This window comes from Curtobacterium sp. AC273 (genome assembly GCF_979253735.1).
On sequence record NZ_CEEDDU010000002.1, the window covers coordinates 172583 to 230253 of the forward strand.

At 70.2% G+C, this 57671-nt stretch carries 35 protein-coding genes, 3 tRNA genes, 3 rRNA genes and 21 pseudogenes (2 of these 62 running past the window's edge); 11 read left to right on the forward strand and 51 right to left on the reverse strand.

Features of this window, described 5'->3' with window-relative positions; translation table 11 throughout:
• On the forward strand, nt 1-131 hold the 3' end of the coding sequence (locus tag ACZ8AI_RS03715; RefSeq protein ID WP_464856635.1) for a DUF3515 family protein. 346 nt of this gene lie to the left of the window's left edge; 131 of the gene's 477 nt are visible here — the last part of the coding sequence; the start codon falls outside the window, past its left edge; it ends in the stop codon at nt 129-131.
• 112 nt (nt 132-243) lie between these two features.
• Here ACZ8AI_RS03715 and ACZ8AI_RS03720 read toward each other — a convergent pair whose 3' ends face one another.
• The 6 genes and pseudogenes from ACZ8AI_RS03720 to leuC form a co-directional block, all read right to left on the reverse strand.
• Nucleotides 244-1326 (reverse strand): D-alanine--D-alanine ligase family protein, encoded by a 1083-nt coding sequence (locus tag ACZ8AI_RS03720; protein WP_464856637.1) that lies wholly within the window; start codon nt 1324-1326, stop codon nt 244-246.
• A 38-nt stretch (nt 1327-1364) separates the two neighbouring features.
• Nucleotides 1365-2378, reverse strand: a complete 1014-nt coding sequence (locus ACZ8AI_RS03725; protein ID WP_071292486.1) for an NAD(P)H-dependent glycerol-3-phosphate dehydrogenase — start codon at nt 2376-2378, stop codon at nt 1365-1367.
• A 91-nt stretch (nt 2379-2469) separates the two neighbouring features.
• Nucleotides 2470-3159: a lysophospholipid acyltransferase family protein gene (locus tag ACZ8AI_RS03730; RefSeq protein WP_464856639.1), complete on the reverse strand. Its 690-nt coding sequence runs from the start codon at nt 3157-3159 to the stop codon at nt 2470-2472.
• Nucleotides 3160-3377: 218 nt separating this feature from the next.
• Nucleotides 3378-4745 carry a UDP-N-acetylglucosamine 1-carboxyvinyltransferase gene (murA, locus tag ACZ8AI_RS03735; RefSeq protein ID WP_464856641.1) on the reverse strand — a complete coding sequence of 456 codons (1368 nt, stop codon included), beginning with the start codon at nt 4743-4745 and terminating at the stop codon, nt 3378-3380.
• Entirely contained in the window at nt 4745-5341 is a 597-nt protein-coding gene (leuD, locus tag ACZ8AI_RS03740) for a 3-isopropylmalate dehydratase small subunit (RefSeq protein WP_464856643.1), read from the reverse strand. Before leuD ends, murA begins: the two co-directional genes overlap by 1 nt.
• Nucleotides 5341-6812, reverse strand: a pseudogene (gene leuC / locus ACZ8AI_RS03745) (3-isopropylmalate dehydratase large subunit). Before leuC ends, leuD begins: the two are co-directional and overlap by 1 nt.
• Nucleotides 6813-6983: 171 nt before the next feature.
• On the opposite strand from leuC, the gene ACZ8AI_RS03750 reads away from it, so the two are divergent.
• On the forward strand, nt 6984-8051 hold the full coding sequence (locus ACZ8AI_RS03750) for an FUSC family protein (protein ID WP_464856645.1): 1068 nt from the start codon (nt 6984-6986) through the stop codon (nt 8049-8051).
• 213 nt (nt 8052-8264) lie between these two features.
• Here the strand turns inward: ACZ8AI_RS03750 and crcB are convergent, their stop codons facing one another.
• From crcB to ACZ8AI_RS03770, 4 genes are all read right to left on the reverse strand, one after another.
• Nucleotides 8265-9611, reverse strand: coding sequence for a fluoride efflux transporter CrcB (gene crcB, locus ACZ8AI_RS03755; protein ID WP_464856647.1), 1347 nt, complete (start codon nt 9609-9611; stop codon nt 8265-8267).
• A gap of 3 nt (nt 9612-9614) precedes the next feature.
• Entirely contained in the window at nt 9615-10022 is a 408-nt protein-coding gene (locus ACZ8AI_RS03760; RefSeq protein WP_464856649.1) for a RidA family protein, read from the reverse strand.
• A 94-nt stretch (nt 10023-10116) separates the two neighbouring features.
• Nucleotides 10117-10189: transfer RNA gene (locus tag ACZ8AI_RS03765), tRNA-Glu, on the reverse strand.
• A gap of 71 nt (nt 10190-10260) precedes the next feature.
• Nucleotides 10261-10336 (reverse strand) — tRNA-Glu (locus tag ACZ8AI_RS03770).
• Nucleotides 10337-10442: 106 nt separating this feature from the next.
• Here ACZ8AI_RS03770 and ACZ8AI_RS03775 point away from each other — a divergent pair.
• A complete protein-coding gene (locus ACZ8AI_RS03775; RefSeq protein WP_464856651.1) occupies nt 10443-11318 on the forward strand; it encodes a DUF72 domain-containing protein in 876 nt (291 codons plus the stop codon).
• Nucleotides 11319-11349: 31 nt separating this feature from the next.
• Here the strand turns inward: ACZ8AI_RS03775 and ACZ8AI_RS03780 are convergent, their stop codons facing one another.
• The 7 genes and pseudogenes from ACZ8AI_RS03780 to ACZ8AI_RS03810 all read right to left on the reverse strand — a co-directional run bounded on the left by ACZ8AI_RS03780 (nt 11350) and on the right by ACZ8AI_RS03810 (nt 16990).
• Entirely contained in the window at nt 11350-11991 is a 642-nt protein-coding gene (locus ACZ8AI_RS03780) for an MBL fold metallo-hydrolase (RefSeq protein ID WP_071292462.1), read from the reverse strand.
• Between the two features lie 181 nt (nt 11992-12172).
• Nucleotides 12173-12535 (reverse strand): substrate-binding domain-containing protein, encoded by a 363-nt coding sequence (locus tag ACZ8AI_RS03785; protein ID WP_464856861.1) that lies wholly within the window; start codon nt 12533-12535, stop codon nt 12173-12175.
• Between the two features lie 67 nt (nt 12536-12602).
• Nucleotides 12603-13244 (reverse strand): annotated as a pseudogene (locus ACZ8AI_RS03790) (LacI family DNA-binding transcriptional regulator); the annotation flags it as partial.
• A gap of 13 nt (nt 13245-13257) precedes the next feature.
• Complete coding sequence (locus ACZ8AI_RS03795) at nt 13258-13689, reverse strand: hypothetical protein (RefSeq protein WP_464856653.1); 432 nt, start codon at nt 13687-13689, stop codon at nt 13258-13260.
• 5 nt (nt 13690-13694) lie between these two features.
• Nucleotides 13695-14604 (reverse strand): annotated as a pseudogene (locus tag ACZ8AI_RS03800) (carbohydrate ABC transporter permease).
• A complete protein-coding gene (locus ACZ8AI_RS03805) occupies nt 14601-15578 on the reverse strand; it encodes a carbohydrate ABC transporter permease (RefSeq protein WP_071292458.1) in 978 nt (325 codons plus the stop codon). The pseudogene ACZ8AI_RS03800 and the gene ACZ8AI_RS03805 overlap by 4 nt, the downstream one beginning before the upstream one ends.
• A 149-nt stretch (nt 15579-15727) precedes the next feature.
• On the reverse strand, nt 15728-16990 hold the full coding sequence (locus tag ACZ8AI_RS03810) for an ABC transporter substrate-binding protein (RefSeq protein WP_464856655.1): 1263 nt from the start codon (nt 16988-16990) through the stop codon (nt 15728-15730).
• Nucleotides 16991-17303: 313 nt separating this feature from the next.
• Between ACZ8AI_RS03810 and ACZ8AI_RS03815 the strand changes: the two are divergent.
• The 6 genes and pseudogenes from ACZ8AI_RS03815 to ACZ8AI_RS03840 all read left to right on the forward strand — a co-directional run.
• Nucleotides 17304-17843 (forward strand): annotated as a pseudogene (locus ACZ8AI_RS03815) (glycosyltransferase family 2 protein); the annotation flags it as partial.
• Nucleotides 17844-18030: 187 nt separating this feature from the next.
• Nucleotides 18031-18636, forward strand: coding sequence for a glycosyltransferase family 2 protein (locus ACZ8AI_RS03820; RefSeq protein ID WP_464856887.1), 606 nt, complete (start codon nt 18031-18033; stop codon nt 18634-18636).
• Between the two features lie 133 nt (nt 18637-18769).
• Nucleotides 18770-18937, forward strand: a complete 168-nt coding sequence (locus tag ACZ8AI_RS03825; RefSeq protein ID WP_464856657.1) for a hypothetical protein — start codon at nt 18770-18772, stop codon at nt 18935-18937.
• Nucleotides 18938-19124: 187 nt separating this feature from the next.
• A complete protein-coding gene (locus ACZ8AI_RS03830; protein WP_464856659.1) occupies nt 19125-20048 on the forward strand; it encodes a beta-1,6-N-acetylglucosaminyltransferase in 924 nt (307 codons plus the stop codon).
• A complete protein-coding gene (locus ACZ8AI_RS03835; RefSeq protein ID WP_464856661.1) occupies nt 20005-20283 on the forward strand; it encodes a hypothetical protein in 279 nt (92 codons plus the stop codon). The genes ACZ8AI_RS03830 and ACZ8AI_RS03835 overlap by 44 nt, the downstream gene beginning before the upstream one ends.
• Before the next feature lie 120 nt (nt 20284-20403).
• The gene (locus tag ACZ8AI_RS03840; RefSeq protein WP_464856864.1) at nt 20404-22863 is read left to right on the forward strand and encodes a glycosyltransferase; all 2460 of its coding nucleotides are present in this window, start codon (nt 20404-20406) and stop codon (nt 22861-22863) included.
• Here ACZ8AI_RS03840 and ACZ8AI_RS03845 read toward each other — a convergent pair.
• From ACZ8AI_RS03845 to ACZ8AI_RS03905, 13 genes and pseudogenes are all read right to left on the reverse strand, one after another.
• Nucleotides 22820-23278: pseudogene (locus tag ACZ8AI_RS03845) on the reverse strand (DUF7402 domain-containing protein); the annotation flags it as partial. The gene ACZ8AI_RS03840 and the pseudogene ACZ8AI_RS03845 sit on opposite strands and share 44 nt — an antisense overlap.
• 73 nt (nt 23279-23351) lie before the next feature.
• A pseudogene (locus ACZ8AI_RS03850) lies at nt 23352-23516 on the reverse strand (DUF7402 domain-containing protein); the annotation flags it as partial.
• Nucleotides 23517-23775: 259 nt separating this feature from the next.
• Nucleotides 23776-24060: pseudogene (locus ACZ8AI_RS03855) on the reverse strand (DUF7402 domain-containing protein); the annotation flags it as partial.
• A 334-nt stretch (nt 24061-24394) separates the two neighbouring features.
• A pseudogene (locus tag ACZ8AI_RS03860) lies at nt 24395-25105 on the reverse strand (PIG-L family deacetylase); the annotation flags it as partial.
• A gap of 54 nt (nt 25106-25159) precedes the next feature.
• Complete coding sequence (locus ACZ8AI_RS03865; RefSeq protein WP_464856663.1) at nt 25160-25669, reverse strand: glycosyltransferase family 2 protein; 510 nt, start codon at nt 25667-25669, stop codon at nt 25160-25162.
• Nucleotides 25638-25985 carry a glycosyltransferase family 2 protein gene (locus ACZ8AI_RS03870; RefSeq protein WP_464856665.1) on the reverse strand — a complete coding sequence of 116 codons (348 nt, stop codon included), beginning with the start codon at nt 25983-25985 and terminating at the stop codon, nt 25638-25640. Before ACZ8AI_RS03870 ends, ACZ8AI_RS03865 begins: the two co-directional genes overlap by 32 nt.
• 144 nt (nt 25986-26129) lie before the next feature.
• Complete coding sequence (locus ACZ8AI_RS03875) at nt 26130-26330, reverse strand: hypothetical protein (RefSeq protein WP_464856667.1); 201 nt, start codon at nt 26328-26330, stop codon at nt 26130-26132.
• A 289-nt stretch (nt 26331-26619) separates the two neighbouring features.
• Nucleotides 26620-27066: pseudogene (locus ACZ8AI_RS03880) on the reverse strand (glycosyltransferase family 2 protein); the annotation flags it as partial.
• A gap of 20 nt (nt 27067-27086) precedes the next feature.
• Nucleotides 27087-28031: an alpha/beta fold hydrolase gene (locus ACZ8AI_RS03885; RefSeq protein ID WP_464856669.1), complete on the reverse strand. Its 945-nt coding sequence runs from the start codon at nt 28029-28031 to the stop codon at nt 27087-27089.
• Between the two features lie 142 nt (nt 28032-28173).
• Nucleotides 28174-28392 (reverse strand): annotated as a pseudogene (locus tag ACZ8AI_RS03890) (hypothetical protein); the annotation flags it as partial.
• Between the two features lie 349 nt (nt 28393-28741).
• Nucleotides 28742-30130 (reverse strand): annotated as a pseudogene (locus ACZ8AI_RS03895) (AMP-binding protein); the annotation flags it as partial.
• 34 nt (nt 30131-30164) lie between these two features.
• The gene (locus ACZ8AI_RS03900; protein ID WP_464856671.1) at nt 30165-30404 is read right to left on the reverse strand and encodes a hypothetical protein; all 240 of its coding nucleotides are present in this window, start codon (nt 30402-30404) and stop codon (nt 30165-30167) included.
• 32 nt (nt 30405-30436) lie between these two features.
• The gene (locus tag ACZ8AI_RS03905) at nt 30437-31495 is read right to left on the reverse strand and encodes a glycosyltransferase family A protein (RefSeq protein WP_464856673.1); all 1059 of its coding nucleotides are present in this window, start codon (nt 31493-31495) and stop codon (nt 30437-30439) included.
• Between the two features lie 295 nt (nt 31496-31790).
• On the opposite strand from ACZ8AI_RS03905, the gene ACZ8AI_RS03910 reads away from it, so the two are divergent.
• Both ACZ8AI_RS03910 and ACZ8AI_RS03915 read left to right on the forward strand, forming a co-directional pair.
• Nucleotides 31791-33971, forward strand: a complete 2181-nt coding sequence (locus tag ACZ8AI_RS03910; RefSeq protein WP_464856675.1) for a hypothetical protein — start codon at nt 31791-31793, stop codon at nt 33969-33971.
• The gene (locus tag ACZ8AI_RS03915; RefSeq protein WP_464856677.1) at nt 33961-34845 is read left to right on the forward strand and encodes a glycoside hydrolase family 16 protein; all 885 of its coding nucleotides are present in this window, start codon (nt 33961-33963) and stop codon (nt 34843-34845) included. Before ACZ8AI_RS03910 ends, ACZ8AI_RS03915 begins: the two co-directional genes overlap by 11 nt.
• 104 nt (nt 34846-34949) lie before the next feature.
• Here ACZ8AI_RS03915 and ACZ8AI_RS03920 read toward each other — a convergent pair.
• The 21 genes and pseudogenes from ACZ8AI_RS03920 to otsA all read right to left on the reverse strand — a co-directional run.
• Nucleotides 34950-35021, reverse strand: a tRNA-Gln gene (locus tag ACZ8AI_RS03920).
• A gap of 44 nt (nt 35022-35065) precedes the next feature.
• Nucleotides 35066-35365: an FAD-dependent oxidoreductase gene (locus ACZ8AI_RS03925; RefSeq protein WP_464856679.1), complete on the reverse strand. Its 300-nt coding sequence runs from the start codon at nt 35363-35365 to the stop codon at nt 35066-35068.
• Nucleotides 35362-36060, reverse strand: a complete 699-nt coding sequence (locus ACZ8AI_RS03930) for an NAD(P)/FAD-dependent oxidoreductase (protein WP_464856681.1) — start codon at nt 36058-36060, stop codon at nt 35362-35364. The genes ACZ8AI_RS03925 and ACZ8AI_RS03930 overlap by 4 nt, the downstream gene beginning before the upstream one ends.
• An 86-nt stretch (nt 36061-36146) precedes the next feature.
• Nucleotides 36147-37558 (reverse strand): annotated as a pseudogene (gene gltX / locus ACZ8AI_RS03935) (glutamate--tRNA ligase); the annotation flags it as partial.
• 146 nt (nt 37559-37704) lie between these two features.
• Nucleotides 37705-37821: ribosomal RNA gene (gene rrf / locus ACZ8AI_RS03940) — 5S ribosomal RNA — on the reverse strand.
• Between the two features lie 139 nt (nt 37822-37960).
• Nucleotides 37961-41096, reverse strand: a 23S ribosomal RNA gene (locus ACZ8AI_RS03945).
• Between the two features lie 68 nt (nt 41097-41164).
• Nucleotides 41165-41320, reverse strand: coding sequence for a hypothetical protein (locus ACZ8AI_RS03950; RefSeq protein ID WP_464856683.1), 156 nt, complete (start codon nt 41318-41320; stop codon nt 41165-41167).
• A 247-nt stretch (nt 41321-41567) separates the two neighbouring features.
• Nucleotides 41568-43095: ribosomal RNA gene (locus tag ACZ8AI_RS03955) — 16S ribosomal RNA — on the reverse strand.
• The 16S, 23S and 5S rRNA genes sit together here, the layout of an rRNA operon.
• 505 nt (nt 43096-43600) lie before the next feature.
• Nucleotides 43601-44369: pseudogene (locus ACZ8AI_RS03960) on the reverse strand (fumarylacetoacetate hydrolase family protein).
• A gap of 29 nt (nt 44370-44398) precedes the next feature.
• Nucleotides 44399-45527 (reverse strand): annotated as a pseudogene (locus tag ACZ8AI_RS03965) (branched-chain amino acid aminotransferase).
• A gap of 15 nt (nt 45528-45542) precedes the next feature.
• Nucleotides 45543-46611: pseudogene (locus tag ACZ8AI_RS03970) on the reverse strand (3-isopropylmalate dehydrogenase).
• A gap of 9 nt (nt 46612-46620) precedes the next feature.
• Nucleotides 46621-48213, reverse strand: a pseudogene (gene serA, locus ACZ8AI_RS03975) (phosphoglycerate dehydrogenase).
• A 149-nt stretch (nt 48214-48362) separates the two neighbouring features.
• Nucleotides 48363-48755, reverse strand: a complete 393-nt coding sequence (locus ACZ8AI_RS03980) for a hypothetical protein (protein ID WP_464856685.1) — start codon at nt 48753-48755, stop codon at nt 48363-48365.
• Entirely contained in the window at nt 48755-49192 is a 438-nt protein-coding gene (locus ACZ8AI_RS03985; RefSeq protein ID WP_071291980.1) for a hypothetical protein, read from the reverse strand. The genes ACZ8AI_RS03980 and ACZ8AI_RS03985 overlap by 1 nt, the downstream gene beginning before the upstream one ends.
• Nucleotides 49193-49280: 88 nt before the next feature.
• A pseudogene (locus ACZ8AI_RS03990) lies at nt 49281-50470 on the reverse strand (mannitol-1-phosphate 5-dehydrogenase).
• A 243-nt stretch (nt 50471-50713) separates the two neighbouring features.
• Nucleotides 50714-51740 (reverse strand): annotated as a pseudogene (ilvC, locus tag ACZ8AI_RS03995) (ketol-acid reductoisomerase).
• A 115-nt stretch (nt 51741-51855) separates the two neighbouring features.
• Nucleotides 51856-52355: pseudogene (gene ilvN, locus ACZ8AI_RS04000) on the reverse strand (acetolactate synthase small subunit).
• A 22-nt stretch (nt 52356-52377) separates the two neighbouring features.
• Nucleotides 52378-54173, reverse strand: a pseudogene (locus ACZ8AI_RS04005) (acetolactate synthase large subunit); the annotation flags it as partial.
• Between the two features lie 46 nt (nt 54174-54219).
• Nucleotides 54220-55914: a dihydroxy-acid dehydratase gene (gene ilvD, locus ACZ8AI_RS04010; RefSeq protein ID WP_464856687.1), complete on the reverse strand. Its 1695-nt coding sequence runs from the start codon at nt 55912-55914 to the stop codon at nt 54220-54222.
• A gap of 399 nt (nt 55915-56313) precedes the next feature.
• Nucleotides 56314-56760 (reverse strand): trehalose-phosphatase, encoded by a 447-nt coding sequence (locus ACZ8AI_RS04015; protein WP_464856689.1) that lies wholly within the window; start codon nt 56758-56760, stop codon nt 56314-56316.
• Between the two features lie 329 nt (nt 56761-57089).
• Nucleotides 57090-57671: pseudogene (gene otsA / locus ACZ8AI_RS04020) on the reverse strand (alpha,alpha-trehalose-phosphate synthase (UDP-forming)) (it continues 1012 nt past the right edge of the window).

Genomic DNA, 57671 nt, shown 5'->3' on the forward strand with positions numbered 1-57671 from the left:
CCCCCGCGGCACAGGTCGTCATCGACTCGACGAAGACGACGAGCCAGGTGATCCAGGACGTCACCGACGCGGTGTCGAGCCTGCCGAAGGACGGGCACAAGTGCCTCGACCCGTCCGACGTGCAGGGCTGACCGGCCCGAGATTCGGGCTCAGCGACACTTCTCGGGTGTCGCGGCGCGAGAAGTGTCGCTCAGCGCGAAAAGTCGGCGCGATAGGCGCGACGGGCGCGGGAGTCGGCGCGCGTCAGCGGACGGCGGCCCGCCCCAGCTCGATGAGCTCCGACACGAGCTCCCCGTAGGACACCCCGGAGGCCGCCCAGCAGCGCGGGTACATCGACAGCGGCGTGAACCCGGGCATGGTGTTGACCTCGTTCACGACGAACCCGTCGTCGGTCAGGAAGGTGTCGACGCGGGCGAGCCCGGCGCCGCCGATCGCCTCGAACGCGCGGGCACCGATGGAGCGGATCTCGTCCGTCTCCGCCTCGGTCAGGGGTGCCGGGCAGAGCAGCGACTCGTCCCCGCCGAGGTACTTCGACGCGAAGTCGTAGAAGCCGTCCTCCGCGACGACGATCTCGCCGGGCAGGCTCGTGCGTGGCACACCGTCGCGGCCCTCGAGCACGGCGACCTCGACCTCGCGGCCGATCACCCGCGGCTCGACGATCACCTTCGAGTCGTGCTCGAACGCCAGGTCCATCGCGGCCCCGAGCCGCGACGGCTCGTCGACCCGGGACACGCCCATGCTCGAGCCGGCGCGAGCGGGCTTCACGAAGAGCGGCCACCCGTGCGCGGCGATCGTCTCGGCGACGTCCACCGGGTCGGCCGCCCACTCGCGGCGGAGGACGGTCGTCCACGGCGCGACACGGAGTCCGGCGTGCTCGAGCACGGCCTTGGCGACGTGCTTGTCCATCGCGAGGGCGCTCGCGAGCACCCCGTCACCGACGTAGGGCAGGCCGGCGATCTCGAGGAGGCCCTGGATCGTGCCGTCCTCGCCGAACGGACCGTGCAGGATCGGGAACACCACGTCGACGGCGATGCCCGTGACGGTGCCGTCCGGGTACGACACGACGAGCTCGTTGCTCGCCGGAGAGGTCGGGAACGCGACACGGGTGCCGTTGTCCGGCACGGTGGGGAGCACGCCGTCGCGGAGGGTCCACTGCGTCGGGTCGTCGGACTGCAGCGTGAACGCGCCGTCCTTGGTGATGCCGATCGGCACGAGGTCGTACTCGGCACGGTCGACGACGTCCATGATGCCGCCGGCCGTCACGCAGCTGATCTCGTGCTCGCTGGAGCGTCCGCCGAAGAGCACGGCGACGGTGGTCGTTGACATGGGTGTCCCCTCGGAGATCGTCGGCACGGTCGGACCGCTCACTCGCCCTGGGGCTCGTCGGTCTCGGTGAGGTGCGGCGCGATGTTGCGCGGATCGAGCCTACCGGCGAGGACCTCGGCGACCTGGCCCACGATGGGCATGTCGACGCCGTTCGCCGCGGCCAGCTCGAGGATCGGGGCGACCGACGCCAGACCCTCGGCGGTCTGGTTCATCTGCCGCACGACCTCGTCGAAGCGGTACCCCTGCCCGAGCAGACGCCCGGCGGTGTTGTTCCGTGACAGCGGCGACTGGCACGTGGCGATGAGGTCGCCGAGGCCCGCGAGTCCGGACAGCGTGGACGGCTGCGCCCCGAGCGACACCGCGAAGTCGGTCATCTCGGCGAGGCCGCGGGTGATGATCGACGCCTTGGTGTTCTCGCCGTACCCGACGCCGTCGACGATGCCGATGGCGACCGCGATGAGGTTCTTCAGCACGCCGCCGAACTCGGTCCCGATGACGTCGGTGTTGATGAACGACCGGAAGTACGGGTTGGTCGCGACGGCGGCAACGGCCGTCGCGGTCTCGGCGGACGACGACGACACCACGGCGGCGGTCGGCTGCCGCCGGGCGATCTCGAGCGCGAGGTTCGGGCCGCTCGCAACGGCGATGCGGTCCTGGTCGATGCCGAGCCCCTCGAGCAGGACCTCGCTCATGCGGAGACCGGTGCCCTTCTCGACGCCCTTCATGAGGCTGACCACGGGCACGTCGGCCGGCAGCAGCTCACGGATCGCGGCGAGGTTCGAGCGCAGCGTCTGCGAGGGCACCGACACGTACACCTGCGAGGCGCCGTCGAGCACCCGTTCGAGCGACGTCGAGGCAGTGAGCGTCCGGGGCAGGTTGATGCCCGGCAGGTACTCGGAGTTGCGCTTGGTCTCGGTGATCTCGCGCGCCACCTCGGGGCGCCGGGCCCACACGACGGTGGTCGCACCGCCCTCGGCGAGGACCTTCGCGAAGGTGGTCCCCCAGCTGCCGGCACCGATGACGGCGACGCGCGGCTTGTCGGTCGACTGCATGACGACGCGGATCGCAGCCGTGTCGAACGCCCCGGGTGCCGCGACGGCGGGGTCCGGGTGGGCTTCGTGCGGGCGGAGGCCCGGTCCCTGGTCACTCAAACCGGCCGGTCTCCTTCTGGTTGTTCGCCGCCGGGTCCCAGCGGGTCGTGGGCGCTTGCTCGCCGCGCAACTGCTCGAGCAGCGCGGTGATGTGGCGCATGACGAGCTCGGTCGCCTCGCCGAGCATCTGCTGGTCGATCGGACGGCCGCGGTACGCCGAGAGGTCGACGGGGTCGCCGACGATCACGTCGACCCGGGACGGCGGGAAGAGCCGGAGCCGCTTGCCGTACCGCGCCATGATGTTCTGCGTGCCCCAGTGGGCCATCGGGATGAGCGGCACGTCGTTCTCGAGCGCGATCCGGACCGCGCCGGTCTTGCCACGCATCGGCCACAGGTCGGGGTCGCGCGTGAGCGTCCCCTCGGGGTAGACGATGATCGCGCCGCCCTGCTCGACGAGCGAGCGTCCGCCGCCGAGGGGGTCGCTCAGGCGGGTCCGACCCGACCGTTCGACCGGGATCTGCCCCATGCCGGACATGAGCTTGCCGACGACCGGCACCCGGAACAGCGACGCCTTCGCGAGGAACCGGGGTGCCCGCTTGCTGAGGTACACCGCGGTGCCGACCACGAGGGGGTCGATGTTGGTGAAGTGGTTCGGCGCGAGCACGAACGCCCCGTCCGCCGGCAGGCGGTTCGGGCCGTGCCAGTGGTAGCGGGCCGAGAACCGGAAGGTGGGGATGACCACCGAAGCGACGATGCGGAAGGCCGTGTTCAGCTCACCGCGTCGCCACCGGCGCCCACGCACGGGCACGCCGGTCGCGACGTCCGAGGCGGACGCGCGCCGCGCCTCCAGGCCGCCGTCACGCGACAGGCCGCCGTCACGCGACGGGCCGTCGTCACGCGACGGGCCGCCGTCACGCGACGGGTCGTCGCCGGGAGCCGGCGAAGCAGCGGACACCGCGCTCAGCCCGCGAAGTCGAAGTCGGCCCCGAGCTTCCGCAGCTTCGGGATGAAGTGCTCGTAGCCGCGGCTGATGATGCCGACGTTCGTGATGTGCGACTCGCCCTCGGCGGTGAGCGCCGCGATGAGGTGGCTGAAGCCGCCCCGCAGGTCGGGGACGCGCACGTTCGCGGCGTGCAGCGTCGTCGGACCCGTGATGACCGCGGCCTGCTCGAACGGACGGCGGGCGACGCGACGGTCGTGACCGGGCAGCCCCTCCTTGTGCACGACGATGTCGGCACCCATCTCGTTGAGCGCGTCGGTGAAGCCGAAACGGTTCTCGTACACGGTCTCGTGCACGATGCTCTGGCCCTCCGCCTGGGTGAGGGCGACGACCAGCGGCTGCTGCCAGTCCGTCATGAAGCCGGGGTGCACGTCGGTCTCGATGACGACGGGCTTGAGGGCCTCCAGTTCGCGGTAGAACCGGATGCCGTCCTCTTGGATGTCGAACCCGCCACCGACCTTGCGGAAGACGTTGAGGAACGTCATGAGCTCCTGCTGCTTCGCGCCCTCGACGAAGATGTCGCCGTTGGTCGCGAGTGCGGCAGAGGCCCAGCTGGCGGCCTCGTTGCGGTCGTTGATCGCGCGGTGCGTGTAGCCGCGGAGCGACTCGACGCCCTCGATGAAGATGACGCGGTTCGGCTCGACGGAGACGATCGCACCCATCTTCTGCAGGATCGCGATGAGGTCCATGATCTCGGGCTCGATCGCCGCGTTCCGGAGTTCGGTCACACCGGAAGCCAGGGTCGCGGACAGCAGGACCTGCTCGGTCGCGCCGACGCTCGGGTAGGGCAGCTCGATGTAGGCGCCCTTGAGGCCGTCCGGCGCGGTGAGGTGGATGCCGTTGACCTGCTTGTCGACGACGGCACCCATGGCCCGGAGGGCGTCGAGGTGGAAGTCGATCGGGCGGTCGCCGATGCGGCAGCCACCGAGGTCGGGGATGAACGCCTCGCCGAGCTTGTGCAGCAGCGGGCCGCAGAACAGGATCGGGATGCGGCTCGAACCGGCGTGGGCGTCGATCTCGGCGAAGTGCGCGGACTCGACGTTCGACGGGTCGAGGATGAGCTCGCCTCGTGCAGGATCGGTGATGCGCACGCCGTGCACCTCGAGCAGCCCGCGGACCACCTTGACGTCGGAGATGTCCGGGACGTCCTTGAGGATCGACGGGGTGTCACCGAGCAGCGAGGCCACCATGGCCTTGGTCGCGAGGTTCTTCGCCCCACGGACCTCGATGCGTCCCACGAGCGGCTTGCCCCCGCGGATGACGATCTCGTCCGACTTGAGGCCCACGCGCGCCCCTGCGGCCGCTGCGTCCTGTACGAGAGAGTTCACTACTTCACCGGCAATGTCTTCGGCCGCCATGTGGAGCGGCGGGATTCGAACTCCGTGATCGAGGTCTCGTCACGGAGGGTGAGCCCGATGTCGTCGAGCCCTTCCATCAACCGCCAACGAGTGTAAGCGTCGATCTCGAAGGGGACGTCCACCGCGCCGAGGGACACGCGCTGCGCCTCGAGGTCGACGGTCGCCGACACCCCCGGGTTCCGCTCGATCTCGGCCCAGAGCCGCTCGACTTCCGATTCGGTCACGATCGCGGTGACCAGGCCCTGCTTGCCGGCGTTGCCCTTGAAGATGTCGGCGAAGCGGGGCGAGATGACGACGGCGAAGCCGAAGTCGCGGAGCGCCCAGACCGCGTGCTCGCGCGACGAACCGGTACCGAAGTCGGGACCGGCGACGAGCACCTTCGCGCCCTGGTACTCGGGCTGGTTCAGCACGAACGCGGGGTCCTGCCGCCAGCCGGAGAACAGGGCGTCCTCGAAGCCCGTCTTCGTGACCCGCTTGAGGTAGACGGCGGGGATGATCTGGTCGGTGTCGACGTTCGACCGCTTCAGCAGGGCGGCGATGCCGGTGACGGTGGTGATCTTGTCCATCAGAAGGTCCCCTCGGTGGCGGTGGTGGTCGCGTCGGATCGGCCGGTGATCGATGCCAGCGAGTCGTCGGTCTCCAGGTCCCACGGGCTGGACAGCGTGCCGCGCACCGCGGTCGCGGCGGCCACGAGCGGCGACACCAGGTGGGTGCGGCCGCCCTTACCCTGCCGACCCTCGAAGTTGCGGTTCGAGGTGCTGGCGCAGCGCTCCCCCGGTGCCAGCTGGTCGGGGTTCATGCCGAGGCACATCGAGCAGCCGGCGAACCGCCACTCGGCGCCGAACTCCTTGATGACGACGTCGAGCCCCTCGGCCTCGGCCTCGAGCCGGACCCGGGCGGACCCGGCACGACCATGACCCGGACACCGTCGGCCTTCTTGCGGCCCTGGATGATCGACGCGAACGCCCGGAGGTCCTCGATGCGCGAGTTCGTGCAGGAGCCCATGAAGACCGCGTCGACGGCGATGTCCTTCATCGGGGTGCCGGCGGCGATGTCCATGTACTCCAGCGCGCGCTGTGCGGCGGCCTGGTCGTTCGGGTCGTCGAAGTCGCGAGGCGAGGGCACGTTCTCCGACAGCGAGACGCCCTGCCCGGGGTTCGTGCCCCACGTGACGAAGGGCTCGAGCTCGTCGGCGTCGATGAAGACCTCGGCGTCGAACACGGCGTCGTCGTCGGTCGCCAGGGTGTCCCAGTACGCCACGGCGTCGTCCCAGTCCTGGCCGGTCGGAGCGTGGTCGCGGCCCTGCACGTAGTCGTAGGTGGTCTGGTCGGGGGCGACCATGCCGGCGCGGGCGCCGGCCTCGATCGACATGTTGCAGATCGTCATCCGGCCCTCCATCGAGAGGGCACGGATCGCGGAGCCGCGGTACTCGAGCACGTAGCCCTGTCCGCCGCCGGTGCCGATCTTCGCGATGACGGCGAGGATGATGTCCTTCGCGGTGACGCCCGGGCGCAGCGTGCCCTCGACCGTGATCGCCATCGTCTTGAAGGGCTTCAGCGGCAGGGTCTGGGTCGCGAGGACGTGCTCCACCTCGGACGTGCCGATGCCGAAGGCCATCGCGCCGAAGGCTCCGTGGGTGCTGGTGTGCGAGTCGCCGCAGACGACCGTGATGCCCGGCATGGTCAGGCCGAGCTGCGGGCCGACCACGTGGACGATGCCCTGCTCCTTGTCGCCCAGTGAGTGCAGCCGGACGCCGAACTCCTCGCAGTTGCGACGGAGGGTCTCGATCTGGATGCGGCTGGTCGGGTCCGCGATGGGACGGTCGATCGCGAGGGTCGGGGTGTTGTGGTCCTCGGTCGCGATGGTGAGGTCGAGGCGACGGACGGGTCGGCCGGCCTGGCGCAGGCCGTCGAACGCCTGCGGGCTCGTGACCTCGTGCACGAGGTGGAGGTCGATGTAGAGGAGGTCCGGGTTCCCGTCCTCGCCCTTGACCACGACGTGGTCGTCCCACACCTTCTCGGCGAGCGTCTTTCCCATCGGCTCGGCCTCCTCGTTCTCGTCGTCGGACGCCGCGACTGCGGCGTGTCCCGGTGACTCTACCAGGTTGGTATACCAACGAGTCGTCGCGTTCTGCGGGTGGTGCGACGGAGGGCCTGGAGGCGCGGCTCGACTCGACGACACCCGTCGCGGTGGGAAGATGGTCGCGACATGACCACACCTGCGCACTCGACCCGGACCGTGAACCTCGAGGGCGCAGCACGCGCCGCGATCGCCGGCGGAGCACCGCTCGCGCTGCTCATCGCCCTCGGGATGCCCGGGTACGCCGCGTTCGCCATGTTCGCCGGGTTCACCGCGATCTTCGGGGCCACCGAGCCCTACCGACAGCGGGCCGTCACGACCGGGGTCGCCGGTGCACTGCAGGCGCTCTGCATGTTCGGCGGCATCGGGGTCGCACTGCTCGGCGCACCGCTGTGGCTGCAGGCGGTCGGTCTCGTGGTCGTCCTGGTCGTCGCGGTGTGCACGCTCAGTGCGCTGCAGACGATCCCCGCGCAGCCGATCTTCCCGGTGTTCGCGTTCGTGGTCTCCGCGCTGGTGCCGCTCCGGCCCGCGGACGTCCCGCTCGTCGCGACGATCATCGTCTGCTCGGTGGCGTGGGCGTGGCTCGTGGCGATGTCCGGGTCGGTCCTCCGCCGGGTGTTCCACCCGCACGCGCCCCACCGGTTCCGACCGCTCGCGCAGCGGAAGCACCGTTCGACGGCGATCCTCCGCACGGCGGCGCTCTGGGAGACCGTCGGGCTCAACGTCGTCGGGTCGCTCGTCGCCGGGGCCGTCGCGTCGGTGATCCCGTGGCTCGGGCACCCGTACTGGGCCGTGATCGCCGTCGTGTCCACGCTGCCCGCGCTCCGGCAGCGCCACACCGTGGTCCGGGCGTTCCAGCGCTTCATCGGCACGATCGGCGGGACGATCATCGCCGTCGGCATCCTGCTGCTCGAGCCGTCGGCGTGGTGGATCGTCGTCATCGCCGTGATCGGGCAGTTCTTCGCCGAGATCTTCGTGGCGCGGAACTACGCCGTCACGCTGCTGTTCCTCACGCCGCTCGCGCTCGCGGTGTCGTGGCTCAGCCTGCCGGAGGCGCCGGAGCTCCTCGCGCTCGACCGCATCGCGCAGACGACGCTCGGCGCACTGGTGAGCGTGGCGCTCCTGTTCGTGGGGCGCGCGATCGAGCGGCGCCGGGGCCGTGCCCTCGGCGCGACCACCGGCATCCGCACGGTCTGACGGCCCCGCGCCCGCGCCCGCCGCGCCCGCAAAACGCAACGTTGCCGGTTGCTCGCAGCGTCATAGCGCTGCGAGCAACCGCCGAGGTTGCGTTTTGCGAGAGGGAGGGTGGGTGGGGGCGGGCGGGTCAGGCGCGGGGCTGGATGTTCCAGGAGTCGATGACCGGGCGGCCGTGCTCGTACCCGAGGGTGCTCACGGTCGCGGTGCCGAGCTTCAGCACGGCACCGTCCTGCGGCGCCAGGCGGATCCACGCCGCGCCGAGCGCCGGAGCACGTGCCCGTGGGCCACGACCAGGGCGTCGTCCCCCTCGGCAAGCACCGGACGGACACGGTTGAGGATGCGCTCCACGCGGACGCGGACCTCGGCGGCGTTCTCACCGGGGGTGTCCCCCGCCGGCACACCGTCGGTCCAGAGGTCCCACGGGCCGTGGCGCAGCACCTTGATCTGCGGGGTCGTGAGTCCCTCGTACGCGCCGTAGTCCCACTCGTACAGGTCCTCGTCGAGCTCCGGGTCGACCCCGACCAGCCGCGCGGTGTCCTGCGCACGCTGCAGCGGGCTCGACAGCGCGAGCGCGAACGAGCGGTCGGCGAGGTACCGGCCGGCGCGGCGTGCCTGCTCGACGCCGTTCTCCGTGAGCGGGATGTCGGTGCGGCCGGTGTGCTGCCCGCTCTTCGACCACTCCGTCTCTCCGTGACGGACGAGGACGAGTTCGCCGGGGCGTTCCGAGGTCATGAGTTCCTTCCGAGCCAGAGGCCGAGCGCAGCTGGCGCCGACCGAGACGACGAGCATCCCGAGGCCGTTCAGGACGGCGAGCCGGGTCGTGCCGGATCGGAGGAGCTGTACGGTCTCGACGCTCGCCGTCGAGAACGTCGTGTACCCACCCATCATGCCCGTTCCGAGCACCGCGACCGTGGAGACCGGGATCGTGCCCGCCTGCGCGAGCCCCGTCAGGAGCCCGAGGACGAGCGATCCGGTGACGTTGATCACGAGGGTCCCGACCGGGAAAGCGCGGAGCCGCGTACGCGCGACCCGGGCCTTGACGAGCCCGTCGAGCAGGAACCGGAGCGCTGCCCCGACGCCACCGCCCACCATGACGAGGAGCAGTTCGAGCGGGTTCACGGCGCACCTCCCCGCCGGCTCGGACCGCCGCGGTCGGAACCGTCCGGCGAGCCAGATCCCGATCGCGGCGGCGAGCAGACCGAGCACGACCGAGAGCAGGGCGTACCCGCTGCCGGCTCCCCACCGACCGACGTCGAGCAGCTGTGCGGTGTCGTCCGCGAGCGTGCTGTAGGTCGTGAAGCCGCCGAGGACACCGGTGCCCACGAGCAGCCGGACGGTGCGCCGTCGCCCGACGTCGGGACCGCGGTGGGCGAGGGACTCGAGCAGGAGCCCGAGGCAGAACGCCCCGACGACGTTGATCGCCAGGACCACCCAGTCGAGGCCGTCGTGTGCGGGGAACGCGTCGGCGAGCACGGCGCGGACGCCGGTGCCGATCGCGCCACCGAGCGCGACGAGGCCGAGCAGCCCCCAGCGGAGGTGCGGTGGGCGCTCCGTCGTCATCGGTCAGTCCGCCACGGCCGCGACGGCCTCGACCTCGACGAGCTGGTCGTCGTACCCGAGGACGGTCACGCCGAGCAGGGTGCTCGGGACGTCGTGGTCGCCCATCGCGGCGCGGACGACCTCCCACGCGGCGACCAGGTCGGCCTGCCGCGACGACGCGACGAGGACCCGGGTCTGCACGAGGTCGCCGAGGTCCGCCCCGGCAGCGGCGAGGGCGGTCCGAAGGTTCGCGACGCACTGCGCGGCCTGACCGCGGACGTCCCCCACGGCGACCGTGCTGCCGTCGACGTCGAGCGGGCACGAGCCGGCGAGGAACACCAGCCGGGTACCGGCGGGGACGGTCGCGGCGTACGCGTACTCCGCCGCGTCGCTGAGCGCGTCGGATCGGATGAGCTGCACCACACTGGTCACCGCCCCAGCCTGGCAGAGACCGGGCGGGACCGACCGTCGCACGAACGACGAAACCCCCGGCGAGCCGGAGCTCGTCGGGGGTTTCGTGCTGGTGTGACCCCAGCGGGATTCGAACCCGCGTTACCGCCGTGAGAGGGCAGCGTACTAGGCCGCTATACGATGGGGCCGTCACATGGGAATCCCCCGCCCGGGAGCGGGCGGCTCATGCTCGTTGTCGGACTCGGAGGCTAGCCACCTGTGGTGACCCCAGCGGGATTCGAACCCGCGTTACCGCCGTGAGAGGGCAGCGTACTAGGCCGCTATACGATGGGGCCGTTCCGACAACTCGACAAGTATTGCACAAGGCCTCTCGCTCTGCCAAAACGAGGCGTGTCGCCCGGGTGTGCCGTCATGCCGCAACGGGCATACGGTGGAGCGGTGGTGGTGCGCATCGGCCTGTCGGGGTGGCAGTACGACTCCTGGCGCGGGGACTTCTACCCCGCCGGCGTGCCCAAGCGGCGGTGGCTCGAGTACGCGGCCGAGCGGTTCCCCACGGTCGAGGTCAACGGCTCGTTCTACTCGTTGCAGCGGCCCGAGCGGTACCGGGCCTGGCGTGCGTCAGTGCCGTCCGACTTCCGGTTCGCGCTCAAGGGCGGCCGCTACGTCACGCACATGCTCCGGCTCCGGAACGTCGAGACGGCGCTCGCGAACTTCTTCGCGTCCGGCCCGCTCGAGCTCGGAGCGACGCTGGGACCGGTGCTCTGGCAGCTGCCCGAGGCGCTCCTGCCGACGCCCGAGGTGCTCGACCGTTTCCTCACGCTGCTCCCCGCGACGCACGGGGCCGCCGCCCGGCTCGCGGAGCAGCACGACGACAAGGTCCCCGACGCCGCCGTGCGCGCCGAGGACCCGGCCGCGGTCGTCCACCACGCGCTCGAGGTCCGATCGGCCGGACTGACCGACGCGCACCTGGACGTCCTGCGACGACACGGCACCGCGCTCGTCGACTCGCACGCGGGCGACTTCCCGCGGCTCCGGGCCGACACGGGCGCGCCGATCGCCTACCTCCGGTTGCACGGAGCCCCTCGGACCTACCACGACGGCTACTCGCCGCAGGCGCTCGGCCGCTGGGCATCGACGGTGCTCGACCACGTCGACGCCGGGCGGGACACGTACGTGTACTTCGACAACGACGCCGAGCGGCACGCGCCGTGGGACGCGCTCGCGCTCCAGCGGATCCTCGACCACCGGCGTCCGCCAGGCGACCACGACGGGTGGCGGGCCGACCACGGCCGGACCGGGCCCGACCGGGTCGGGTGATCCGTGCCTCCAGGCCGTCGACCGGACCGACTCAGATCGTGAGGGACTCGCCGGGCGCGAGGACCACGAGCGATCCGTCGGGCTCCACCACGTCGCGGAGGCGACCCGTGTGCATGCCGTACCCGACCTCGGAGAGCGTGGCCTCGTGGACGGGGTACGCACGGCGCGGTGCGACGGCGGCGACGTAGTCCATCATCTCGGCGACCTTGAGCCACGGTGCGCCGACGGGTGCGGCGAGTACCTCGACCGGCACCCCCGGGTCCGTGTAGGAGTCGCCCGGGTAGAAGAGTGCGCCGTTGACCAGGACGCCGGTGTTGTCGACGACCGGGATGCTCGAGTGGATGACGTTGTGGCGGGTGCCGTGGAAGGCGAGGTCGAACGGGCCGACGGTGCGGTGGTCGCCGTCGGTGACGACCTCGACGGTGACGTGCGGGGCGGACTCGGCGAGCGCTGCGGCGACCCCGGCCGGTCCGAGGACGACGGCGTCGGGGTTCGTGGCGAGGATGCGGTCGAGCTGCTCGGGCGTGACGTGGTCGGGGTGCTCGTGCGTCAGGACGACGGCGACGACACCGGTGACGTCGACGGGACGGGTGAAGTTCCCGGGGTCGATGACGAGGCGGGCGTCGCCCTCGGTGAGGACCTGGCAGGCGTGTTCGAGCTTGGTGACCTCCATGGGGGCGACCCTACGCCGCGGGGTGCGGCCCGGGGCGCGGTCGGCCGAGGCGGGGCCGGGTCGGCGTCGAACCACGCGGGCGACTGCCGCGTCGCACAACGCAAGTGCGTCCGAACCGTGCGTCGCCGCGGTTCCGCGTGACCTCGGCTGCGCGAAGCGCTGGCCCGCCGCCGCGCCGCGCTCACCGCGCCCGCGGCGGCGCCGCCGTCGTCGCCCGCACCACGAGGTGCGCCGGCGACGCCGGCAACGGCCCCGCCACCGCACCGTCCACCTCGGCGAGCACCGCGCGTGCGGCGACCCGCCCCTGCGCGACGGGGTCCTGCGACACGGTGGTGAGTCCCACGACCTCGCCGTACTCGTGCCCGTCGATGCCCATCACGGAGACGTCCTCCGGCACGGACAGCCCGGCCTGCTGTGCGGCGAGCACCACGCCGAGCGCCATCTCGTCCGAGGCGCAGAACACCGCGGTCGGCCGGACCGCGTCGCCTTGCGCCGCCGCCCGAGCCCCCGCCACCGCCGCCCGCGCCAAGCCCGCGAGCCGCACCGAACAACGCCCGCCCCGCGTCCACCCCGCCCGCGAACGAGAACCGTCCGTCGAGCACCCACTCCTCGCGCACGGACAACCCGTGCGCTCGCATGGCCAGGGCGAACCCGTCCCGCCGCAGCCAGGGCACCGCCACGTTCATCCCGGCCTCGTCCTGCCCGCCCACGTAAGCGACGTCCCGGTGTCCGAGCGAGCAGAGGTGGTCGACGGCGATCCCGGCCACCACGACGTCGTCGACCCCGACGTTCCGGAGGCCCGGCGCCGGCCCGCCGATGACGATCATCGGGTGCCGCGTGAGCTCGAGCTCGGCCCGTTCGGTCTCGTCGAGCACGAGCGACAGCAGGACGAGCCCGTCGACCCGGTGCCGCAGCATCGAGCGCCGGAACGCCCGGTCGCGGTCTCCCCCGGGGCCGCCGAGGTTGTAGAGGACCAGGTCGTACCCGGCCCGGCGCAGTTCCGCGTCGACTCCACCGAGGGCCTTGACGTAGAACCACCGGTCGATCACCGGCACGACCACGCCGACCGCCCGCTGCCGGCCGGTGGCGAGGCCGGCCGCCGCCGAGCTCGGCACGTACCCGAGCTCGTCGGCGACCCGCCGCACCTGGTCGATCGTGCTGTCGGCGACGTTGGACATGCCCCGCAGGGCGCGGGACACCGTGGACTTCGACAGGCCGGTGACGGTCGCGATCTCCTGGATGCCCATCGGCATGCCGGGAGGCCCGTCAGCCGTCCGACGGCCGCGTCACGTCACCGACGGGTCCGGTCTGCGCTGGCGCAGGTGCGTGCCGGGTCGCGTGGGCCTGCCGACGTCCGGCGGGAGCGAGTTCGTCCCAACCGACGTGCCGGTGGACGCGTCCGCCCGACGACGGGGACGAGGACGAGGACGACGGAGCCGCCGCCGGCCGGCGCACCGGCGCGGGGACGCCCCCGATGCCGTCCGCCGAGGCCGTGCGCCGCAACACCGACACCCGCCACCGGTCGAGCGCGACGACGCCGAGCACGCACACCAGCAGGGTGAGTGCCCAGCCGAGCGCCGGCCGCCCGGTGACCTCGCAGAACACGGTGACGCCGAGGAACAGGACACCGAACATGCCGACGAAGCCGAGGGCCTCCTCGATGCGGGCGGTGGGACGGGTGGGTCCGCGCTGGGCCATGGCCGTCAGCCCTTCACGCCGCCGGCGGTGAGGCCGGCCACGATGCGCCGCTGGAACACGAGCACGAGGATCACGAGCGGGATCGTCACGATCGTGCCGGCCGCCATCACGGCGGTGTACGGCTCCTGGTGCGGCTGCGACCCCGCGAAGGACGCGATCGCGACGGTGACCGGCTGGGTGGCGTCGCTCGAGAGCTGGGACGAGATGAGGTACTCGTTCCAGGACGAGATGAACGCCAGGATCGCGGTCGTGAACACGGCGGGCGCCGCGAGCGGCAGGATGATCCGCCGGAACGCCTGCACCCGGGTGCACCCGTCGATGCGCGCTGCTTCTTCGAGGTCCCACGGCATCTCGCGGAAGAACGACGCGAGCGTGTAGACGGTCAGGGGCAGGACGAACGAGATGCTCGGCAGGATGAGCGCCTGGTACGAGCCCATCCAGCCGATGTCCGTGAACAGCTGGAACAGCGGCGAGATGAGCGCGACGCCCGGGAACATCGACGCGGCGAGGATCGCGCCGGCGATGAGGGACTTCCTTGAACTCCAGGCGGGCCAGCGCGTACGCCGCACTCGTGCCGACGAGCAGCGCGATGATCGTCACGACGCCGCCGATGAGCAGGCTGTTCGCCAGCGCCCGGCCGAGGTGGTTGCCGAGCGAGGTGGAGAACGCCGTCGCGTAGTTGTCGAGCGTCACGTGGGTCGGCCAGGGGGTGGCGTCGAACGTGAACCCGACGTCGCGGAAGCTCGTCACCACCATCCAGTAGAACGGCAGCAGGCACCAGACGGCGATGATCGTCGCCTGGATGCCGGTCCGGAACCGGGGTCCGGTGTGGCGTTGGACGCGAACCTGCGAACGGTCGACGGCGACGTCGCGGGAGCGTGCGGAGGACCGGGGTCGGTCGGCTGCGAGGGTCACTTGAGTTCACCCTTCTGCTGGGCTGCCTGCGTCTGCACCACGTTCGCGCCGAGGAACCGGACGAACAGGAACGCGACGACGAAGATCACCAGGAACGTGATGGTGGAGAGTGCCGACGCGGAGTTGAACCCCTGCCGGATCTGTTCGACCACGAGGATCGAGAGCGTGGTGGTGGCGTTGCCCGAACCACCGCCGCCGCCGGTCAGGATCGCGGGGAGGTCGTACATGCGGAGGGCGTCGAGCACGCGGAACAGGATCGCGACCATGAGCGCCGGCCGGAGGAGCGGCAGGGTGATCAGCATGAAGCGCTGGATCGTCGAGGCGCCGTCCATCTTGCCGGCCTCGTAGACCTCCTCCGGGATGAGCTGCAGGCCCGCGAGGATGAGGAGCGCCATGAACGGCGTGGTCTTCCAGGTGTCGGCGATGATGACCGCCCACCGCGACGCCCACTCGCCGCTCGTCCAGAGGATCTGCTGGCCGAGCACGTGGTTGAGCACGCCGTTCGCGTCGAAGATGAAGTACCAGAGCTTCGCGGTGACGGCGGTCGGGATGGCCCACGGCACGAGGATCGCGGCACGGACGAGCGCGCGGCCCTTGAAGTTGCGGTTCATGATGATGGCCATCCAGACGCCGATCAGCGTCTCGGCGAGCACCGTCACGACGGTGAAGAAGAAGGTGTTGCCCATCGACACCCAGAACTGGCTGCCGATGCTGCCGGGCGGGCAGGCGGTGTTGCCGCACTGCTGCGCGAGCCAGTGCACGTAGTTCGTGACGCCGGCGAAGCCGCCCTCGACGAACAGGCCGGTCGCCTTGTCGAGTCCGGCGTCGAGCTGGAACGACTGGATGATCGCGCTGACGACGGGGTAGCCGATGACGATGGCGAGGAGCACGATCGTCGGGCCGATGAGGTAGACGGCCCAGCGGCCGTGCTCGGCGTTGAGTCCGCCCTTGCGCCGCTGTTGTTTCGGTTCCATGCCCTGGGGGTTCGGGATGGCGGCGGGGATCTCGGTTGCTGCTGACACGTGACGGCCTCCTTGCCGGGGGTGTCGGAACGCAAGTGGATGGCGGACTGGAGGCGCGGTGCGGGATGGCACCGCGCCTCCAGTCCGTCAGGTGGTGACGGCTAACTGCCGCTGCTGGTGGCCGTCTTGAGGGCCGCCTGCATGTCCTTCATCGCCTCGTCGACGCTCTTCGATCCCTTGAGCGCGGCGTAGGTGTTGTCCTGGATCGCCTTCGTGACGGCCGGGTAGAACGGCGTGACGGGGCGCGGCTCGGCCGACTCGATCGACTTGAGCAGCGTCGGCAGGTAGGGCAGCTTCGCGGTGAGCTCGGAGTCCGTGTAGAGGTCACCGACGACCGGGGCGAGCGAGCCCTGGGTCGCGAAGAACTTCTGCGTCTCGTTCGACTCGAGGAACTCCAGGAAGTCGTGCGCCGTGGCCTTGTGCTTCGAGTACACGCTGATGGCCGCGTTGTGACCACCGAGCGTCGAGGCGCCGGTGCCGTCCGCGCCGGGGATCGGGGCGATGCCGAAGGTGTCCTTCACCTTGCTCGACCCGTCGGTCTTGGCGAGGCTGTAGACGTACGGCCAGTTGCGGAGGAACAGCAGCTTGCCGGCCTCGAACGCCGTGCGACCCTGCTCCTCCTGGTAGGTGATCGCCTCGGCCGGGATGTTCCCGTCCTTGAACGCGTCGACCAGGTTCTGCAGGCCGGCCTTGGCGTCGCTCGTGTCGACGTCAGGCGTGCCGCTCTTGCTCAGCACGGAGCCGCCGGAGCCATTGATCGCCTCCGAGGCGTTCACGGTGAGGCCCTCGTACTTCGCGAACTGCCCGGCGTAGCAGCCGATGCCGGCCTGCTTCGCGATGTCGCAGTCCTTCATCATGTCGGCCCAGGTGGTCGGGGGCGTCTTGACGAGGTCCTTGCGGTAGTAGAGCAGTGCGCCGTCGGAGGTCTGCGGGGCCGCGTAGAGCGTGTTGTTGTAGGTCGCGGTCTTCACCGTGGACGGCAGCAGCTTCGACGTGTCGATCTTCATGTCGCCGGTGAGCGGGGTCAGCCAGCCCTTGGCGGCGAACTCGGCGGTCCAGACGACGTCGACGTCCACGACGTCGTAGTTCTCGTCCTTCGCCTGGAAGTGCTGCACGAGGTCGTCGTGCTGCTGGTCGGCCTGGTCGGACTGCTCCTTGAAGGTGACCTTCTCGTCCTTGTGGGCCTTGTTCCACTTGGCGATGAGCGGGCGGACGACGTTCGAGTTGTCCTTGCCCTGGACGTACGTGATCGGACCGCGGCTGTCCTGCCCGTTCTTGGCGTCGTCCGAGGCCGAGCTGCCGCTCGAGCAGCCGGTGAGCACGAGGCCGATGACGGCGACCCCGGCGACTGAGGCGAAGCGCACCCTGGCGCGAGTTGTCTTCAAGGTTGTCTCCTCATCGAGATCACCAGGGGGCGCCGATCGGGTGCGACGACGCGGCCTGGAGCGGGCGACGCTGCCCGCTGGAGGAGGAACGTACGCCCGCTCCCGGCGTTCCGCAACCGGTTGCATCAACTCCGTGACCTGAGCGTGACCTCCGGGGTTCCGGTGACTTCCTGGGTGAGCGCTCACGCGTCGGCACGGCCGCGGCCGCTCGGCCGTGCGGGGTTCCGCACGTTCACCGCCAGGGGCCGCGGTGCCGTTGTCGGTCGCCCGCACCCGCACCTACCGTCCAACCATGGCCATCACCAGCACCGCTCGTCCCGTCCCCGCGCCCCGACGCGTGATCGACGTCGACCTCGACGCGCCGCTCCCCCGCCTCGTCGCGGACGAGACCGGATCGTCCGCGCTGGTGATCGGCTACCGCGGCGGTCACCCGACCGGCACGCTCGACGTCCTGCTCACCGACGACCCCGCGGACGCGACCCGCGCGCTCGGGACCCTGCGGGAGACGGTGCTCGCCGACGTCGAACCCGTGGCGGACGACCGCCTGCCGGTGGTCTCTGTCGTCGTGTCGACGATCGTCGACCGCGTCGAGGACCTCGGGCGGCTGCTCGACGTCCTCGAGCACATGGACTACCCCGACCACGAGGTCATCGTCGTCGACAACCGCGTGCGGGTCCCCGCCGACGACCGGCTGCCGGCGCTGCTGGCCGGGCGCGACGTCCGACTCGTCACCGAGCGGCGCCCCGGTCTGTCCGCCGGCCGGAACGCGGGTGTCGCGGCCGCACGCGGCGAGGTCGTCGCGTTCACCGACGACGACGTCAGCGTCGACCCGCAGTGGCTCCGCGCCCTCGGTGCCCGCTTCGTCCGTGAACCCGGACTCGACGCGGTGTCCGGCGTGATCCTGCCCACCGAGCCTCTCCACGCCGGCGCAGATCTGGTACGAGGCCTACTACGGCGGGTTCAGCGGCGAGCGCACCTTCGCCCCCGTCACGATCGTCCCCGACGACGTCACCGGCACGATGCGGCACGCGCGGGTCCGGGCCGTCCGACCCGACGGCTCGGTCGCGAAGCACTTCGCCGTGTACGGCATCGGGGCCTACGGCGCCGGCGCGAACATGGCGTTCCGACGCACGGTGATCGACGCCGTCGGCGGGTTCGACACGACGCTCGGCGCCGGTTCGCCCGCGCGCGGCGGCGAGGACCTGGCGATGTTCGTCGAGACACTGTGGCGCGGCGGACGCATCGGCTTCGAACCCCGCGCGGTCGTGCACCACCGGCACCGCCGGACCATCGAGGACCTGCACAAGCAACTGCACGGCAACGGCGTCGGCTTCACCGCGCTGATGTGCGCGCTCGCGGCGAAGGACCGTCGCCACGTGGCGGTCCTGGCGCGGCTCGTGCCGGCGGCCGCGATGGTGAAGGTCCGCGAGACCGTCGGTCGCCTCCGGACGGGGAGCGCCCCGGTCCCGACACCGCAGACCGCCGTTCCGTCGGTGCCGGACGCCGGCGTGCCGCGGTCGCTGGCGTACCACGGACTCCGCGGGTTCCCGGCCGGGCCCGCCGCCTGGTTCCGGAGCCGTCGTCGGTGGCGCGACGTCGAGGCCGGCCGCTTCCACGCCGGCTGAGCCCCCGACGCCGTTGCCCCCCCCCCGAACGCGGCTGACCCCTGACGCTGCGGACCCCGCGGCGGCGCACCAGCGCGCTCCCTGCCCGTAGGATCGGTGCAGTGACCCGTACCGGACGGGCCGAGGAGGACGCATGACGCTGGGGTCCACACCCGTGCTCGAAGCCACCGCGCCGGTGCTGCTCGTCACCACGGAGACGGCCGCCTGCGTGTGCGGCCACGCGCAGGACGCGCACGAGCACTACCGTCGCGGGACCGACTGCGCGCTCTGCGACTGCCCCAAGTACCGCCGCGGGCGCTGACCAGCATCCACTGATCGGCACCCGCCGCTCCGCGGCGTGACCTGCGTGCCGCCGCCGCTCGCGACCCGTCCCGCACGCGGACCAGTGCGGGAAACCGCCGCTTCCCCGCACCCGGCCAGGGCCGCCTTGTCGGTCTCCGGACGGCCCTGTTCACTCGGAGCATGGCCAACTCCCCCGCGGCGCTCGCGTGCATCGTCCTCGCCCACGAGGACCCGCAGCACGTCCGCCGACTCGTCGAGGCGCTCGACCCGTTCCCGGTGTTCCTGCACGTCGACGCCCGGACACCGGAGGCCGTCCACCGCGCGATGACGGAGGGTCTGCCGGACCGCGTCCGGCTCCTCCCCGGCAGCGGACCGGATGGGCGAAGTGGGAGAACGTCGCCGCCGAGGTCGCCGGGTACCGCGCGGCACTCGCCGAGACCGGGGCCTCGCACGTGGCCGTGCTCACCGGCAGCGACTACCCGCTGGCGAACCCCACCGAGATCACGGCACTGCTCGAGGCCCACCGCGACCAGACCTTCCTCATCCCGCACCCGCTCCCGCACGCGGCCTGGGGCGCGAGCGGTGGCGTGGCCCGCATGCGGTACCCGCACTGGGCCTGGCGCAAGCACATGCTGCGCCTGCCGATCCCCCGCCGCATCCCACGGGACGTCGTCCTCACCGGCGGGTCCCAGCTCAAGGTCCTCAGCAGGAAGCACGCCGCCGCGGTCGTCGACGTCGTGGACACCCGTCCGGACCTCGTCCGCTTCTGGCGTCGCACCTGGATCGCCGACGAGTCCTTCGTGCCCACCGTCCTGAACTCGCCGGCGCTCGTCGAGGGCTTCGCCGAGGAGCACGTCGCGCACACGCTGTGGTTCATCGGCTGGGACGGCTCGAAGATGAAGAGCCCGCCGTGGCTCCGGATCGCGCACGCCGGACGACTTCTCGAACGCTGGACCACGGACCCGACCGCCATCCCCCACCTCTTCGCCCGCAAGTTCTCGACGGCGACGAGCTCGACCTGCTCGACCTCGTCGACCAGGCGTTCGAGCTCCGACCGCACGCCCACACCCCGGAGGTCGGCGTCTCGTGACCGTTCCCCAGACCCGACGCGAGGCCCGGCACGCCGCTGAGGCCGCTGAGGCCGCCGCCGCTGCCGCCGCGACCGCCAGCACCACCGCCGCCGCCGCCGCCACCGCCACCGCCGCGGCGGAGGCCGGGGAGGCCGCAGCCGCGGTCGAGGCAGCCGCCCACACCGTGCCGGACACCGGCAGCACGGCCGTGCAGAAGGGCGCCTCCGTCCTGTTCGGCCGCGGCCTGATGTACGTCGTCGTCTGGTCGACTGCAGCTCGTGGTCAGCTCGGCTGATCTCCCCCGTCCTCGCACACCTCATGCCGCTGACCGAGTTCGGCCTGCTCGCGTCCGCGATCGCCCTGTACCAGGCGCTCGTGGTGCTCGCCGTCGCCGGACTCGACCAGGCCTCGGTCCCTGCAGCGCGCCGAGGACGGCGACGACCGGAAGGCCCGCGGCCTCATCGCGGTGGGCATCGTCCTCGCCGCCGTCGTCACCGCAGTCGCCCTCGCCACCATCCCGTTCTGGGGCGACGCGGCCGGCTTCGTCGGCGAACACCCGATCCTGCTCGTCGCCGTGCTCTGGATCTTCCCCGCCGCCGTCGTCCAGCTGTCGCTCGCGATCCTGGTCGCCCAGGACCGCATCCGGGTCTTCGCGGTCACGAGCCTGCTGTCCTCGGTGGGCGGCTCGATCATCGGCCTCGGGCTGCTGACGTTCGTGCACGCCGACGCCACCACGTACGCGTGGGGCGGGGTGTTCGCGCAGGCTGCGGCGATGGTCATCGGCTTCGCGGCGACCCGGCCGCGGCTCACCGGTCTGTTCGACCGCGGCACCACGGTCCGCGCGTTCAAGCTCGGCATCCCGATCGCGCTCGGCAACCTGTCGTACTTCGTGCTCAACGCCGGTGACCGCATCATCGTGCAGCGGATGCTCGGCCCGGACGAGGTCGCCCGCTACCAGATCGCCTACGTCGTCGGGTCCGCAGTGATCCTCCTGCTGACGTTCACGAACCAGGCCTGGGCGCCGCACTTCGCAGCGCTCCGGGACGCGGTCGCCCGACGCCAGCCTCGCCCTGCACGCACGGGACCAGCTGTACCTGCTGCTCGCACCGGTGCTGCTCGCCGTGACCCTGGTCTCACCGATCGCGCTGCCGATCCTCGCCCCGGCCTCCTACCGCGTCCACGAACTCACCGTGGTGGTCTTCGTGGTGGCGCTGACGGCGTTCCCGGTCATCGCGAGCGGCGCCACCGGACGCCTCCTGCTCGTGGAGCGTCGCGGGGTCGCCGTCGGCGTGATCGCCGCGATCGCCGGCGCCGTGAACATCGGCGCGAACATCCTGCTCGTCCCCCTGCTCGGCATCGTCGGCGCCGCGGTCTCGACGGTGTTCGCGTACGCGGTGCTCGCCGCGCTCCAGCAGCGCTCGCTGCCGGACCGCCGCGAGTGGCGCGGCCCCCGCGCCCGCACGGTCCTGGTCCTCGCGGCCGTCGTGGTGGTGGCCGGCGTCTCGGTGCTGGTGCCGCAGGACACGGTGTGGAACATCGTCCGGATCGCCGGGGTCGTCGGCTGCCTTCCGTGGTTCATCCGGCGGCTCCGGATCGCCCGCGGGGGCACGGCGTGACCCGCCCGACCGAGCGCCGCGCACCCCGGATCGGCGTCGTCACGAACGAACTCGCCCTGACCGGCGGCGTCGAACGCTGCGTCCTCGAGGACACCCGCGAGCTCCTCCGCGCCGGACACGACGTCGAGGTGTGGCACGGTGCACCCCTGGGTCCCGACGGCGCGACGCCGGGCAGTGCCGTGTACGACCAGCTCGGCGTCCCCCTGCACGCGACCGGCGACCGCGCGTTCGGCATCCGCAGCGCAGTGCGTGACGCCGCACGGTTCGTCCGCGACGGACTCCGCCTGCGCGGTTCGCACCTGGACGTCCTCTGGCTGAACCGGCCGGAGCACCTGCCCTGGGGGCGCGTCGCCTCGCTGGTGTCGGGTGTGCCGCTCGTCGTGCACCTGCACCACGCACCGAACTACCGCCGCCTCGGCCCCGTCGCCGGCGGCCGGACGCACCACCTCGCCGTCTCCCACGCGATGGCGCGTGCCTGGGCCGCCGTGGGCATCCCGGCCGACCGGATCACCGTCGTGCCGAACGGCGTCGACACCGCCCTCTTCCCCACGGCGTCACCGGCCGCCGCGAGACGTGCGCGGATCGCGCTCGGACTTCGACGACGACGCACGCGTCGTCCTGTACTACGGGCGTCTGTCCCGCCCCAAGGGGTGCTCGCCCTGCTCGCCGCGTGGCGGATCGTCCTCGAGCAGGACGCCGAGCGCCAGCGCTCCGTCGCACCGGTGCACGCACTGCACGCCCGGACGCCCGCACTCACGCCCGCACTCGGCCCGGTCCACGCGGACACCGCCGGCGACACTCGACGACCCCCGGTGCTCGTCCTGGCCGGCGCGATCGCACCGGCCGACGCCGAGGACCTCCGGCGCGCCGTGGCCGCACTCCCCGCCGGCTCGGTGGTGGTCCTGCCCGAGCGCGACGACGTCGTCCCGCTCCTGCACGCCGCCGACATGGTGGTCGTCCCGTCCATCGAACCCGAGGGCTTCGGCCGGGTCGTCGTCGAGGCGATGTCGACCGGACGGCCGGTCGTGGCCGCCGCCGGTGGCGGCACCGGCGAGATCCTCTCCGGCGAGTGGGCGTCGTCCACGGTCGACCTGACGGACGCCGACGCGCTCGCCGCCACGGTGCTGGACACGCTCGACCGTCTCGACCACGACGCCTCCCTCGGCGACCGGTGCCGCGCCTGGGTGCGCGACCGGTACGGCCGCGGGCCGCACGTCAGCGGCGTCGTCCGCGCCCTGCTCGAGCACGCGCGCCGCTAGGCCCGCTCGCCGCCGTTCCGGCCGCGGTTCCCCCGGGGACCGACGTCGCTTCTCCGCTGCTGTCGGATCCGGACCGCGAACCCCGGGTTCCGCCGTCCGGATCCGACATCCGTGCGTGTGGGTACGCCCTCGCGCACGCGCTGATCCTGCGGACCGGACGTGCGCTCGTCACCCGGCCGACGCCGTGGGCCGTGCCCACGACGGACGGGAGGCGCGGTGCCAGCCAGCACCGCGCCTCCCGTCCGTCGTCGGTCCCGTCCACCACCGCACCGGACCGGTCGGGCCGGTGCGGCGGCGGACCGGTCAGCCCGTGTACGCCGCGCAGCTCGGCCAGCCCAACGTTGCGGGTGCTGGCCGACACCCCGGTGACCGTGAACCGGACCCAGGTGACGTTCCGCGGGGTGAAGGTCACGGTCGACGGTGTCGCGTCGTTCGGGGAGCGCCCCGACCTGCACCCGGCTGCCGTCGGAGAACGTCAGCGTCCCGCTCGTGATCTGGTCGTCGCCGTTCGGACGGTCGGAGAGGACGATCTTGCCCAGGGACTTCGCGGAGGCCCAGTCGAGCTGCAGCCAGACGCCCGTCGTGCCCCACGGTGCGACCCACTCGGCGGAGGGGTTCGCGGGGTAGCCGCTGACCACCCCGTCGATCGCCTTCGCGGCGGTCTGCCCGTTGGAGGGGTCGTCCCAGGCCGCCGTGGCCGTCGCCGACCCGGTGACGGTCTGGTCCCGCCCGAGTCGGGGTGGGCGTCGGAGTCGGCGTCGGAGTCGGGGTGGGCGTGGGAGTCGGCGTCGGAGTCGGGGTGGGCGTCGGAGTCGGCGTCGGCGTCGGCGTCGGCGTCGAGGTCCCCGGAGCGAACGCGCGGATCTCCGCCAGCCCGACGTTCCGCGTCGTCGCGCTCACGCCGGTCACGGTGAGCCGCACCGAGGTGACCTGCCGCGACGAGAACGCGACGCGGGTGAACGCGCCGCCGTTGTCGAGCGACGGCACGGCGACGGTGGTGCCGTCCGAGAAGGTCAGCGTGCCCGCCGTGATCCGGTCGTCGGCGTTCGGCCGGTCGGCGAGGTCGACGGCGCCGAGCGTGACCGGACTCGACCACGTGAGCTGGAGCCACGAGCCCGTGCCGCCACCGCGGGTCGCCCACTCGGCGGTCGGCGCGTCGGGGTAGCCACTGGCCACGCCGTCGACGGCCTTCGCCGCGGTCTGCCCGTCGGCGGGGTTCTCGCTGCTCGCGCTGACGGTGGCACGCGCCGTGACGTCCGCACCGACGGAGCCGCCGGTCCCCGTGCCCGGGTCGGTGGGCTGCTGCGCTCCGACGGTGTACTCGCGGCTGAGCCACGAGCCCTCGGGGCGCGGACGAGCACGACGCGACGGACGCGCAGGTCTCGGCGTCGTGCGACGCGTAGACGAAGAAGGTGTTGCCCTTGGCCTGGGTCTGGGCGGTGGTGAGGTTCGACGGGCGGTCGGCGATCGGGTAGCCCATGTAGCCGGTCAGCGTGCTCGCGGCGCCGAGCTGCTGCTGCGCCGCCTGGGTGAGGTAGGCGACCGTGTGGTGGTCGCTGTGGTCGCCGTCACCGTAGGTGCCGACGTGGTCGAGGGTGTGCACGGCCTGCAGGGCGTACCCGTTCATCAGCGCGAGCAGCGTCGCCTTGAGCTGCGCGAGCGTGTAGGTCGTCGCGGTGTTCGCGCCCGACACGGTGTTCATGCTCGTGATGGAGCCCTGGTACAGCTTCTGCAGGCTCTGGTACCGGGTGGCGGCGAACCCCGACCCGTCGATGTTGCCGTCCGGCAGTTGCAGGAAGACGAGGCTCAGCCGCGGGGCCGCCGTGAGGGTGCGGGCGAACACCGTCTTGCCGGCCGCGCTGACCGACGACGAGGTCCAGGCGTTCGTGACACCGGCGAGGTTCGCGTACGCGGCCTCGAGTCCGGTCTGCCGGCCCTTCCAGTACGTGGCGTTCTTGCCGGCATCCCCCGCGGTGACGACCACCGAGCGGACGCACTGGCCCGAGGCGATGTCCTTCCGGAGCTCGGTCCCCTCGAACAGCAGGTCGTCGTCGGCGTGCGCGACGACGGTCAGGACCTTGCCGGCGCTGCAGTCCGCCGTGGTCGCCGCGCCGGCGCTGGACTGGGCGAGGAGACTCGGCGCGGACACCGCCCCGCCGAGGACGACGGCCGCCGCGACCGCGAGTGCCACCCGCCAACGTCGTCGGAGGGTGGCACTCGGGGCGGGGTCGTTCGTGTGCATGTCGTTCTTCTGTACGTGAGGTGCTGGGTGGTGTGGGACGCGGACGGACCCGCGTCAGGGTGCTGCGACGGGCAGCTGCACGGGCGTCGGAGCCGGCGCGGGAGCCCGGACGACGACGGTGCCGAACACGCGTCCGACCCCGTAGCCGACGACGGTGGAGACGGCCGAGACCACGATCGCCAGGGCGCGCAGGCCCCCGCCACGGCCGAGACCACGGAGCTCGCGGAGCACCGCGCCGGGGAGCACACGGGTGAGGTACGTCGACTCGCTGGAGAGCGAGTCGCGGGCCCCGACCCGACGGCTGAGGACGGCCTTCGAGATGCCCTCGTAGTAGCTCCGTCGCCGCAGGTACCGCATCGTCACGCGGTCCGGGGAGACCCGGTGCGAGACGTTCGAGCGCGGCTCGAAGCGGATCCGGGCGCCGGGACGGATCCGGGCGATGCGGATGCACAGCTCGGTCTCCTCGCACCCGAGGGGGTGGTTGCCGACCCGGCCGATGCCGGACCGGAACCCGCCGGCGGCGAGGACGACGTCACGGTGGAACGCCATGCTCGAGCCGATCACGTTCCGGACGTCGGCCGACTCGGTGGGCAGGCCGGCGTAACTGCAGCCGACGATCCACAGGAGCTCGTCCGGGTACGGGCCAGCGCCGGTCGCGGTCGGCCACGACGGGGTCGCCCTGGCCGCCCACGCCGACGACGTCCGGCTCCTCGAGCGCGTCGACGAGGTGCACGAGCCAGTCCGGGTCAGCGGTGGCGTCGTCGTCGAGGAACGCGACGACGTCGGCGTCCGTCAGGGCCACGCCGGTGTTGCGGGCGCCGGAGAGCCCGCGGTCCTCGGCGTTCTCGACGACCCGAGCCTGGCCACCGTGCGGCAGCACGACGGAACAGCTCGGGCTCGTGGTCGATGACGACGATCACCTCGGTCGAGTCGGGCTGGCGCTTCGCCGACTCGACAGCGTCCTGCAGGTCTCCCCAGCGCTGCTGCGTGTACGCGCAGATGACGACGGCGACCGTCGGGCGGGTCACGCCGCTTCCTCGTCCATCGCCGGGACGGCGGCCGGGACCACGAGGCCCTGGACCGGGGTCGGCATGAGGCGCATGCGGGCCTTCGCCTCGCGGGCGCGGCGACGCTCGTGCATGATCGACTTCAGGACGCGGATGCCGTCGCTGATCGCGTTGAGGTTGCTGGTGCCGTGCACGCGGAGCTTCTCGTGGCTCGGCACCTCGGTGATCGCGAACTCCGCGGCAGGACCAACGGCAGGTCAGGATCGTCTCGATCTCGAAGCCGTCGCCCCAGCGCATCGAGCCGTCGGACGGCTGCGGGAGCGTCGACGACAGCAGGCCGATCGTCGGCAGGGTGTCCGCCCAGAAGGCGTTGTACCCGTAGCAGAGGTCGGTGTACTTCGCGCCGAGCAGCAGGTTGGAGATCATGTTGAGCCCCTTGTTGCCGAGGCCACGGATGATCGTGATGTCGTCGCTGCCGCCGCCGGGCGCGTACCGCGAGCCCTTGGCGACGTCCGCGCCGTCGACGAGTGCCTGCACGAAGCGCGGGATCTCGGCGGCGTCGGCGGAGCAGTCGGCGTCGAACATGACGACGATGTCGCCGGTGACGGCCTCGAAGCCGCAGGCGAGCGCGTTGCCCTTGCCCTTGCGGGTCTGCTGGACCACCTTGATCGTCGGCATGACGCGCTGCGCGGTCGCGATGGTGTCGTCCACCGAGTTGCCGTCGACGAGGATCACCTCGTACACGGGCGGGAGCATCGGGAGGATGATCTCGAGGTTTCGGGCCTCGTTCCTCGCGGGGACGACGACCGAGACGCGGGTCTCGGGGTCGGGCTGTGCTGGCGGACATGGTGCTCCTGTCGGGTTCAGGGTGCATACGAGAGGTCGTGACGGACGCGGCGCTGGGTGGGCGCCGGAACGGGGTGGTTCACCGTTCCCTGGGCTGAGACCAACCATCGTCCGGGGGACGGGGCTGGTCAATGCGGTCGGGCACTGGTTGCGGACCCCCACCGGGGATACGGGAACCCGCAAGCCGCACCGCACGGGTGTGTCGGGGTGTCGGACGGATCTGGGAGGCGCGTGGCGGGGTCGCCACGCGCCTCCAGTCGGACCCGTGGTCGGGTCAGGAACCCGGCCGGTCCGTCGTGAAGGCGGTCCGGAGGGCGGCGGCCAGCTCGGCCACGTGGGGCTCGCGCAAGAGCGAGCTGTGCTCGCTCTCGATCCGCACCGTCGACGTCGTCCCGCGGAGCACGTCGCCCCAGCCGTCGACGTCGGGGTTGCCGTCCGCGAGCACGGGAACGTGGCCGCCCCGGCGTAGGGCGTGGGCGTGGCGGCGGGTGACGATGCTCGCCTGGTCGAAGAGCGCGTCGAAGTCCTTCTGCCCGCCGTAGCGGAGCACACCGGCCCCGTACGCGCGGACCCGCTTCGGCGAACTCCTCGCCGACCGGCACACCGGCCGGCAGGATCCGCTTGGCCATCCGGTCGAGGCCGTGCTTGACCGCACGGAGCGCCGGGTTCCGGACGGGCGTCGGTTGCATCCGGCCGAAGTGCAGCTGCGCCTGTTCGGCGCTGCTGCGCGGCAGGTAGGTGTCGAGGATCGCGACGTGTTCGACGTGTTCCCCGCCCTCGGTGAGGAGCTTCGCGACCTCGAGCGCGACGAGGCCGCCGAGGGAGTGCCCGACGAGCAGGTAGGGGCCGCGGGGCTGGACGATCCGCATCAGCTCGACCGTGCGCCGAGCCGTCCGCTGGATGCTCCAGTCCGGGACGGCCCGTCGCTCGAGGCCGTGCTGCTGGAACGCGTACACGTCGTGCTCCGGCAGGTAGCGGGAGAGCGGGAGGAACGTCAGGCCGAGCGCGCCGGCACCGCTCAGGCAGAACACCGGCGGCCGTCCGGGCTGTCGCGCCTCGGAGACCTTGACCACGTCGGGGTGGCTCGGCAGCGACTTCGCGCCGACCCGCACGCGGCGGGCGAAGGCACGCAGCGTGGGCTGCTCGAGGAGCTCCGACGCGGAGGTCGACGCCGAGCCGCGCCTGCACGATCGCGAGCATCTCCTCGGCCGACAGCGAGTCGCCGCCGAGCGCGGTGAAGTCCTCGTCGAGGTGGACGCCGCGGAGCCCGAGCACCTCGGCCCAGATCTGGCCGACGACGAGCTCCCACTGGTCGTACTCGCCCTCGACCATCTCGACCTCGAGCGACGGGGCGCCGGGGAGCTTCGCCCGGTCGACCTTGCCGCGCTCGTTGCGGGGCAGCTCGGGCATCGGGACGATCGCCGCCGGCACCATGTACTCGGGCAGGCGCTCGCGGAGTGCCTCGCCGCAGCGCGGCCGGTGCGGGCGTGCGCCGGCCGGGCCGACCGACGACGTAGGCGACGAGCCGGGTGACCGCCGGTGGTTCGACGAGCGCGGTCACGACGACGTCGTGCACGTCCTCGACGGCGCGGAGCGCGGCCTCGACCTCGCTCGGTTCCACGAGGTAGCCGCGCACCTTCACGGCGTCGTCGTCGCGTCCGAGCAGGACCAGGCAGCCGTCCGCCTCGACGCGCGCGAGGTCGCCCTGCCGCCAGAGCGGCGTGCCGTCCTCGTCGACGCCGAGGTGCTCCCGCGTCTTCTCGGGTGCGCCCCAGTAGCCGGCGGTCATGCCGTCCGACACGACGACGAGCTGGCCGGTCTCCCCCGCGTCGGCGACGGAGCCGTCCTCGCGGAGCACGCGGGCGGTCTTGCCCGGCGGCGTGTACCCGGCGGGGACCACGCCGGCCGGCACCTCGTCGTCCGGTCCGACCGGGAAGTACGAGACGGCACCCATCTCGCTCGAGCCGAAGCCGTTCCAGAGCACGGTCCGGTCGCCGAGGACCGGCCGCGCGGCGTGCACGTCGGTGCCCGTGATGGGCTCACCGACCGTCATCACGAAGCGGAGCCGCGCGAGGGCCGGGTGCAGCGTGTGCTCGCCGGCGTGCCGACGCGGGTCCGCCGTCGCGGGGCCGTGGTCGCTCACCGTCGAGACGATCGACCGCAGGAGGTGCGGCGTGCAGACGACGGCGGTCACGTGCTCGGTGTCCATGCCCTCGAGCAGCCGTTCGGTGCCGAGGTCGCGGGCGTCGAGCAGGACCGCCGCGGCCCCGCTGAGCATGCTGTCGAGCGTGGTCAGGATGCCGGCGGCGAAGGACAGGGGCAGGACGACGCCGACCAGGTCACCGGGGCGGTAGGCGGCGCTCACGGCGCTCTGCTCGACGTTCCGGAGGAACTGCCGGTGCGTCATCGCGACGCCCTTCGGCAGGCCGGTCGACCCCGAGGTGAACACGATCGCCGCCGGGGCCGTGCCGCCGGGTCGGTTCGCTGCGGCGGTGTCGGTCGGCGTCGCGGTGTCGGTCGCCGTCGCGGTGTCGGTCGCCGTCGCGGTGTCGGTCGCCGTGGCGATGAGGGCGTCGAGCTGGTGGACCGTGCCGGTGGCGCCGAGGACGGCGGCCGCGAGGTCCGTGCGCGCGTCGTCGGCGAGGACCTCGGTGATCCCGGCGAGCGACACCACGTGCTGCAGCCGGGCTTCGGGCAGGTGGTCGTCGAGCACGACGACCGTGCGGCCGGCAGCGAACAGCGCGAGCATGCCGATGACGGTCTCGGTGGTGTGCCCGGCCATGATCCCGACCGGGACGGACGCACCCGTCTGCTCCGGTCCGACCCCCGCGCCGGATCGGTCGTCCGGCCGGAGCACGTCACCGAGCACGGCGCCCAGCGACCGGACCGTCCGGTCCGTCTCGCGGAAGGTCCGCGCGGTGCCGGCTCCGGCGAGCGCCGGCGCCTCCGGGACCGTCGCGACGACCCGTGCCCAGCGGTCGAGGACCGAGTGGTCGTCGGCGGGCGGGATGACCGGTTCGGTCGTCCGGTGGTGCACTGTCGGGCCTGTCTGCATCGGGACTCCCCTGGGTCGTGCGTGCCGGCGGCGCGCTTTTCGAGGACCGTACGCGGAGGGATCGCGTCCGATCGAGAACGGTGTGGCCGGGTGCGGAGAAGCTGCGGTTTGACGCATCCTCGGGATCCGCTGTGTCCCGGCGATGCGGGTGCTACCGGTGCGCTGAGCGTTCCCGGGCCCGGACGGTCCGTCGGGAGCGTCCGTAGCGGACCACCCCACGGCCGACGGACCAGAGCTCGATCCACCGCATCCGGCCGACCTCGCGCAGGAACGCGGCGTCGTCGAGGGGACCCTCGGCCACGGGCGCGGGAGCGGTGTCTGCAGTCGTGCTGTCGGCGGCGCTCCCCACGACGAGGTGCCGGACGGCCCGCGGAGCGCGCTGCAGCGCCATGCCGAGGGTGCGGGGCCGGAGGGCGATCTTGGTCAGCCAGGCGCCGAGGCCGGTGCCGTAGCCGCGCGCCTGGACCCGGAGCGCCTCGAGGTCCGCACGGTGCCGGTGCCAGACGAGCGCCGCGGGCTCGACGGCGAGGCCCCCGCCGGAGAGCACCACGCGGGAGAACATGTCGATGTCCTCGCCGCCACCGGTGACCGTGCCCACGCCGAGCGCCTCGTCGAAGCCCCCGAGCTCGAGGATGGCCGAGCGTCGCATCGCGAAGTTCGCACCGGTGCCGTAGTCCCCGACGGCGAACGGGAAGAGGGGCGGTCGGCGGGCGGAGCGGAGAGCCGGTGGACGCGCGGCGCCAGGTTCCGCGACCACGTCACCCGCTCGTCGAACCAGCGCTGTGTGGGCGTGCGGAGCTCCCCGCTCGCGACGAGACCGCTCACGCACACGACGTCGTCGCCGCGGGAGAACCCGGAGGCCACGGCACGGAGCCACGACCGGTCGACCACGACGTCGTCGTCGGTGAACGCCACGATGTCGTGCCGTGCTGCGCGCACCCCGGCGTTGCGGGCGCTCGAGAGACCGGGGACCGGTTCGCGGACGTACCGCACGCGCGGGTCGGTCAGGGCCTCGACCAGCTCGCGGGTGGACTCGTCGGACGGGGCGTTGTCGACGATGACGACCTCGAAGTCCGGGTGGTCGACGGCGAGCAGCGAGTCGAGCGCGCCGCGCAGCTGGTCGGCGCGGTCGCGGGTGCAGAGGACGACGCTCGTGGCCGGCAGGCGGACCGGCACCGGCGGCTGCGGCACCGGCGGGAGCGCGGCGACCGCAGCCCGCAGGGCGTCGACCGCGACGGTCTCCCCCGCCACCGGCAGGTCGACGAAGCCGAGGGGCGCCACGCCGTCCCGCACGAGCAGCCGGACGGCGCCGTGTCCCGCGGCGTCGCGCAGGCCGATCGTGCCCGCGTCGTCGCCGGGGACGTCCGTGAGGTCGATCGCGCCGACCCAGACCGCACCGCTCCAGGCGGGGGCCTCGGTGCTCGACATGGGTCGTTCGAGCACCACGCGGGACGGGCGTGAGCGCGGGATGGTGTCGGTCATGGGGGAGAGCCTGTCTCGTGTCGGGGACGTGCACGGGCGGGGCCGGCGAGTCCACCGTCGCCGGGGGACGCGGCGGGCGTCAACGAGCACGGGGAACGGTGCGGTTTCGCCCGCACGAGGGCTCCGACGCGTGCGTGAACCCGCAATGCCGCAGGGCCTCCGCACTTCCCGGGAAGCGGCCTCCCGCGGCCCCGACCGCCGCGGCTATCGTCCGGAACATCCGCCGGCCGCTGCCACTGTTCGGCCCCGACCCGAAGGGACGCTCGATGCGTCAGTCGATCGCGGTGGTCGCGCCTTGACCGCCACCACGACCCCCACCAGGATGTCGCTCCGTCACGGATCCCGTGCGCTGCCGACGTCGCCGCTGCCGTCCCTCCTCGCCGCGGGACTCGGTTTCGTCGCTGCCGCGCTCATCGCTGCCGACGCGTCCGGACCGCTCCGGACGGTGGTCGTCCTCGTCGCGCTCCTGGTCGTACCCGGCCTGCCCGTCGTCCGGCTCCTCGGCCTCCGTGAACCGATCGGTCGCGCCGCACTCGTCGTCGCGGCCAGCACGGCGATCGACGCCGTGCTCGGTCTCACGATGCTGTGGACCGAGCAGTGGTTCCCGGCCCCGGCCGCCGGCCTCCTCCTGCTCGTCGCCGGCTGGGTGTCGCTCGGACAGGGCGTCCAGACCGCTCGCGTCGGACGACGTCCGGTCCGGGTGCGCGCCGCCGTGCCGACCGCGGTCCTCGTCCGCACCGTCGCCGCGTCGGGCGTCCTCGTCACCGGCCTCGCGCTCTGGGCCGTGGGTGTCTCGCAGACCGACTCGACGGGACTCGGCGAGTGGGGCCTCCTGACCGCGCTGCCCGCCGTCTGGTGGGCGGGCGCCGGCATGGTGTTCGTCGTGGCGCTCGTCACCCTGCTCGACCGTCGCCACCACGTCGTCGTCCGTGCGGTGTCGTCCGGCCTCCTCGTGCTCGTCATGTACGGCACGACGAACCTCGTCGCCGCGGAGCCCCGCCCGCCGTGGGTGTTCAAGCACATCGCCGTGACGGCGTACATCCTGCAGCACGGCTCGGTCGACCCCTCGATCGACATCTACAACCGGTGGCCGGGCTTCTTCGGGTTCAGCGCGTTCCTCGGGGCGGCGACGGGTCACCTCGACGCAGCCGACCCCGTGCGCTGGACCGAGCTCGCGTTCGCCCTGGCCGACGGCGCCCTCGTCCTCGGCATCGCCCGGGCGCTCGGCGCGACCGGCCGGTGGGCGACCGTCGCCGCGGTCCTGTTCAGCGCGGCGAACTGGGTCGGACAGGACTACTACTCCCCCCAGGCCTTCGCCTTCTTCCTGTTCCTCGCCGCCGTCCTCGTCGCACTCACCGTGCTGCGCGGGACGCCGAACGTGATCGGCCGGTGGGCCGCGACGATCACCGGCCGGGTGTTCCGCGCACGCCGTGGCCCCGTCGCCGCCACGGTCGCACCACGGACCCGCACGGCCGTCGTCGCCGCCGCGGTCCTCGTCGTGCTGCTGCAGTTCGTGATCACGGCGTCGCACCAGCTCACGCCGTTCGTCGTCATCGCCGCCTTCGTGCCGCTGCTCGTCCTCGGTTTCCTCCGGCCCTGGTGGCTGGCGGTCCCGCTGACGCTGCTCCCCCTGCTGTACCTCGTCCCGAACCTCGACTACATCCAGGAGCACTTCGGGCTCATCACCGGCTTCGACCCGGTGAGCAACGTGACCGCTGCGTCGACCTCGATCGCGATCCCCTCGATCGCGACGACCCTGCAGAGCCGGGCCGTCCTGGCGATCTCGGGACTCGTCGCGGTCTGCGCGGTCGTCGGTCTCGTGCGGATGGTCCGCGGCGGACACGCGCGACGTGCCCTCGTCGTGCTGTGGCTCGCGGTGTGCCCGATCGTTCTCGTGCTCGGGCAGAGCTACGGCGGTGAGGCGAAGTTCCGCGTCATCCTGTTCTCGGCGCCGTTCCTCGCGATCGCCGCCGTCCACGCGTTCCACGGGCGCGGGCTCCGCATCGCTGGCACGGCGCTCGTGCTGACCGTCACGACCGGGCTCTTCGTCGGGGCGACCTTCCAGACGGAGCAGGCGAACCAGACGGCGTCCTCCGACGTGGCCGCGGCCCGCTGGCTCGACGGCCGGTTCGCCGCGGACGACAGCCTGACGACGGTGGGCAGCTTCCCGTCGATCATCGGCGGGAACTACGAGAACTACCTCCGGCACTGGGGCCAGGTGGACTCGCTGCAGAGCGAGGCCGCGTGGTTCCCCGAGGGCATGACCGGGGAGGACCTCACCGGCGTCCTGCAGGACCGCGACTTCGGCGGCGACGCCTGGCTCGTGTTCTCGGCGACGCAGCGAGCGGACGCGGTCACCCGGGGCACGCTGACGGCCGAGCAGGTCGACGCCATCGAACGATCGGTGGCCGCCGAGTCGACGCTCCGGTACGACCGCGACGGTGTCCGGATCTACGAGGTGAACGATGCAGCATGAGCCCGGCGCACGCCACCGCATGACGACCCGCCGGTCCTTCCTCCGACGAGGCGCGACCATCGCCGGCGTCGTCGGGGTGGCCGCCGTCGCCGGGACCGTTTCGGTGGTGCTCCCCATGCGCTCCGGAGGGTCGACCGCCCGGGCGGAGGCGATGCCGACCGGAGCGCTCGAGTCCGCCGGCACGAGGTGGGTCCCCTACCTCGCGCAGGACTTCGACCTCGACGCCGGACTCGGCGAACTGCTCGCCGTCTACCCGCGGATGGCCGAGTACAGCGGCATGCGGGACACCTCGGGCAAGGGGCTCTACGCACCCGACCAGGTCGTCTCCGTGCACGACTCGGTGCTCGACTTCCACCTGCGGAGCAGCGGGTCGCAGCCGCTCGTCGCCACGGTGCTGCCCGCCGGCTACCGCGCGTACACGCACCAGCGGGTGTCGATCCGGTACCGCGCCGACGAGGTGCCCGGCTACAAGTTCGTGATGATCCTCTGGCCGCTCTCCGGCGACTGGAACGAGGGTGAGATCGACTGGCCCGAGGGCGACCTGGCCGGCGACGTCCGGCCGGTGTCGGCCATCCCCGGCAGCTACGACCCCGACACCGAGGCCATGACGTTCCTGCCCGAGGACCCGCCGGTGGTGCCGGGCGGACAGACGGACTGGCACGTCGCGACCGTGGAGTGGACCGCCGACGCCGTGCGCTTCTTCTGGGACGACGAGCTGCTCGAAACGGTCACCGGTGCGGTGCCGACCACGCCGATGCGGGTCACGCTGCAGGCCGAGACGATCATCCACGACGACGACGTCCCGACGGACGCGTCCGGACACGTGCACGTCGACTGGGTCGTCGCGTACCGCGAGAGCCGCGCGCGTTCCTGACCCGGATCGGCAGGTCGGCGTGTCGCGCCGGTGACGGCCGCGGCCGGACCTGCTACAGAAACGGAACAAGCCCCCGGGATTCCCGGGGGCTTGTTCTACGAGTGCTGGGGTACCTGGACTCGAACCAAGAACGACGGTACCAGAAACCGCTGTGTTGCCAATTACACCATACCCCAAAGGCCCGGAGGCCTTCGGTCCCGGTTGCCCGGGGCACGATCAACTACTGTACAGCATCCCGAGGGTCTGTGAGACCACCCACGAGGTCGCGGTGCACCGCGGCCGCCGTGACGGCCCCGTGCCCGGCCGCCACGATGAGCTGCTCCGGCCCGGGCGGCGTCACGTCGCCCACCGCGTACAGCCCGGCGACCCCGGTCCGGCCCGAGCGGTCGACGACCACCAGGCCCTCGGCGTCGCGCCCGAGGTCGGCGTCCACCCAGTCGAGGTCGGCGGACCAGCGCGGCCGGACGAAGCCGCCCGTCCGCGGCTCCACGTGGCCGTCTGCGAGGCGAACGCCCGTCATCCCGGACCGGTCCCCTCGAGGTCCTCCACGCGCCGCTCGTCGACGCGCACGCCCCACGCCGCCAGCCGCGCTCGACCTGCCTCGTCCAGCGCCTCGGAGCCGTTCGTGTAGACGATCAGGTCGTCCGTCCACGCGGCGATGAACAACGCGCGGTCGACGACGTCGTCCGTCTCGCAGATGAACGCGAGCGGTTCGCCGGCCTTCTCGTACGCATCGCACTCGACGCAGCTGTGCACGGAGGTGCCGTAGAACGCACGGAGGGTCGGCAGTGCCGGGAGCTCCTCGCGCAGCCCGGTCGCGATCACCACGGCGCGGGCGGAGGCCTCGACCTCGGCGCCGCGCCAGGAACCGTGCACGAGCCAGCGGCCGCCGTCCGGCGCCACCCGGTCGACGACGGTCTGCACGACCGTCGCCTCGGCGTACCCCTCGACCTCGGCGCGCCCGAGCTTCCGGAGCTCGAGCGGCGAGACGCCGTCACGCGTGAGGAAGCCGTGCGAGCGGAGCGTCGCGGCGTTGCGCGGGCGGTTCGCGTCGACGAGCAACACCGTCCGACGTGCCCGCACGAGGTTGAGCGCCGTGCTCAGCCCGGCCGGACCGGCACCGATCACGACGACGTCGACGGTCAGCCGTGCGGCAGCGTCGGGTGCGCCGGCGGTTTCCGGCGCCCCGGCGGCGGCGGTGGGAGCAGGGTCCACCGTGCGGTCCGTCAGCGGTCCGCGAGGCGGCGGAGGCGGGTGACGGTGGAGTCCTTCCCGAGGATCTCCATCGACTCGAACAACGGCGGGCTGATGCGACGACCCGAGACGGCGACGCGCAGGGGACCGAACGCCAGACGGGGCTTCAGGCCGAGGCCGTCGATGAGGGCCTCGCGGAGCGCCCCCTCGATCGCCTCGGTCGTCCAGACGTCGAGCGGCTCGAGCGCCGTGATCGCTGCCCGCAGCACGTCGCCGGCATCGGCCTTCAGCGTGGCGAGGGCGTCGTCCTCGACCACCAGGTCGTCGTCGCCGGTGAACAGGAAGCCGAGCATGGCCGGCGCCTCGCCGAGGAGCTGCATGCGCTCCTGCACGAGCGGGGCGGCCTTGGTCAGGACCTCCTGCTGCTCCGGTGTGGCCGGGTCGGCCAGGAACGCGGACAGGTACGGCACGAGCCGGCCGCGGAAGTCGTCGGCGTCGAGCAGCCGGATGTGGTCACCGTTGATCGCCTCGGCCTTCTTGTGGTCGAAGCGGGCCGGGTTCGGGTTGACATCGGTGACCTCGAACGCCTCGACTATCTCGTCGATCGAGAACACGTCGCGGTCCGGGCCGATCGACCAGCCGAGGAGGGCGAGGTAGTTCACCAGGCCCTCGGGGATCATGCCGGCGGCACGGTGGTGGAACAGGTTCGACTCGGGGTCGCGCTTCGAGAGCTTCTTGTTGCCCTCGCCCATGACGTAGGGCAGGTGTCCGAAGAGCGGGATGTACTCGGCGATGCCGACCTCGTACAGCGCGTCGTAGAGGGCGATCTGACGCGGCGTCGACGACAGCAGGTCCTCCCCGCGCAGCACGTGGGTGACCCGCATGAGCGCGTCGTCCACCGGGTTGGTGAACGTGTACAGCGGCTTGCCGTTCGGGCGCACCACGACGAAGTCCGGGAACGTGCCCTGCTTGAACGTGATCTCGCCGCGGACGAGGTCGTGGAAGCTCAGGTCACGGTCCGGCACACGGAGCCGCAGCGCCGGCTCACGGCCCTGGTCGCGGAAGGCCTGACGCTCCGCCTCGGAGAGGTCGCGCTCGTGGTTGTCGTAGCCCTGCTTCGGGTCACGGCCGGCGGCCTTGTTGCGCGCCTCCATCTCCTCCGGGGTGACGTACGACTCGTACACGTGCCCCGAAGCCTTGAGCTTCGCGATGACGTCCTCGTAGACGTCGGCACGCTCGGACTGACGGTAGGGGCCGTGCGGTCCCCGGCCTCGACCCCTTCGTCCCAGTCGAGCCGCAGCCACCGCAGCGCGTCGAGGATCTGCTCGTACGACTCCTCGCTGTCGCGCGCGGCGTCGGTGTCCTCGATGCGGAAGACGAGCTTGCCGCCGGTGTGCCGCGCGTACGCCCAGTTGAAGAGCGCAGTGCGGATGAGTCCGACGTGCGGCGTGCCCGTCGGGCTCGGGCAGAAGCGGACACGGACGTCGGAGCCGGAGGCGGTGGTGAATGGCGCAGTCATGACTCGTCGATCCTACCGGCCGCACACCGGCCGCCACGAGGCTGTGCAGAACCGTCCGAGCGCTCCGAGGTTCCGGCGCAAGTGCCTCGTGAACGCAGAAAACCCTGACCACGGATGGTCAGGGGTTCCCTGGTACTACACGATAAGTCCGGCGGCGTCCTACTCTCCCACAAGGTCCCCCTTGCAGTACCATCGGCGCTGAGAGGCTTAGCTTCCGGGTTCGGAATGTGACCGGGCGTTTCCCTCTCGCTATGACCACCGGAACACCTTCGACTTGACCTGTTACGGATCAAGAAGCTGTCCCGCGCGTCGGCGCGGTATTCAGTTTCATGTTCCCGATCGTCTGTCGGGAACCACAAAGTGGACGCGAGCCCCACACCCGAAGGTGTGGGAAATAGTTGTGTTGTCAAGTCTTCGGCTTATTAGTACCGGTCAGCTCCACGGGTCGTTAGTCCCCGCTTCCACATCCGGCCTATCAACCCAGTAGTCTGCTGGGAGCCTCTCCCACTCAAGGTGCATGGAAATCTCATCTCGAAGACGGCTTCCCGCTTAGATGCTTTCAGCGGTTATCCGGTCCGAACGTAGCTAATCAGCGGTGCCCTTGGCAGAACAACTGACACACCAGAGGTTCGTCCATCCCGGTCCTCTCGTACTAGGGATAGATCTTCTCAAATTTCCAACGCGCGCAGCGGATAGGGACCGAACTGTCTCACGACGTTCCTAAACCCAGCTCGCGTACCGCTTTAATGGGCGAACAGCCCAACCCTTGGGACCTACTCCAGCCCCAGGATGCGACGAGCCGACATCGAGGTGCCAAACCATGCCGTCGATATGGACTCTTGGGCAAGATCAGCCTGTTATCCCCGAGGTACCTTTTATCCGTTGAGCGACAGCGCTTCCACAAGCCACTGCCGGATCACTAGTCCCGACTTTCGTCCCTGCTCGACCTGTCAGTCTCACAGTCAAGCTCCCTTGTGCACTTACACTCGCCACCTGATTGCCAACCAGGTTGAGGGAACCTTTGGGCGCCTCCGTTACTCTTTGGGAGGCAACCGCCCCAGTTAAACTACCCATCAGGCACTGTCCATGAACCCGATCAGGGTCCTACGTTAGACATCCAAAGTGACCAGAGTGGTATTTCAACAATGACTCCACGAACACTAGCGTGCCCGCTTCACAGTCTCCCACCTATCCTACACAAGCCACTCCGAACACCAATACCAAACTGTAGTAAAGGTCACGGGGTCTTTCCGTCCTGCTGCGCGTAACGAGCATCTTTACTCGTAGTGCAATTTCGCCGAGTTCGCGGTTGAGACAGCTGGGAAGTCGTTACGCCATTCGTGCAGGTCGGAACTTACCCGACAAGGAATTTCGCTACCTTAGGATGGTTATAGTTACCACCGCCGTTTACTGGGGCTTAAATTCAGAGCTTCGCCCAAAGGCTAACCCCTCCTCTTAGCCTTCCAGCACCGGGCAGGCGTCAGTCCGTATACATCGTCTTGCGACTTCGCACGGACCTGTGTTTTTAGTAAACAGTCGCTTCCCACTGGTCTCTGCGGCCTTCAACGCTCGCGGAGTAAATCCGGTCACGTGTCCGGCCCCCCCTTCTCCCGAAGTTACGGGGGCATTTTGCCGAGTTCCTTAACCACGATTATCTCGATCTCCTTGGTATTCTCTACCTGACCACCTGAGTCGGTTTCGGGTACGGGCGGCTGCAACCTCGCGTCGATGCTTTTCTCGGCAGCATAGGATCACTGATTTCCCCTTACGGGTACGCGTCGGATCTCAGGCATACAGACGACGGATTTGCCTATCGTCAGCCCTACATCCTTACACCAGGTTCACCTTACGGATACCATCGCCTGGCTCAGCTACCTTCCTGCGTCACACCTGTTCATACGCTAACCGCACCAGCATGGGTTCGAGCGTTAAGACCGGACCGCATCACCCCGAAGGGATCCGCTGGAACCGGGTTAGGACTCTTAGCACCACTGGATTAGCTTGGGCGGTTGTTCGCCGGTACGGGAATATCAACCCGTTGTCCATCGACTACGCCTGTCGGCCTCGCCTTAGGTCCCGACTTACCCAGGGCGGATTAACCTGGCCCTGGAACCCTTGGTCTTTCGGAGGACGGGTTTCTCACCCGTCTTTCGCTACTCATGCCTGCATTCTCACTCGTGTAGCGTCCACGGCTGGATCACTCCGCCGCTTCACTCGCCACACGACGCTCTCCTACCACTCCGCACGACTGAACCACGAAGGCTTATCGAGTGTGCGAAATCTACAACTTCGGTGGTGTGCTTGAGCCCCGTTACATTGTCGGCGCGGAATCACTTGACCAGTGAGCTATTACGCACTCTTTCAAGGGTGGCTGCTTCTAAGCCAACCTCCTGGTTGTCTATGCAACTCCACATCCTTTCCCACTTAGCACACGCTTAGGACCTTAGTTGGTAGTCTGGGTTGTTTCCTCTCGACGATGAAGCTTATCCCCCCACCGTCTCACTGCTGCGCTCTCACTCACCGGCATTCGGAGTTTGGCTGACGTCAGTAACCTGTTGAGGCCCATCGGCCATCCAGTAGCTCTACCTCCGGCGAGAAACACGCAACGCTGCACCTAAATGCATTTCGGAGAGAACCAGCTATCACGAAGTTTGATTGGCCTTTTCACCCCTATCCACAGCTCATCCCCTCCATTTTCAACTGAAGTGGGTTCGGTCCTCCACGACGTCTTACCGTCGCTTCAACCTGGCCATGGATAGATCCACTTCGCTTCGGGTCTAGGACATGCGACTGAATCGCCCTATTCAGACTCGCTTTCGCTACGGCTGCCCCACACGGGTTAACCTCGCCACATATCACTAACTCGCAGGCTCATTCTTCAAAAGGCACGCCGTCACCCCTACAAGGAGGCTCCGACGGTTTGGTAAGCAAACGGTTTCAGGCACTATTTCACTCCCCCTCCCGGGGTACTTTTCACCTTTCCCTCACGGTACTTGTCCGCTATCGGTCATCTGGGAGTATTTGAGGCTTATCAGGTGGTCCTGACAGATTCACACGGGATTTCTCGGGCCCCGTGCTACTTGGGGATACACATCCGGCCATAACACCATTTCGTCTACGGGGCTATCACCCACTACGGCCCGGCTTTCCAACCAGTTCGACTATGAGTGCGCTGCCAACCGCCCCAGTCCGGCAGAACTGAGCGACGTGTCCCACAACCCCGACCATGCAACGCCCGCCGGCTATCACACATGATCGGTTTAGCCTCATCCGCTTTCGCTCGCCACTACTCACGGAATCACATGTTGTTTTCTCTTCCTGTGGGTACTGAGATGTTTCACTTCCCCACGTTCCCTCTACCCGCCCTATATTCAGGCGGGAGTCACCAGGTCACAAAAGCGCCCAGCGGGGTTTCCCCATTCGAAAATCCTCGGATCGAAGCTCGATTATCAGCTCCCCGAGGCTTATCGCAGATTTCTACGTCCTTCTTCGGCTCCAGATGCCAAGGCATCCACCGTTTGCTCTTAGAAACTTGACCACAAAGATTAAAATTGCGACCAACTCGTCAACAACAACCACCCGAAGGTGATCATCATCGCGAGTGATCTAAAAGATGCTCGCGTCCACTGTGTAGTTCTCAACATACGATCGGCACCACACTCCCCAGGCAAACCTGCCCGGCTTCACGTGGCCCACCGAAGGACACCCCCCCCCCCCCCCCCCCCCCCCCCCCCCCCCCCCCACAAGCCAGTAACGACTCATGCGGCCCAACCCCCACCAACACCACCCTCACGGGCATGCGGCAGGAAGCCTGGTCCCCCAGGACCCAACAACGTGCACCAGCCAGCAGCTCCACCCCGACCCGTTCCGACCCTGCAAGCAGGATGTACTGCGACCGGAAGCTTCACTCCCGACTGCACTGTCAATGTTCCACCCATGAGCTACCGGCAACCACGTTCGGGTTACTCGGCGCCTGGATCCCAGCAAGCTGGAACCAGATGCTCCTTAGAAAGGAGGTGATCCAGCCGCACCTTCCGGTACGGCTACCTTGTTACGACTTAGTCCTAATCACCGATCCCACCTTCGACGGCTCCTTCCACAAGGGTTAGGCCACCGGCTTCGGGTGTTACCGACTTTCATGACTTGACGGGCGGTGTGTACAAGGCCCGGGAACGTATTCACCGCAGCGTTGCTGATCTGCGATTACTAGCGACTCCGACTTCATGAGGTCGAGTTGCAGACCTCAATCCGAACTGAGACCGGCTTTTGGGATTCGCTCCACCTTTACGGTATCGCAGCCCTTTGTACCGGCCATTGTAGCATGCGTGAAGCCCAAGACATAAGGGGCATGATGATTTGACGTCATCCCCACCTTCCTCCGAGTTGACCCCGGCAGTCTCCTATGAGTCCCCGCCATAACGCGCTGGCAACATAGAACGAGGGTTGCGCTCGTTGCGGGACTTAACCCAACATCTCACGACACGAGCTGACGACAACCATGCACCACCTGTACACCGACCACAAGGGGGCGACCATCTCTGGCCGTTTCCGGTGTATGTCAAGCCTTGGTAAGGTTCTTCGCGTTGCATCGAATTAATCCGCATGCTCCGCCGCTTGTGCGGGCCCCCGTCAATTCCTTTGGAGTTTTAGCCTTGCGGCCGTACTCCCCAGGCGGGGCGCTTAATGCGTTAGCTACGACACAGAAACCGTGGAAAGGTCCCCACATCTAGCGCCCAACGTTTACGGCATGGACTACCAGGGTATCTAATCCTGTTCGCTCCCCATGCTTTCGCTCCTCAGCGTCAGTTACGGCCCAGAGATCTGCCTTCGCCATCGGTGTTCCTCCTGATATCTGCGCATTCCACCGCTACACCAGGAATTCCAATCTCCCCTACCGCACTCTAGTCTGCCCGTACCCACTGCAAGCCCGAGGTTGAGCCTCGGGATTTCACAGCAGACGCGACAAACCGCCTACGAGCTCTTTACGCCCAATAATTCCGGACAACGCTTGCACCCTACGTATTACCGCGGCTGCTGGCACGTAGTTAGCCGGTGCTTTTTCTGCAGGTACCGTCAAGAGCAAGCTCCCTTCTTCCCTACTAAAAGAGGTTTACAACCCGAAGGCCGTCATCCCTCACGCGGCGTTGCTGCATCAGGCTTTCGCCCATTGTGCAATATTCCCCACTGCTGCCTCCCGTAGGAGTCTGGGCCGTGTCTCAGTCCCAGTGTGGCCGGTCACCCTCTCAGGCCGGCTACCCGTCGTCGCCTTGGTGAGCCATTACCTCACCAACAAGCTGATAGGCCGCGAGTCCATCCCCAACCAAAAATCTTTCCACCACCAGACCATGCGGCCGGCAGTCATATCCAGTATTAGCACGTCGTTTCCAACGCTTATCCCAGAGTCAGGGCAGGTTACTCACGTGTTACTCACCCGTTCGCCACTAATCCACCCAGCAAGCTGGGTATCATCGTTCGACTTGCATGTGTTAAGCACGCCGCCAGCGTTCGTCCTGAGCCAGGATCAAACTCTCCGTAAAAAATTACAACCAACACCGAAGTGCCAGCGAGTTGATTCTGACTGTTGACCTGTCTACTGACAATCTTCAATCCAAAAGGAATTGTCTCCGAACCCACCAGCAAGCTGATGAGTCACGGGGTCAATAAATTGGCATTGACAATGTGCACGCTGTTGAGTTCTCAAGGACCAGACGCACTCCCCACTCGACCCCGAAAGAGGTTCCGCCAGAGAGGCATTTCTCGTCTTCATCCCGACGCCGCCACCACGAGGGTGGAACATCATCGGGATTGGTTGCCGAGCGGGACCCCGTCCGGACTGCATCTCCGGGGCTCTCACCCTGGTGACCGTCTCGGCCGTTCCGTTCTCCGCCTCAGCGGCAACGAGTGATTACTTTACACACGCCCCGGGGGCCCTGCCAACCGGCTCGCCTCCCGGGCGTGTCGTTCGGCGCGATCCGCAGCAGGACGCGGAACGGCCCGCCCCGGTGCGGGAGCGGGCCGTTCGGACCGGCAGGGTCCGACGGGTCAGGGACGAGCGATGACCGGGTTCTTCAGGGTGCCGAGCCCGGAGATCGTCACCTCGACGACCTCGCCGTCACGGATCTCGCCCACACCGGCCGGGGTGCCGGTCAGGATGACGTCCCCGGGGAGGGCGTCCAGATCGACGAGGATGAACTCGATGAGGGACGGGATGTCGTGCACCATCTCGCTCGTGGAGCCGACCTGACGCAGGTCACCGTCCACGCGGGTCTCGATGCGGATGTCCGACGGGTCGATCTCGGTCTCGATCGCCGGGCCGAGCGGGCAGAACGTGTCGAAGCCCTTCGCCCGGGTCCACTGCCCGTCGCGGGCCTGCAGGTCGCGGGCCGTCACGTCGTTCGCGATCGTGTAGCCGAGGATGACGCTCGCGAAGTCCTCCCGCGTCACGTTCTTCGCGAGGAGCCGATCACGATGGCGAGCTCGCCCTCGTGGTCGACCCGACCGATGCCCGACGGCAGTCGGATCGGGTCCTCCGGGCCGATCACCGAGGTGTTCGGCTTGAGGAACACCACCGGGTCGTCCCCGGAACGCTCGTCCATCTCGGAAGCGTGCTCGGCGTAGTTGAGCCCGACGCCGATCACCTTCGACCGCGGGATCACCGGCGCCAGGAGCTTCGCGTCGGCGAGCGGCACCCGCTCCCCCGTGGTCTCGAACCCCTGGTACATCGGGTCCCCCGCCAGCACGACCAGGTCGCGCTCGTCGAGGATGCCGTACCGCGGGTCTTCACCCTGCTGCTGAACCGTGCGATCTTCACCGTTGGAGCCTACCGACGACGGATGGGTGTCAGGCCGGATCGGTCAGGCGCGTCATCCACCCGTGCGGGTCGGGACGGCGGCCGTACTGGATGTCGGTCAGTTCGTCGCGCAGGGACATCGTCAGCTCGCCGGCACCGACCGTCGGCGAACCGATGGTGAAGCCCTCGCCGCGGAGCTCCGCGATCGGGGTCACGACGCGCGGCCGTCCCGCAGGCGAACGCCTCGGTGATGGAGCCGTCGGCCACGCTCGTCACGCCACTCGTCGAGGGTGACCCGCCGACGCTCGACCCGCAGCCCGCGGTCCTCGGCCAGCTGCAGGATCGAATCGCGGGTGATGCCCTCGAGGATGGAGTCCGAATCCGGGGTCACGAGCGTGCCGTCGGCCTTGACGAGCACGACGTTCATGCCGCCGAGCTCCTCGAGGTACTTGCCCTCCACCGAGTCGAGGAACATCACCTGCTGGCAGCCGTGCTCGTAGGCCTCTCGCTGGGGCAGGAGCGAGGACGCGTAGTTCCCGCCGGTCTTCGCGGCACCCGTGCCGCCCTTGCCCGCGCGGGCGTACTCGGTCGACAACCAGATCGACACCGGCTTCGGGCCGGACGTGAAGTACGCCCCGGCCGGGCTCGCGATGCAGTGGTACGCGACCGCCTGCGCTGCGCGGACGCCGAGGAACGACTCCGTCGCGATCATGAACGGCCGGAGGTACAGGCTCGTCTCCGGTGCGGACGGCACCCAGTCGACGTCGGTCCGCACGAGCTGCCGGATCGACTCGACGAAGGTCTCGACCGGCAGTTCCGGCAACGCCGGTCGGCGTGCGGACCGCTGGAAGCGCCGCGCGTTGGCCTCGGGCCGGAAGGACCAGACCGCGCCGTCGGCGTGCCGGTACGCCTTCAATCCCTCGAAGATCCTCCCTGGGCGTAGTGCAGGACGCTCGCGCTCGGGTCGAGCGAGAGCGGCCCGTACGGGTGGATCGAGGCGTCGTGCCACCCGCCGTCGAGCGTCCACTGCACGGTGGCCATGTGGTCCGTGAAGTGCTTGCCGAAGCCCGGGTCGGCGAGGATCTCCTCGCGCTCGGCCGCCGCGCGGCGCTCCGGGGACGGGGGTGGTGGCGAACTCGAGTCGAACGCGGTGTCGCTGCTCGCTGTCTCGCTGCTCATGGGGGGTGGCTCCTGTCAGGCGGTGGTGGTGCGTGCCGAGGCCGCGGCGGCGATGGCGTCGCCGACCTCGGCCGTGCGACGCTGCGTGGTGCCCCGGTCGGCGAGGTCCGCCTCGACCGCCCGCGTCACCGCCGACGCGAGGTCGCTGCGACCGATGTGGTCGAGCAGCAGCGCGACGGAGAGGACGGCGGCCGTGGGATCGGCCTTCTGCTGACCCGCGATGTCCGGCGCGGAGCCGTGGACCGGCTCGAACATGCTGGGGAAGGTGCCGTCCGGGTTGATGTTGCCCGAGGCCGCCAGACCGATGCCGCCGCTGATCGCGCCGGCCAGGTCGGTGATGATGTCGCCGAAGAGGTTGTCCGTGACGATGACGTCGAACCTAGCAGGCTGCTGCACCATGTGGATCGTGACCGCGTCGACGTGCTGGTAGTCCACCGTGACGTCCGGGTACTCCTGCCCGACGGCCGCGACGGTGCGCTGCCAGAGGGCCCCGGCGTGCACGAGGACGTTGCTCTTGTGCACGAGCGTGAGGTGCTTGCGGGGGCGCCGGTTCGCCAGGTCGAAGGCGTACCGGACGACCCGCTCGACGCCGAACGCCGTGTTGAGCGAGACCTCGGTCGCGATTTCCTGCGGGGTCCCGGTGCGGATCGCCCCCGCCGTTGCCGACGTACGGCCCCTCGGTCCCCTCGCGCACGACCACGAAGTCGACCGCGCCGGGATCGGCCAGCGGGGTGGACACCGCGTCGTACACCTTCGTCGGGCGGAGGTTGACGTAGTGGTCGAACGCGAACCGGAGCTTCAGCAGCAGCCCGCGCTCGATGATCCCGCCGGCGAGCCGGGGGTCCCGCGGGTCGCCGCCGACGGCGCCGAGCAGGATCGCGTCGTGGCCGGCGATCGCGGACATGTCGTCCTCGGTGAGGATGTCGCCGGTCTCGAGGAACCGGGCGGCCCCCAGCGAGAACGGCGTCTCCTCGATGACGAGGTCGTCCGGGGTGACGGCGTGCAGCACCTTGAGGGCCTCGTCCACCACCTCGGGGCCGATGCCGTCCCCGCGGATGACCGCGAGCTTGAGCGTCTGCGTCATGCGGGGGTCTCACAGCGTGATGTCGATCTCGCGGGAGCGACGCCGCGTCGATCGTGGACCGGACGTGCTCGAGGATCTCGGCGGGGACCGGCGAGTCGACGGTCAGGACGCTGAGCGCCTGGCCACCCGCGGCCTCGCGCGAGATCTGCATCGCGGCGATGTTGATGCCGGCGTCGCCGAACTCCTTGCCGTACACCGCGACGATGCCCGGACGGTCCGTGTACTCCATCACCACGTGGTGCTCGGCGAGGGCGACCTCGACGTCGTGGCCGTTGATCTCGACGAGCTTCGCGACCTGCTTCGGACCGGTGAGCGTGCCGGAGACGCTGATCGCCGGCCCGTCCGACTGGGCACCGCGGATCGTCAGCACGTTGCGGTACTCGGAGCTGTCCGAGTCGGTGATGAGCCGGACCGTGACCCCGCGCTGCTCCGCGATGAGCGGGGCGTTGACGTAGGACACCTGGTCGCTCACGACGTCGGTGAAGACGCCCTTGAGCGCCGCGAGCTTGAGCACGCTGACGTCGTACGCGGCGAGCTCGCCGTGCACCTCGGCGTCGATGCTGGTGACGGGCGACGTGGCGAGGCCGGTGAAGACCTGGCCGAGCTTCTCGACGAGCGGGATGCCCGGACGGACGTACGGGTCGATGACCCCTCCGGCGACGTTCACGGCGTCGGGCACGAGTTCGCCGCCGAGCGCCAGACGTACCGACTTGGCGACCGAGACGCCCGCCTTCTCCTGCGCTTCGTCCGTCGAGGCGCCGAGGTGCGGCGTGACGACGACGTTCGGCAGGGAGACCAGCGGGGAGTCCTTCGGCGGCTCCGACACGAAGACGTCGAGGCCGGCGCCGGCGATCGTGTTCGCCGTCAGGGCGCGGTGCAGGGCGTCCTCGTCGATCAGGCCACCACGGGCCACGTTCACGACGAACGCGGTCGGCTTCATGAGCGCGAACTGGTCGTCCGAGAGCATGCCCACCGTCTCCGGCGTCTTCGGCATGTGGATCGTGATGAAGTCGGAGCGCTTCAGCAGGTCGTCGAGCGAGACGAGCTCCACCCCGAGCTGCTGCGCGCGCGCCGTGGTGACGTACGGGTCGTACGCGATCACCTGGACGCCGAAGGCCCTGCAGCCCGCTGCGTGATGAGCGCGCCGATCCGGCCGAGGCCGATGATGCCGACGGTCTTCTCGTAGAGCTCGACGCCGGTGTAGGCGGAGCGCTTCCAGGTGCCGGCGGCGAGCGAGGCGTGCGCGGCCGGGATGTGGCGCGCGAGCGACAGGATGTGGCCGACCGTGAGCTCGGCGGCGGAGATGATGTTCGACGTCGGAGCGTTGACCACCATCACGCCGGCCGTGGTGGCCGCCTTGATGTCGACGTTGTCGAGGCCGACACCGGCTCGGGCGACGACCTTGAGGTTCGGGGCCGCGGCGATCGCCTCGGCGTCGACCTTGGTGGCGGAGCGCACCAGGACGGCGTGCGCATCGGCGAGGGAGGCCAGGAGTGCGGCGCGGTCGGTACCGTCCACGTTCCGGATCTCGAAGTCGGGCCCGAGGGCGTCGACTGTGGCGGGCGAGAGTTCTTCGGCGATCAGGACGACCGGCTTCGGCACAGCTAGCAGTTTCCTCACACGAGACGGGCGGTATCCCACCACCCTACCGAGGTGGGCGGATGGTTACGACCGATGGGACGGCCCTGTGGAGGAGCGGGTGACGGACGGGGAGGCGCGTGGCGGGCCCGCCACGCGCCTCCTGTCCGGTGTCAGGAGGTGCGTCCGAAGTCCAGCAGGCTCGGGACGAACAGCTGGAGGTCCAGCCACAGCGCACCCGCCGCGGCGAACGCGACGACGAAGACCGCCACGGTGATCGCCAGGCTGGCCCGGCGGGTCAGCCAGAGGCCCACGAGGAAGGCGACCGGCGCGATCGCGATGTCGAGCACGAGCCAGACCCAGGGGGTGCTCGTCCGGAGCGAGTCGCCACCGGACGTCGTGTCGAGGAACGCGTTGAACTCCCGGACGGAGCCGGAGATCGTGACGAGGTTGCCGACGCTCTGCACGGTCATGTAGCCGAACAGCACCGCGAAGACGGCCCAGACCACGATGCGACCGAGGAGCGGAGCGGCGGGACGGCGGACCGTCGGTGTCGCGGCGGTCATCAGAAGCTCCGCGTCATGAGGAACGGCCACGGGAACAGGACGACGGCGCCGAGGAGCATCCACAGGAGCCGTGTACGGGTCCGGCGGCCGCGGCACGCCCAGAGGACGACCGTGAACCAGAGCGCCGGCGCGACGATCGACAGGAAGCGCAGGACCTCGACGAAGACCGTGAGGACGGTGTCGACGTTCGAGACGTACGAGGTCGAGGCGGTGAGCAACCAGGCCACCGTGTAGAGCAGGTACAGGCCACCGAACACCCCGAAGCCGACGAGGGCGCCGGAGGTCTCGGGTGCCTCGGGGTCGCGGGTGCCGCGGTCCTTGACCGTGACCGGGTTGTGCGCCGCGTCGACGTGGGTCGCGTCGTCGGCGTCGCCCCAGCTGAGGGCGTCGTCGTCGTGGTCGACCGAGCCGTCGGGCGGGGATGCTGCCGTGGTCATGCACCGATTCTACGAGGGACGCGCTGACGACGAGACCATGCGTCGCCTGTGACGGCCCTGGAGAGCGACCGTGCCCGACGGTCCGGGGTCAGGCGTCGGCAGGCTGCGTCTCGAGCACCTCGGCGACGACGTCGCGCACCGCGGGGAACAGCGGGTGGCTCTCCATCAGCCCGGTGAGGATCTCGGTGAGCGCGTGCGCGGTGGCACCGGAGCGGAGGAGCGCGTGCAGCTCGATCGACTCGGGGTCGTTCTCGTCGTCGAAGTCGAGGGCGACCCGGACGGCGCCGACCAGGTGGTCGACCGGGAGCCCGCGCTCGGCGAGCTGGGCTGCGGGCCCGACGAAGCGCTCGCGGCGACCGAGCCTCGGAGCGGGTTGCGCCCCACCCGGACGGTGGTGTCCGGCAGGTGCGGGTTCGCGATGCGGGAGAGGTTGGCGGCGACGTAGCGCGCGTGCTCCTCGGGGTCGAAGCCGTGCTTCGCGACGAGGAGCGCGGTGGTCTCGGCGAGGACCCCGTCGACCTCGGCGCGCACGGCCTCGTCCTCGAGGGCTTCGCGGATGAGGCGGATGCCCCGGACGTAGCCGTGGTAGGCGGCCGTCGCGTGGGCGGTGTTCACGGTGTAGAGCTTGCGCTCCACGAAGGGCTGGAGGTCGTCGACCCAGGTCACGCCGTCGATCTCCGGCGGCTCCGACCCGGAACCGGCGAACGGCGTGCGCTCGATGACCCACTCGTAGAAGGGTTCGAGCACGACGTCGAGGCCGCCGGACTGCCCGAGCACGCCGGACTGGTCCGGCACGATGCGGTCGATCGCGCAGTTCGCGAAGACGGCGGCGATGTCGCGGTCCTCGAGGATGGGGGCGCGGCGGATGCTGGCGTGCAGCGAGTCGGTGGCGTTGAACGCGTTCTCGCACGCGACGATCGTGACGTCGCCGCGGTCGAGCGGGCGTGCCGCGAGCCCCTCGGCGATGATCGGTGCCACGAGCGGCAGGGTGCGGGCGCCGACGGCGGTGGTCACCACGTCGGCCTCGGCGATCGCGCGGATGACGTGCTCGCGGTCGGTCTTGCTGCTCAGCGCACGGAACCCGTACACGAGGTGCTCGACCGGCATCTCGCCGACCTCGTGCACCACGAACCGGCCGGCTTCGTTGAGGGCCGAGACGACACGGTCGTCGACGTCGACGAAGGTGAGCTCGTAGCCGCTCGCGACCAGGAACTGACCCACGAACCCGCGCCCGATCTTGCCGGCGCCGATGTGGACCGCTCGCTTCGTCACCGACATCCGACGATCCTCCCATGCCGATCGGTGGGTTCTCGACCGGCCTCGGCCGGGGCGGTCGACGACGGGCGCGCGAGGGCCGCGCGCACGCCACGGGGACGCCGGATCGCGGCGTCGTGGCTGGAGGAGAGCTGCTGCATAACGTTCGGGTCACATCGCGAGGCGGCGGCGCCGGAGCACCGCCGCCTCGGGGTCGAGGGACGGTACGGGTGCGCCGCCGCCTCGGAGTCGAGTGGTGTCGGAAGACTACCGCGCCGCGGAACCGTCCACGTAGTCGGCGTCGTTCGACTTCCACGCGAAGAGCGCACGCAGCTCGCGGCCGGTGGCCTCGATCGGGTGGCCCTCGCCCTTGGCACGCAGGGCCTTGAACTCGGGGGCGCCGGCGTCCTGGTCCTCGATGAAGCGCTTCGCGAAGGTGCCGTCCTGGATGTCCGCGAGGACGGCCTTCATGTTCTCCTTGACCTCGGGCGAGATCACACGGGGGCCGGAGACGTAGTCACCGAACTCGGCGGTGTCGGAGATCGACCAGCGCTGCTTGGTGAGGCCGCCCTCCCAGATCAGGTCGACGATGAGCTTGAGCTCGTGCAGCACCTCGAAGTACGCGATCTGCGGCTGGTACCCCGCCTCGACCAGGGTCTCGAAGCCGTACTGGATCAGCTGCGACGTGCCACCGCAGAGGACGGCCTGCTCGCCGAACAGGTCGGTCTCGGTCTCCTCGGTGAACGTGGTCTTGATGCCGCCGGAGCGGGAGACCGCCGATCGCCTTCGAGTAGGACCACGCGAGGTCCCAGGCGGAACCGGACGCGTCGACCTCGACGGCCACGATCACGGGCACGCCGCGGCCGGCCTCGTACTCGCGACGCACGGTGTGGCCGGGGCCCTTCGGCGCGACGAGCGAGACGTCGACGCCCTCGGGGGCCTGGATGTAGCCGTAGCGGATGTTGAAGCCGTGACCGAAGACGAGCGTCGCGCCCGGCTTGAGGTTCGGCTCGATGTCGTCCTTGTAGACGATGCGCTGGACCTGGTCCGGCGCGAGGATGACGACGACGTCCGCCCACTTCGTGACCTCGGCCGGGGTGAGGACCTCGAAGCCGGCCTCTTCCGCCTTCTGCCGGCTCTTCGAGCCCTCCTGCAGGCCGATCTTGACCTCGACGCCGGAGTCGCGGAGGTTGAGGGCGTGGGCGTGGCCCTGCGAGCCGTACCCGATGACGGCGACCTTCTTGCCCTGGATGAGCGTCAGGTCGGCGTCGGCGTCGTACACGATGTCAGTCACGGTGATGGTTCTCCTGTGGTCGGTTGGGAAGCGTTCGTTGCTGAGTCTGGTGGCGACGGACTGGAGGCGCGGTGCGGGTGGCGACCCGCGCCTCCAGTGCCGTCTCGGGGCGCGGTCAGCGCACCCGGTCGGTGATGCTCTTCGGCCCGCGGCCCATGCCGAGGAGCCCGCACGGGCGAGCTCCTTGATGCCGTAGGGCTCGAGCACGCGGAGGATCGCCTGGATCTTGCCGGGGTCGCCGGTCACCTCGACGATGAGCGAGTCGGTGGCCACGTCGACGACCTGGGCACGGAAGAGGTTCACCGCTTCGAGCACCGCCGAGCGCGTCTGGTTGTCGACACGCACCTTCACGAGCATGTGCTCGCGCTGGACGGACTGCGAGAAGTCCAGCTCGACGATCTTGATGACGTTGACCAGCTTGTTGAGCTGCTTCGTAACCTGTTCCAGCGGCAGGTCCTCGACGTCGACGACGACCGTGATGCGGGACAGGCCCGCCACCTCGGTGTTGCCGACGGCGAGGGACTCGATGTTGAACCCGCGGCGGGCGAAGAGGCCCGCGACACGGGTCAGCAGACCCGGCTTGTCCTCGACGAGGAGGGAGAGGACGTGGCTCATGCGGTTTCCCCGTCATGTCGGCGTCCTCGTCGTCCCAGGTGGGCGCGAGGGCCTGGGCGTACTCGATGGACGAGTTGCTGACGCCCTGCGGGACCATCGGCCAGACCATCGAGTCGCGGCTCACGACGAAGTCGATCACCACGGGTCGGTCGTTCGTCTCGAGGGCGAGCTGGATCGCGGCGTCGACCTCGTCCGCCTTCTCGACGCGGATGCCGAGGGCACCGTACGCGTCGGCGAGCTTCACGAAGTCCGGGACCCGGCGGGTGCCGTGCCCCGTCTCCAGGTCGGTGAACGAGTGGCGGCCGTCGTAGAACAGCGTCTGCCACTGCCGCACCATGCCGAGCGACGAGTTGTTGATGATCGCGACCTTGATCGGGATGTCGTTGATGACGCAGGTCGCGAGTTCCTGGTTGGTCATCTGGAAGCAGCCGTCGCCGTCGATCGCCCAGACCACGCGGTCGGGCTGGGCGACCTTCGCGCCCATCGCGGCCGGCACCGAGTAGCCCATCGTGCCGGCACCGCCGGAGTTGAGCCAGGCGTTCGGCCGCTCGTACTTGATGAACTGCGCGGACCACATCTGGTGCTGGCCGACCCCGGAGGCGAAGACGCCCTCGGGCCCGGTGAGCTCGCCGATGCGCTTGATGATCGCCTGCGGGGCGAGGAGCCCGTCGGTCGGCTCGGCGTACCCGAGCGGGAAGTCGACCTTGAGCTGCTCGAGCTTCGCCCACCACTCGGCGGTCGACGCGCGGTCCTCGACTGCGATGCCGCCCAGGCGTCGAGCAGGTCCTTCAGGACCTCGCGCGCGTCACCCACGATCGGGACGTCGGCGAAACGGATCTTCGAGATCTCGGCCGGGTCGATGTCGACGTGCACGACCTTGGCGTTCGGCGCGAACTCGTCGGCCTTGCCGGTCACGCGGTCGTCGAAGCGGGCACCGAGCGCGATGATCAGGTCGCTGTCCTGCAGCCCGAGCACCGCGGGGACGGTGCCGTGCATGCCGGGCATGCCCAGGTGCTGCGGGTGCGAGTCGGGGAACGCGCCGCGTGCCATCAGGGTCGTGACGACCGGGGCGCCGGTGGCCTCGGCGAACCGGAGGAGCTCGGCGGTCGCGCGGGAGCGGATCACGCCGCCGCCGACGTAGAGGACCGGACGCTCCGACTCGGACAGCAGCTGCGCGGCCGCGGCGATCTGCTTGCCGTGGGCCTTCGTCACGGGGCGGTAGCCGGGCAGGTCGATCTTCGGCGGCCACACGTACGGCGCCGACTTCTGCTGGGCGTCCTTCGTGATGTCGACGAGCACGGGGCCGGGGCGGCCGGTCGTCGCGATCTGGTACGCGGCGGCGAGCGTCGCGGGGACGTCGGCCGGGTCGGTGACCAGGAACGAGTGCTTCGTGATCGGCATCGTGATGCCGACGATGTCCGCTTCCTGGAAGGCGTCCGTCCCCATCAGGGTCGAGAACACCTGGCCGGTGATCGCGATGAAGGGCACCGAGTCCATGTAGGCGTCGGCGATGGCGGTGACGAGGTTCGTCGCGCCGGGGCCGGACGTGGCGATGGCGACGCCGACCTTGCCGGACGAGGACGCGTAGCCCTCGGCGGCGTGACCGGCGCCCTGCTCGTGCCGGACCAGGATGTGCCGGATGGTCTCCGACGCCATGAGCTCGTCGTAGAAGGGGATGATCGCGCCGCCCGGCAGGCCGAAGACGTCGGTGATCCCGAGGTGCTCGAGCGTCCGGAGGACGGCTCCCGAGCCGGTCAGGATCTCCGGCGTCCGGCGTGCGCCGGCGGCCGCGGACAGCGGAGTTGCTTCCGTGGGCATGAGGGGGTCCTTGCCTGGAGAGGTGGCGATGGTGCGTGTGTCGACGCTAGCCCGTGACCGCGCCCTTGGCGGCGGACTGGACGAGCTTCGCGAACTTCGCGAGGACTCCGCGGGTGTAGCGCGGGGGCAGCGGGGCCCAGCCTTCTCGGCGGGCCTCCAGCTCGGCGTCGTCGACCAGTAGGTCGAGCGTGCGAGCCGCGATGTCGACACGGATGCGGTCGCCATCGCGCACGAATGCGACTGGACCTGCGTCCACCGCTTCCGGTGCGATGTGGCCGATGCACAGGCCGGTTGTGCCGCCTGAGAATCGCCCGTCCGTCAACAGTAGTACATCCTTGCCGAGGCCCGCGCCCTTGATGGCGGCGGTGATGGCGAGCATCTCCCGCATGCCGGGGCCGCCCTTCGGGCCCTCGTAGCGGATGACGACGACGTCGCCCTTCTGGATCGTCCCCTCGGTGAGGGCGTCCATCGCGGCACGCTCGCGGTCGAACACGCGCGCCGGGCCCTCGAACACCTCGGCGTCGAAGCCCGCGGTCTTCACCACGGCACCCTCGGGTGCGAACGACCCCTGCAGGATCGTCAGGCCGCCGGTGGCGTGGATCGGGTTGTCGAGCTTCCGGAAGACCTCGCCGTCGAGCTCCGGCGGGTCGATCTCGGCGAGGTTCTCGGCGAGGGTCTTGCCCGTCACGGTCATGACGTCGCCGTGCAGCAGCCCGGCGTCGAGCAGCGCCTTCATGATCACCGGGATGCCGCCGTTGCGGTCCACGTCGACCATGACGTACTTGCCGAAGGGCTTCATGTCGGCGAGGTGCGGGACCTTCGAGCCGATGCGGTTGAAGTCGTCGAGGGAGAGCTCGACCTCGGCTTCGTGCGCGATCGCCAGCAGGTGGAGGACGACGTTGGTGGAGCCTCCGAGTGCCATCGCGACGGCGATGGCGTTCTCGAACGCTTCCTTCGTGAGGATCTGGCGCGCGGTGATGCCCTTGCGGAGCATGTTCACGACGGCCTCGCCGGAGCGGTGCGCGTAGTAGTCGCGACGACGGTCGGCGCTGGGCGGCGCGGCGCTGCCCGGCAGGGACATGCCGAGCGCCTCGGCGACGGACGCCATCGTGTTCGCGGTGTACATCCCGCCGCAGGCGCCCTCGCCCGGGACGATCGCGCACTCGATCTTCTTGAGCTCTTCTTCGCTCATCGTGCCGGCCTTGCACGCACCGACGCCCTCGAAGGAGTCGATGATCGTGACCTCCTTGAAGGAGCCGTCGGCCTGCTTGACGTAGCCCGGCATGACCGAGCCCGCGTAGAGGAAGACGCTCGCGAGGTCGAGGCGCGCGGCGGCCATGAGCATGCCGGGGAGCGACTTGTCGCAGCCGGCGAGCAGGACGGTGCCGTCCAGGCGCTCGGCACTCACGACGGTCTCGACGCTGTCCGCGATGACCTCGCGCGAGACGAGGGAGAAGTGCATGCCCTCGTGGCCCATCGAGATGCCGTCGGACACGGAGATGGTGCCGAACTGGAGCGGGTACCCGCCGCCGGAGTGCACGCCCTCCTTCGCCCCCTGCGCGAGGCGGTCGAGGGAGAGGTTGCACGGGGTGATCTCGTTCCAGGACGAGGCGATGCCGATCTGCGGCTTCTCCCAGTCCTCGTCCCCCATGCCGACGGCCCGGAGCATGCCACGCGAGGTGGTCGCTTCGATCCCGTCGGTGACGACCCGGCTGCGCGGCTTGACGTCGATATCAGGCATGGAGCGAGTCTAGGCGCAGTTGGGATACCAACCGGACAACATCATGCGTCCGCATGGTGTCGGCTCGTCTGCGCTCGCGGAACACGCACGGGCACGGCGCACTACGGATGTGGCCGAGCGCGGTGCCTCGCCCCGATTGCACCCCGTGCGGACGTTGCACCCCGGTGTGCGCGGGTGCGACGTGCGTGCAGGGGTGCAACTCGCCCGGGGCGGCGCGTGCGCGCCCCTTCCGGACGGTGTCGGCTCCGCCGAACTCGCAAAACGCAACCTCGGCGACACTGCGCAGCGGAATACCGCTGCGAGCAACCGCCGAGGTTGCGTTTTGCGGGACGGCGGACGGGACGGGAGGGACGGGCGGGACGGGCGGGACGGGCGGGACGGGAGGCGCGGGGGCGCTGGTCAGCGCGTCGCGCGCAGGCGGGCGAGCTGCTTCAGGACGTCGGTCAGCGCCGCTGGGTCGGCGATGCGGTAGCGGGCGAGCGTGTCGCCCTCCCCCACCTTCACGCCGACGTCCCCGTCGCCGAGGACGCGGAAGCCGTCCTCGTCGGTGACGTCGTCGCCGGCGAAGAACACCGCGTCGGCGCCGCGCAGGTCGCGCAGGCGGGCGATCGCGTCGCCCTTCGTGACGTGCCGGACCGCGAACTCGAGGATGTCCTTGCCGCCGCGCTCGAGGACGTCCGCGTCGGCGTCGTGCGCCGCTCGGCTCGCCGCAGCGTTCGCCTCGGCGGCGACCTCGGCGCTGACCCGGCGGGTGTGCACGCCGTGCCCGGCGGGCTTGTGCTCGATGACGACGCCCGGGAACCGCGTGCCGACCTCGTCGAGCGCCGCTCCGATGCGATGCGACACGGGCGACCTCGTCGTCCGTGAGTGCCGCCTCGTCGTGCCCGTCGACGCGCCACTCGACGCCGTGCGAGCCGACCAGGGCCATCTCGGCCGGCGCGTGCGTCACCGCCGCGAGGCTGCCGAGAGGACGACCGGAGACGAGCACGACCTCGGTGTCCTTCGCGCGCTGCAGGGTGAGCACGGCCGCCCACGACCCGGGCAGCGCCCCGACCTCGGACGGGTCGTCGGCGAACGGCGCCAGCGTGCCGTCGAAGTCGAGGGCGACGATCAGTCGCGGCGCAGCCGCGAGCGTCTCGAGGGCCGCCGTCAGGTCGGTCGTCGCGGTGGTCTCGTCACGCATCACGTGCCTCCCGGGTGTCCTCGGCGGCACGCGCGGTCTGGGCGTCCTCGTCGAAGATGGACATGTTGTCGGTCTGCGCGTCCTGGTGCCGGTCCGTCGGCTCCGTCGCGTTCGGGTCGATCTGGGCGTCGCGCGGCGCGTGCCGGTCGAGCGCCTCGAGGAAGGACCGCGACCAGCGGGCCACGTCGTTCTCGCGGACCCGCTTGCGGAGGGCACGCATCCGGGTGGACCGCTCACGACGCGGCATCTCGATGGCGCGCTGGATCGAGTCCTTGAGCGCCCCGATGTCGTGCGGGTTGACGATCACGGCCTGCTTCAGTTCGTCGGCGGCACCGGCGAACTCGGAGAGGATCAGGACGCCGTCGTTGTCGAACCGGGCCGCCACGTACTCCTTCGCGACGAGGTTCATGCCGTCGCGGAGCGCGGTGACGAGCATGATGTCGGCGGCGAGGTAGAGCGCCACCATCTCCTCGCGCGGGTAGCCGTGGTGCAGGTACGCGATCGGCTGGTGCCCGATCACGCCGAGGTCGCCGTTGATGCGCCCGACGGTGAGCTCGATCTCGTCGCGGAGCGT

Coding starts and splice junctions, on each gene's coding strand:
- ACZ8AI_RS03720 (WP_464856637.1), bottom strand. CDS start 1,326: ATGTCAACGACCACCGTCGCCGTGCTCTTCGGCGGACGCTCCAGCGAG.
- ACZ8AI_RS03725 (WP_071292486.1), bottom strand. CDS start 2,378: ATGCAGTCGACCGACAAGCCGCGCGTCGCCGTCATCGGTGCCGGCAGC.
- leuD (WP_464856643.1), bottom strand. CDS start 5,341: ATGGACAAGATCACCACCGTCACCGGCATCGCCGCCCTGCTGAAGCGG.
- ACZ8AI_RS03750 (WP_464856645.1), top strand. CDS start 6,984: ATGACCACACCTGCGCACTCGACCCGGACCGTGAACCTCGAGGGCGCA.
- crcB (WP_464856647.1), bottom strand. CDS start 9,611: ATGACGACGGAGCGCCCACCGCACCTCCGCTGGGGGCTGCTCGGCCTC.
- ACZ8AI_RS03780 (WP_071292462.1), bottom strand. CDS start 11,991: ATGGAGGTCACCAAGCTCGAACACGCCTGCCAGGTCCTCACCGAGGGC.
- ACZ8AI_RS03795 (WP_464856653.1), bottom strand. CDS start 13,689: ATGGCCCAGCGCGGACCCACCCGTCCCACCGCCCGCATCGAGGAGGCC.
- ACZ8AI_RS03805 (WP_071292458.1), bottom strand. CDS start 15,578: ATGGAACCGAAACAACAGCGGCGCAAGGGCGGACTCAACGCCGAGCAC.
- ACZ8AI_RS03820 (WP_464856887.1), top strand. CDS start 18,031: ATGCGGCACGCGCGGGTCCGGGCCGTCCGACCCGACGGCTCGGTCGCG.
- ACZ8AI_RS03825 (WP_464856657.1), top strand. CDS start 18,770: ATGACGCTGGGGTCCACACCCGTGCTCGAAGCCACCGCGCCGGTGCTG.
- ACZ8AI_RS03900 (WP_464856671.1), bottom strand. CDS start 30,404: ATGGCGCTGCAGCGCGCTCCGCGGGCCGTCCGGCACCTCGTCGTGGGG.
- ACZ8AI_RS03905 (WP_464856673.1), bottom strand. CDS start 31,495: ATGACCGACACCATCCCGCGCTCACGCCCGTCCCGCGTGGTGCTCGAA.
- ACZ8AI_RS03915 (WP_464856677.1), top strand. CDS start 33,961: ATGCAGCATGAGCCCGGCGCACGCCACCGCATGACGACCCGCCGGTCC.
- ACZ8AI_RS03925 (WP_464856679.1), bottom strand. CDS start 35,365: ATGACGGGCGTTCGCCTCGCAGACGGCCACGTGGAGCCGCGGACGGGC.
- ACZ8AI_RS03950 (WP_464856683.1), bottom strand. CDS start 41,320: ATGAGTCGTTACTGGCTTGTGGGGGGGGGGGGGGGGGGGGGGGGGGGG.
- ACZ8AI_RS03980 (WP_464856685.1), bottom strand. CDS start 48,755: ATGACCGCCGCGACACCGACGGTCCGCCGTCCCGCCGCTCCGCTCCTC.
- ACZ8AI_RS03985 (WP_071291980.1), bottom strand. CDS start 49,192: ATGACCACGGCAGCATCCCCGCCCGACGGCTCGGTCGACCACGACGAC.
- ilvD (WP_464856687.1), bottom strand. CDS start 55,914: ATGCCTGATATCGACGTCAAGCCGCGCAGCCGGGTCGTCACCGACGGG.